Below are 55,209 nucleotides of genomic sequence, written 5' to 3' on the forward strand. Positions count from 1 at the left end.
TGCTCCGGCAGCGCGAACTGCTGGCCGCCGAAAGCGTCAGGATCAGCGCAGGCCCTGGATGAAGTCGGAAACCGCCTTGATCTGGGCATCGTTCATGCCGTTGACCACTTCGGGCATGACCTTGTCGTTGGTGCGGATGCCGTCGCGGAATTCCTTGAGCTGCAGCTCGGTGTAGCCGGCGTGCTGGCCTGCCAGACGCGGATACTTGATCGGCATGCCGGCGCCGTTGGGGCTGTGGCAGGCTGCGCAGGCAGGAACGCCACGGGCGATGATGCCGCCGCGCCAGATCTTCTCGCCCAGGGCGAGCGTATCCTTGTTGGTGGCGGCCTGGGGCTTGGCCTTCTGGCTGTGCACGAAGTAGGCGATGTTGCGCATGTCTTCATCGCTCAGCGGAGCGGCAAAGCCGGCCATGACGGTGCCCTTGCGCTTGTTTTCCTTGAATTCCTGCAGCTGCTTGATGATGTACTCGGGGTGCTGCTGGGCCAGGACCGGGTTGGCGGCAATGGTGGAGTTGCCGTCAGCCGCGTGGCAGGCAGCACACACTGCATTGAACGATGCCTTGCCCTTTTCCAGGTTGGGAGCAGCAGGAGCAGCAGCGGGCGTGGCAGCCACGGCCGAACCGGCAGCAGCCAGCATCGCGGCGGAAATCAGGGAAGCAGCAAAAGAGATAACAGGCTTCATGGTTGCATGGGTCCGTAGTGAACAGAGACCCCGGAAGACCGCTCAATCCGGGTAAACTCTTTCATTCTACAACGCAAGGTAACCAAAAATAACCCTGCCTTCATTTTCTGTTGCCATTCGCGCAGCAATGCTTGCTCCCGGGCAAGACCCTTCACAGCGATTCCGCCATGGCCGCCTCTCCGCGCTCCCCCAAGTCTGCGTCCCGCAGCAAGCCCGCCGCTCCCGCCAAACCGCCCAAGACGCCAACCGCGCTGGGCTGGATGCACACCGCGCGCTTCCTCACCACTGCCGCGCAACTGCACCAGCTGCCCGAGCTGGACGTTCCCGAGATTGCCTTCGTCGGCCGGTCCAACGCCGGCAAGTCCACCTGCATCAACACGCTCACGCAGCAGCGCCAGCTGGCCTACGCCTCCAAGACGCCGGGCCGCACCCAGCACATCAACCTGTTCGCGCTCGGCCGCCAGGGCGAGACCGATGCGGTGCTGGCCGACCTGCCCGGCTACGGCTACGCCTCGGTGCCGCTGGCCGACAAGCAGCGCTGGCAGCGCGTGATGGCCAACTACCTGGTCACGCGCAAGAACCTCAAGGGGGTGGTGCTGATGAGTGATCCGCGTCTGGGCCTGACGGAGCTGGACGAACTGTTGCTCGAGGCCATCCGCCCGCGCGTGGAGGAAGGCCTGAAATTCCTGGTGCTGCTCACCAAGGCCGACAAGCTTACCCGCAGCGAAGCCGCCAAGGTGCTCTCCATCACGCGCCTGCAGGCTGGCGGCGGCGACGTGATGCTGTTCTCGGCCTTGAAGAAGCAGGGCGTGGCCGAAGTGGCGCAACTGCTGTGGGCCTGGACGCACGACAATGGTGACCTGCCCACATCCGAGAGCGGGTTCCCTGATGCAGATGCTCCCGATGAGCCGGAATGTCTTGACGACCCCGACAACATGGGAGACGACGCTAGCCCTGCTCCATAGCAGCGGCATGCACCCGAGGCAGCTGCGCCAACAGCTCGGGCAAAGCCTGCTGCACAGTATCCCAAACAAGCTCCAGATTGATCTCGAAGTAGCCGTGCGCGATGCGATTACGCATCCCCCGCATGCTGCGCCATGGAACTTCTGCACGGCTGGCCGCAAAATCAGGATAGCCATCCATCACCTTGGTGGCCGCTTCGCCAAGAATGATGAGACTCATGATGACTGCTTGCTGCGTGCGCTTGTCCTCAAGAAAATCCGCCTGGACAGCCCCGCTGTAAAGACACAGGCATCCGACGCAGCCTGCTGCATGTGCTCGATATAGTCCGGCAACCGGTTGATGCTCATATGGCCCGCGCCTCCGCCAGAACAGCGGCGCGGAACTTGGCGGGCAAATCGGCCGGCGTCAGCACATCCACGGTGATTCCCAAAGCCTCCTCAAGCTCGTCCTTGAGTCCCCCGAGGTCAAACAAGGTCGTTCCCGGCTTCGCATCCACCAGAAGATCCAGGTCGCTGCCCTCTGTATCAGTGCCCCGCAACACCGAGCCAAACACGCGCGGATTGGACACACCAAAACGCTGCGTTGCTGCAAGCACAGCATATCGTCTGGCGTGGAGGGCTACGGAAGGACGCATGGTCATCAGAAGAATGCGAAAACACAATTGCATCATTCCACATTGATGCCAAAAGTCAAATTCCGCGCTCACCCTCAATACACCGGCGGCATCCCCTCCGGCCGCGTCTTGAAGCGCTTGTGCACCCAGAAATACTCGTGCGGGCGCTTGCGCACCCAGGCCTCGAGGTAAGTATTCATGCGCTGGGTATCGGCCTCGACATCGGCCGTGGGAAAGTCCTTCCACGGCCCTTCCACATGCAGGGTGTAGCCATGCGGATCGAGAAAGGTGACAGTGGTCACCACCTGCGCCCTGCCCAGCCGTGCGAAGCGTGACAGCGAAGGCACGGTGGCCGCGGGCTGGCCGAAGAAGGTCACGAAAATCGACTCCTGCGGGCCGAAGTTCATGTCGGGCAGCAGGTAGAGCATGCCGCCCTGCCGCAGCGCCGCAATGATGGGCTTCACCCCGTCACGCCGCCACACCACGCGCGCATTCTCGAAGCGCGTGCGGCCGCGTCGCAGCCAGCGGTCGGCCCCCGCATTGCGCTGCGGCGTGTAGATGGAGATGAAGTCGCGCTGCGGCAGCTGCCCCGACAAGGCCATGCCGCCGGCATCCAGCCCGACGAAATGCGGCGCAAACAGGATGGTGGGCTCATCGCCCTGCAGGGCCTGCACATCGCCCACCATGCGCAGGCGCTTGCGCAGCAGCTCCGGACTGCCATGCCAGAGCCAGATGCGGTCGAAAAAGGTCTGCACGAACACGATGAAGTGGCGCCGCACCACGCGCTTGCGCTCGGCATCGCTCCACTCCGGAAAACACAGCGCCAGGTTCACCAGCGCCACATGGCGGCGACGCGGAATGGCCCAGTACAACAGGCTTCCCAGCGCAGCCCCCAGGGCGCGCCACACCCACAGCGGCAGATACGCCAGCACGCCCAGCACCGCGTACCAGAGACGCTCCCGGCCGCCGAGCGGGGGCAACTCCTTTTCCTGCGGCTTCAGCGGGCGCTCCGAAGCCTGCGCCGCCCGAGCGGGCGCCCGCGCCTCGCCCACGGGTGTACTTCCCGCAACCGGGGGCGTCATGTCACGCTGCGACGGCTCGCTCATGCCACAGGCTCCTTGCCCGCCTGCTCCACCGCCGGCTGCGGCCGCGGCTGGCGATAGCGCGCATAGCTCCACATGTACTGATTGGGGTCAGCCAGGATCACCTTTTCCATCTCGCGATTGATCTGCGCCACCGCAGGCTCCAGTTCGGCCGGCAGGGGTTCGGACAGCGGGTTGCAATGCAGCAGGAATCCCCGCCCGTGCGGCAGTCGCTCGCCCCAGATCACGATCACCTCGGCGCCGGTCTGCTGCACCAGCTTGGCCGCCAGCGTCATGGTGTAGGCCGGGCGCCCGAAGAATGGCACCCACAGCCCCTGCCCTTCCGGCGGCACATGATCGGGCAGCAGGCCCACGGCCTCGCCCTTGCGCAAGGCCTTGATCATCTGGCGCACGCCGGCCAGCGTGGTCGGCGCCGACTTCAGCCCCGGACGGTGGCGCACATGCTTCATCATCTCGGCCAGCCAGGCCTGGCGCGCCGGGCGGTAGAGCACGGTGAGGTCGCCATACTGCGGACCGAATTTCTCGGCCAGCGCCTGCGCCGTGATTTCGAAACAGCCCATGTGCGGCGTGAGGAACACCACGCCCTTGCCAGCCGCATAGGCGCGCTCCACATGTTCGACACCCTGCCACTGATAGGGCGCGGGCTTGCCGAACCAGATGCGCGGCAACTCGAAAATCATGCGTCCGCCGTGCGCAATGGCGCCACGCACCTGCGCCTTGCTCAGGCCGGCCTGATCGCGGTTCTCGGCCCAGCGCTGGCGGTAGCGCGACGACAGGCCATACACCAGCCACCCCACCACGGCGCCCATGCCGTGCAGCAGCCAGAGAGGGAAACGGGCAAAAAATCGAAACAGTTGATCCATGGCAAGTGTTTGCAGCCAGGGCAGAACCTGCACTTCTGGCCGGGTTTTGACGGATTCATTACAATAGCCCCCATCGCCGAGTTAAACGAGCAACTTGCAGGGCGATCCATCCCTCCGACATTGTCGCACGGGGATGCGGGAAGGCAGCAGGCAAACCCCTGCAGCCCGCCATCCAGGGCCTGCCCACCGGCACAGCGGCCTACTGCTAAAGCGTTCGCCAGGCTCTTGAATGGCAACGCGTCTGTTTCAACCGTGCCAACAAACTGGAGCTTCCCCGCATGGCGAACGACTTTCTCTTCACTTCCGAATCCGTCTCTGAAGGCCACCCCGACAAGGTCGCCGACCAGATCTCCGATGCCATCCTCGACGCCCTGCTCGAGCAGGATCCGCGCGCGCGCGTGGCGGCCGAAACGCTGACCAACACCGGCCTGGTGGTGCTGGCCGGCGAAATCACCGCCAATGCCAACGTGGACTACATCCAGGTGGCGCGCGACACCATCAAGCAGATCGGCTACGACGACACCGCGTACGGCATCGACTACAAGGGCTGCGCCGTGATGGTCTGCTACGACAAGCAGAGCAACGACATCGCCCAGGGCGTGGACCACGCCAGTGACGACCACCTGAACACCGGCGCTGGCGACCAGGGCCTGATGTTCGGCTACGCCTGCGATGAAACGCCCGAGCTGATGCCCGCGCCCATCCACTACGCCCACCGCCTGATGGAACGCCAGGCCGAACTGCGCAAGAACGGCACCCTGCCCTTCCTGCGCCCGGACGCCAAGGCCCAGGTCACCATGCGCTACCTGGACGGCAAGCCGCAGAGCGTGCAGACCGTGGTCATCTCCAGCCAGCACACGCCCGAAATGAGCGTGGGCGACAAGATGAAGCCCGAGTTCATCGAGGCCATCGTCGAGAGCATCATCAAGCCGGTGATTCCGGCCGAGATGCTGGTGGACACCGAATTCCTGATCAACCCCACCGGCCGCTTCGTGGTGGGCGGCCCGCAGGGCGACTGCGGCCTGACCGGCCGCAAGATCATCGTGGACACCTACGGCGGCGCCTGCCCGCACGGCGGTGGCGCCTTCAGCGGCAAGGACCCGACCAAGGTGGACCGCTCTGCCGCCTACGCCGCGCGCTATGTGGCCAAGAACATCGTGGCGGCCGGCCTGGCGCGCCAGTGCCAGATCCAGGTGTCGTACGCCATCGGCGTGGCGCGCCCGATCAACGTGACGGTGTACACCGAAGGCACCGGCGTGATCGAGGACCATGCCATCGAAAAGCTGGTGCAGGACCACTTCGACCTGCGTCCGAAGGGCATCATCGAGATGCTGAACCTGCAGCGCCCGATCTACACCAAGACCGCCGCCTATGGCCACTTTGGCCGCAGCGAGCCGGAATTCAGCTGGGAGCAGACGGACAAGGCGGCGCTGCTGCGGGCGGCAGCCGGGCTATGACACCTGATTGACGACCCTGAATACGAACGAGGCGCGCAAGCGCCTCTTTTTGTTCCAACATACGGGAGTCACTTGAAGTCGCATCAAATATGATGTAATGTGATAACAAATTTGATGCAGGAGCAAGTATGAGAACCACCGTGACGATTGATGATCGGCTGTACAGGCAAGCGCTGGAAGTTGCGGACGCTTCCATGGACAAGGCTGACCTGTTCCGGGAGGCCATCAAGATTTTCATCCAGGTGCAGGCCGGAAAACGGCTGGCCGCACTGGGCGGCACCGCCCCTCAGATGCAGGAGATTCCACGCCGCCGCGAAAGTGGCGAGCAATGAAACAGGTTCTGGTTGACACTTCGATCTGGGTCGAACACTTCAGGCATGGAAACTCCACGCTGGTTGAGTTGCTGAGTCTCAACCGGGTCATGGCTCACCCGCTCGTGATCGGCGAAATAGCCTGCGGCACTCCCCCCCAGCGGGACCAAACCCTGAGCAGCTTGTTGCTCCTTCCGCAGTCCCAGCAAGCAGCCTTGCCGGAAGTCCTCGATTTCATCCAGCGTGAGCACTTGTATGGCCTGGGCTGCGGCCTGGTGGATTTGTTGCTGCTGTCGTCCACCCTGCTCACAGCCGGAGCCCTGCTGTGGACAGCCGACAAACGTCTTGCCAAGCTCGCACAACGATTTTTCGTCGCTTACGAGCCGGCATTGCATTAGGGTGCAGAGCGGATTCGATCTCGCCACGCAATTTTGAACCACCCAAGGTTTCGGGGAGGGTGATTGGTTAAAAAAAGAGCGCCGCACAAGCGACGCTCTTTCCAACTGGGTCAGCGGACCGGGATCAGAAGCGGTAACCCACTTTCACGCCCACGGCCACGGCGTTGTTGTCCTTGAAGTCGGCCTGATACGTGGTGCTACCGACATTGGAGGCGACCTGGGCCTTGGCATCCCCCAGCCAGAAGTACTTGGCGCCGACGCCCACGTAGAAGTTCTTGGTCGGGCTGTACTGCGCGCCGATGCCCAGGTTCCAGTTGCCCTTGGTCGGGCCCAGGGTGGTCACATATTCGCCCGTGCCGCTGTCCCAGCCGAGGGACATATTGCCGGCCCACTGCTCGTTAAACTTGCGGCCCACACCTACGGTGGCGCTGTATTGGTCCTTGCCGTACTCGACCAGGTTGAAGCCGTTGGGCTTGCCAACGTACGGGCCAAGATCCTTCGAAACGGCGCCGAACTGGCCCGGACGGATGCTGAAGCTGGACCAGTCCACCCAGCGCAGGTTGGCAAAGGCCACCGTGTTGGGCGCCACGCCGCTTTGCAGGTCCAGGTTGACGGATTGCGGCGTCTTGATCCGCGTGGTGCCGCTGGTGCCGGCTGCACCGCCCAGCTTCTGGTAGTTGACGAAGTTTTCGGTGGTGTCCACATCATGCTTGATGGCCGAACGGTAAGTCAGCGCAGCGCGGAAGGCGATGTCGGGAATCTGGTAGGCGGCACCCGCCAGGAAGCCCCAGGCACCCGAGTTATGGAAGGTGGCGTCGTAGCCGTTGAAAACGGAGTAAGCCGCACCGCGCAGGCTCAAGTCACCCTTGACGGTCTGGTAGACCGGGCCGCCGTAGAAGTGCCAGTTCTTGTTGGGCTGGAAGCCGGCAATCAGGGAGAAACTCTGTGTGGTAACGCTGACGTTGGTCGCATCGGAACCCGTTGCCAAGGTCGAATACTTCGCTACGGCTTGACGTGCTGCAATTTGTTCGGGGCTAGGCGTGGGCGTGGGCGCGAGCAAACCCTGGACGGCCGCCTTGATCTGGTCTTGGCTCCATGTGGGGTTGGCGGCCGCCAGCTTGGCTGCCAATGGAAGCGTGGCAGCCGCCCCGCGCTCGGCCGGAGTGGTGGTAAAGATATTGGTACCTTCATAGGCAGCATCTGCACCGAACGGATGGTCGTACAGGAAGGAGAACGACCACTGGTCATTCGCCTGGTACTTGATGGCTCCGGACGGGAAGGAGTACTTGTCAGCCATGTTGGGAATTTCGCGCTTCAGGCCGATGCTCTCTTTGCCCTCCACAGTAGGAAAGAGCGAGGTCCAGCCCAGCTCGATGAGGTTGCCCTGCTGGAAAATCGGGGCCACCGGCTGGCCGGAACGATCGAGGCCGGCTGCAAATGCACCCGTGACAGGCAGCATGGCCAGCAGAACGGCGGCGCCAATAGCATTACGTTTCATCTTGTCTCCTAAACTGTGTCCAAACAACGCTTTTCGATACAGCGTATCCCATTGATTCGCTGGATCAAATTGTAAAAAGCACGCGGAAAGTTCGAATAGGGACAATCCCGAACGACCGTGCTAAATCGTTGTGTTTTGGACACTGCCCAGCTTGATGGCAGACGCAAAAAAGCCACCCCGAAGGGTGGCTCTCGCATCAAGCTGATTCAAAGCTGGCTGACGCCAGCCGTGAATTAGAACTTGTGACGCAGGCCGATGGCAGCCTTTTCAGTCTTGGCGCGAGCAGTAATGTCGTCGAAATAGCCGTTCACGCCTTCAACCTTCAGGTCGTTGCTGCGGCCAACGCGAGCGTATACGTCGGTGCGCTTGCTGAAAGCGTAGTTGGCACCGATCATCCAGTCGTTGCCCTTGCCTTTGGCCATTTGCTCACCGCTCACGCCGTCGTAGAACTTCACACGGTTGTGGCCGTATTCAGCAACCAGGGAAGCGGCTCCGAAAGGTACCAGAACGCCAATGTTGGCTTCTTCAGCCTTGGTATTCACGTTTGCATTGAGTGGTGTGGCAGCCAAAGCAGCGTTGGGACGGTTCTTGCTGTACAGGTAGTTAGCGAACAGCTTGGCTGCACCAAAATCGTAGGTACCGCCCACGCCATACTCAGTGATCTTGGACACAGTCGTACCCATCGCCGTATTTTTCACTTGGTGACCAGCAACGCCGACCATGAACGGGCCGTTAGCGTAGCTCACACCCAGGCCGTAACCTTGGCTCTTGGTGTTTGCCAAAACATTGGTTTGCTGGCCGGTCACGGCCAATTCAGTCTTGGAGTTGCTGTATTCGCCAAAAGCCTGCACGCCAACGCCAGAGAAGTTGCCAGCGTAGTGCACACCGTAAGCACGCTCTTTGTAGCCGCCCAGCTTGTACGTCTTAGCAGCAGCGCCGCCCAGGCCGCCCAGGTTCGGGGCGCCAGTCGTCAGTGCGCCTGCATCGAACGAAGACTGACCGTCAGCGGAGGTGGCGGTGATCAGGTTGTACAGGGGGGTGTAGTCCTTACCGAACAGCACGCTGCCGAAACCACCCTGCAAGCCCACCACAGCACGGCGGCTGAAGCCGATGCCGTCTTTGCTGTTGTCGGTGAAGGCGCCATTGATGGCGTCAAAACCCAGCTCGTAGTTGAACACAGCCTTCAGACCGTTGCCCAGGTCCTCAACACCTTTCACGCCCAGACGGCTGCCCTGCAGGCCACCGGACTGGAAGCCGGTCTTGCGGTTGGTCAGCTTACCAGAGCCATTGGGGGTGGTTACGGTAACGGTATCCTTGCTGTAGCCCAGGTTGACGTCAGCCAGACCATACATGGTCACGGAAGACTGAGCGGAAGCGGCGCCCACAGCAGCCAGAGCAGCGATAGCAATCAGAGATTTTTTCATTGCAAGTTTCTCCAAGGTTAAACATAGGGCACCGGTTCGTGGGCTTGCGCTGGCGTTGTGCCTTTTTGCGCAGCCCCCGGTTCCCCGGGCCAACCTCCTTTTCGGAAGTTGTCTCTATTGCACCAGAGCTTCCCCCCTTCAGCAAAGGAAATCACACTTTTATCTGCGCACCGTTGCAGGTCGACAACAGGTTTGTTGCCATCAAGCCACAAAACGCGCGCTTGCTGGACAAGCAGGGCGCCTTTATGCCATTTGAGCGCACGGCACTCTTTTCAGCAACAGCGGCTGTACCGTGCCATTGGGGGCACAAGCTCAGGAATTGCTTTAAGTTGGCCTCTCGGCAGCAGCCCTTGCCGGCAAGCCTCGGGGGCGGACATGCAGCCTCGGCCACACACGGGGCAAGCCGCAGCAGGAGGGCCCGCTCGAGTCCCCTCCGGCATCCAATCTGTGGCACGCCGGCAACGCCCTTCGCCTCTCTCCGTCCGCCGGGCTCCCTACAATCAGCTGTTCCGGCGACGGCCGCGCTGCTGACGGCTTCGCCCCTTCTTGATGATTCTTACGGCTGTCTCCATGCAACAACCCTCTGCCCTGGATTCCTGGCTGCACGCCGCCGATGCCTCGCTGCGCGTGCTGTTCGCGCCCCCTCACGCCAGCGCGCCCTACCCGCCCGAGCGCGAGGGCATGCACAGCCTGGTGCAGGATGCCAAGCTGTCCGATGCCGACAAGCGCCTGGCGGGCGCGCTGATGCGCGTGAACCATGTGGGCGAGATCTGCGCCCAGGCGCTGTACCAGTCGCAGGCACTGGCCACGCGCGATCCCGAATTGCGCGCCCACTTCGAGGAAGCGGCCCGCGAGGAGATGGACCATCTGGCCTGGACCAAACAGCGCCTGGACGAGCTGAACGACCGCCCCTCCCTGCTCAACCCCCTGTGGTATGCCGGCGCCTTTGCGCTGGGCATGGTGATGGGCCGCGTGAGCGACCGCAACAGCCTGGGCTTTGTGGTGGAAACCGAGCGCCAGGTAGAAGCGCACCTGCACAGCCACCTGGAACGCCTGCCTGCCGGCGACGCGGTTTCGCGCGTGATCGTGCAGCAGATGAAGGAAGACGAGCAGCGCCATGCCGATGCCGCCCTCAATGCCGGTGCCGCACCCCTGAGCACGCCAGTGCAGGGCCTGATGCGGCTCGCCGCCAAGGTGATGACGACGGTGGCGCACCGCCTCTGACCGCCGCGGGCCGGCCCCGGCATTTTCCCGTCGAACAGCCCCGCTTCGGCCCGGGCAACCGGCTGGCCCCTACAATCAGCGCTCCGGATCTTTCAGGAGAGGCGCGATGGAATGCAGGGTGAGTTGGACTGGCGGCCTGGCCACACGGTCGGGCATGGGGTTTGTGGCCGAAACCGGCAGCGGCCATACGGTGATGATGGATGGCGCGCCGGATGCCGTGCGTCCGGAAAATGGCGGACAGAATCTGGCGCCGCGCCCGATGGAAATGCTGCTGGCCGCCCTGGGCGGCTGCGCCAGCTATGACGTGGTGCTGATTCTCAAGCGCGGGCGCCATGCCGTGGAGGGTTGCAGCGTGGCGATCGAGGCCGAACGCGCCGAGACCGATCCCAAGGTATTTACCCGCATCCACATGGCTTTCGAGGTGCGTGGCGCGGGCCTGCCGCAAGCCGCCGTGGAGCGCGCCATTGCGATGAGCCACGAAAAATACTGCTCTGCCAGCGCCATGCTCGGCCGCACGGCAGAGATGACGACCAGCCTCACCCTGATCGACAGCAAACAGGCTCAGCCATGACAAATTTGTGAAATTTTTCTGAATTTCTCGGAAAAATGCGGACTTAGCCCCCAAAGTGTTGCCAGGAAAGCACAGACGTTCGCAAAAAAACGAGGTTTTTGGGCAGCGCCGTGCATTTGGTCACGCTGCTTATGTGCACTGCAGCAAAATTTTGGCTAAACTTTGAACCGTTGCATTATTCAGTTTCATGCAATAGTTGTCTCCTCCACCCTCCTATCAGGTGGATTCAGCCCCAAGTCCACAAGACTTGGGGCTTTTTTTTGCTTCGTCGGGGGCAAGGAGACAAGCCCGGAGGGCAGGCGCGGCTGCCTGTGTGCGGCCCTCCTCCGGCGGCTCAGCGCCGGCGCAGATAGTGAACGCCGCGCTGGCCGTCCATCTGCTGGCTGAGCAAGGTGTTGCCAGTCTGCACGGCAAAGGCCTGGAAATCGCGCTCGGCACCCGGGTCGGTCGTGATGACGCGCAGCACCTGGCCGCTTTCCATGGCATTCAGCGCCTTCTTGGCGCGCAGAATGGGCAGCGGGCACTGCAGACCGCTGGTGTCGATTTCGGTGTCGTGGTGCAGGGGGGTTGCGCTTGCATCGGTAGGCATGAAACAGGATCCTCAGGCGGGGAAGACACCGGTAGACAGGTAGCGGTCGCCGCGGTCGCAGACGACGAAGACGATAGTGGCATTTTCGACGGTAGCGGCCAGTTGCTGGGCCACCCAGCAGGCGCCGGCTGCCGAGATGCCGGCAAAGATGCCCTCTTCGCGCGCCAGCTGGCGGCACATGTCCTCGGCGTCAGACTGGGAGACCAGCATCAGCTCGTCGACCAGCTCGGGGGTGTAGATCTTGGGCAGGTATTCCTGCGGCCACTTGCGGATGCCGGGAATGCGCGAGCCATCGGCCGGCTGCGCGCCGATGATGCGGATGGCGGGATTCTGCTCCTTGAGGTAGCGCGCCACGCCGGTGATGGTGCCAGTGGTGCCCATGGCGCTGACGAAATGGGTGATCTGGCCACGGGTGTCCTGCCAGATCTCGGGGCCGGTGGTCTGGTAGTGGATGAGCGGGTTGTCGCTGTTGCCGAACTGGTCGAGCACGCGGCCCTTGCCATCGGCCTGCATCTGCAGGGCCAGGTCGCGCGCGTATTCCATGCCGCCGCTGCGCGGGGTGAGGATGAGTTCGGCGCCGTAGGCACGCATGCACTGGGCGCGCTCGATGCTGAGATCCTCGGGCATGATGAGGATCATGCGGTAGCCGCGGATGGCGGCTACCATGGCCAGCGCGATGCCGGTGTTGCCGCTAGTGGCTTCGATCAGGGCATCGCCGGGGCGGATCTCGCCGCGCGCCTCGGCCTGCAGAATCATGGACAGCGCAGGACGGTCCTTGACCGAACCTGCGGGGTTGTTGCCCTCGAGCTTGCCGAGCACCACGTTGCCGCGTGCCGCGTTGGCCTGGGCGCCGATGCGCTGGAGCCGCACCAGCGGGGTTTTGCCAATGAAATGTTCGATGGTGGGGTAGTGCATGCGCTGCTCGCAGTGGTGTAGAGGCCACGCCGTGGGAACGGCTTTATGTCATAATTATCGGCTTGATTCTACTTCTCCTGCCGGAGTGGCGAAATTGGTAGACGCAGCAGATTCAAAATCTGCCGGGGGCGACCTCGTGCCGGTTCGATTCCGGCCTTCGGCACCAGTTATGGCACTGGACAACAGCCAGCAGACAAGCCCGCATACCCTCATCAGGCATGCGGGTTTTTCTTTTTTCCGGCGCGGACTTGGCGCACAAGGGCCTCTCTGCGACACCGGTGTGAAAGATTCATGACACCCCCTTCTGGCGTATCAGGGTTGCCCCTAAAATCCGGCTAACCCGCCCGTATCGGTCGGACGGTATCTGGATAATGCGGATTGCTCCGGCGAGAATCGGATACCAGAACTCACAGCCTAGGAAATTTCAACATGCGTGCCATCAAAGAAGCGCGGAAGTTCATCGAAAGCAACTCCAGCAGTGCCGACGCCATTACCCTGTCGCGTCTGGTGCTGGCGCTGGAGTCGGAAATCGACTTCCCGATCACCGACATCTATCTGCTGGACTATGACAAGTTCAAGCTGGCCCTGGAAATCCTGCAGGAGTGGCGCCTGGATCGCCACTTTGCCGGCAAGTCCCGCCTGTACGATGCCTCCATGCATCTGGCCGGCATGACGGCGGCGGGCGACGTTCCGGCCGCCCCGAAGGCTGCTGCCAAGCCGGCACCGAAGAAGAAGGCCGCCAGCACCAAGCCGTCCGAAGCGGTGAAAGTCGCAGCCAAGGCTGCCAAGCCTGCTGCCAAGAAGGCAGCGACCCCGAAGAAGGCGGCAGAACCGGCCAAGGCTGAAGCCGTGCCGCCTGCAGCCGAGCCGGCGGCACCGGCTGCCGCCGCCAAGGACAGCAGCAAGTCGTAAGCACGCCGGCCCCGTCAGGGCCATACGTGACAACGCCCCGATGCCGCAAGGCAGACCGGGGCGTTTTTTTTCGTGCGTTGCGCGAGGCAGGCGCTCAGGCAGGCTGCGCGGCCGGCGCGGGGAGCAGCAACTCATGCACGCCATACAGGCGCGCCAGTTCGACGAGGCGCACCGGTGCCGCGTGCAGGTGCAGGCTGGCGCCCCGCTCCATCGCCTGCCGCTGCAGGGCCAGCAAGGTCGCCAGCGCCGAAGAGTCGAAACTCTGCAGCGCACTTGCGTCGACCTGGGCCTGCTGCCCTTGCCCGCCCTCGCGCAGGCGCGCCATCAGGGCCTGCGTGACCGTGCCGGCGTTGGTGGCGTCCAGCCGGACCGGCAGGGCCAGGCTGATGACGGGCGTGCTGCCGGCGGAAGGCTCGCGGGTGGTCATGCTTACTTGCCGGCTGCGTTGGACTTGTTCTTGGCCGCCAGGGTGGCGATCAGGCCGTCGATGCCCTTGGTGTTGACTTCCTGGGCAAACTGCTGCTTGTAGGAGTCGATCATCCAGACGCCGCCGATGTTCAGGTTGTAGGCCTTCCAGCCCAGACCCTTGCCCGGGGTGCGGGTCAGGCGGTAGTCGAGGCTGACAGGGTCGCCGGAGCCGACCAGCTGGCTGCGCACGACCACGTCATTGGCACCAGCGGAGCCAGCACGCATGGGCAGTACCTTGACCTCACGGTTGCCGACGGAGTTGAAAGCGCCGGCATAGGTGCGCACCAGCAGGCGCTTGAATTCCTGCTGCAGCTGGCCTTTCTGGGCCGGGGTGGCGTTGCGCCAGGCCGGGCCGACAGCCGAGGCCGTCATGCGGGCGAAATCGACGTGGGGCATGACCTTGCTGTCGACCAGCGCGATGATCTTGTTGATGTCACCGCCCTGCAGCGCCCTGTCGGCCTTGATGGCAGCCAGGGTTTCGCCGGAAACCTTCAGCACCATGGCATCGGGAGCCAGGTCGGCGGCGAAGGACGGCGTGGCCACTGCAGCGGCCAGGGCGGCGGCACCAGCGATACGGGTCAGGGTACGGCGATTCATCATCATGTTCTTTGCTCCTTGTTGGTTGCGTGCACTGTGCGGTTTGCGCGGACAGGCATTGGATACCTGATCATGGCAAGGGTTTCCGCCAGCGCGGGGCCGAGTTGCAACACGGTGCAACGCCAGCCGTGGCGGCGATGTGCCTTGTTGCTTCCCTTGCCGTCATTGTTACAAATACTGTGGTTCAGCGGCGCCAGAAGTTGGTGCCCCAGTTCGGATCCAGATGCTCCAGCAGCTGCGGCACGGCGGGCACATAGTAGGGAGTCGGGCCTTTTTGCACCGGGGCGCCGCTCTCGGGTTCGAAGCCTTCCGGCGGGGGTTCGTAACCGTCGGCATCCGCGCCGGGGCCGGAGGGAGCTGCCGGGGTGGCTGGCACGGAGGCGGAGGCGGCGCCTGCCGGCGCCTCGCCCTCCATGCCTTCCGGCGGCGGCTCGTAGCCATCGCTGTCGGCGCCATCGGCAGGGGCCGAGGCGCCTGCGGACGCTGCCAGGGCCGCGCTGCGCTTGCCGGCATCGCGCGTGTGGAGGTAGGCATCGCGCAGGACGCTGTAGGGGTCGAGCGCGGCCTGGTTGAGCAGGTCGCTGGCATCGAGCAGCTGGGCACGCTGGTTGATCACGCTGAGGGCGGTGACCTGGTTGCGCGTGGGCACGTGCTCGATGGCACCGATGGGGTTGCCGTTCATGTCGACCGGCAGGGCCACGGTGTCACGCACGGTGGAGGGGCCAAGCAGCGGCAGCATCAGGTACGGACCGGTGCCCACGCCCCAGCGGCCGAGCGTGAGGCCGAAATCCTGCTTGACGCGCGGAATCTGCGCCTCGCTGGCGACGTCGAACACGCCGCCGAGGCCGAAGGTGGTGTTGATGGTGAAGCGCCAGAAGTTGTCCATGGCCTCCTGGCCCTTGAACTGCAGCGCGCTGTTTATCGCCGACCAGGCATCGCTCAGGTTGTTGAAGAAGTTGCGCACGCCGCTTTGCACGAAGTTGGGCGTGACCTTGGTGTAGACGGTGGCGACCGGCTTGAGCACGGCCTGGTCAACGGCGTCGTTGAACTTGTAGACGCCGCGGTTCCAGGGCTCGAGCGGATCGCGCGGGTGGGCGTTGGGGCCGGTGGCGCAACCGGCGAGCGCGGCAGCGCTGCCAAGGCAGAGCACGGCGGTGGTACGGCGCAGGGCTGTACGGCGGATGGCGGTGGACGGATGGTTCATGATGGGGCTCGAAACGCGGTTGTGAGCGGCGGCGCCGGGTTTTTCCAGGATGGCAGTTGCTTAGCGTGCGGCTGCACTTGCCGCAGAGGCAGCGCCTGCAGCGGTGGCCGGATCATCGGCGCTTGCCTGACCGTGCACGGCAGACGCTGCGGGCGCGGCTTCGGCATCCGCCGGTGTTGCGTCTGTGGCCGGCTCGGCACTTTCGCTACCGGCCGGCGGCGTGCCGGCTTCGAGCGCCTTGCTGTTCATGAATTGTCCGATCAGGTTCTCGAGCACGACAGCGGACTGGGTGTTGGTGATTTTGTCTCCGGCTTTCCAGTTGGTGTCGCTGTAGCCGGCCTCGATGCCGATGTACTGGTCGCCCAGCAGGCCGCTGGTCATGATCTTGAGCGAGCTGTCGTTGGGGAAGTGGTAGCGCTCGTTCATGTCGAGCGTGACGGTGGCCTGGTAGGTCTTGTCGTCGAAGTCGATGCTCTTGACGCGGCCGACGACCACGCCGGAGCTCTTGACGGCAGACTTGGGCTTGAGGCCGCCGATGTCCTGGAACTGGGCCTGCACCTGGTAGCCGCCGCCACCACTGAGGCTGAGCAGATTGCCGGCTTGCAGGGCCAGGAACAGCAGTGCGGCTGCACCCAGCAGCACGAACAGGCCGACCCAGATATCGATTTTGGAACGTTGCATGGAAGCTTTCCTTGGAATGCGATCAGATGCTGAACATCATGGCGGTGAGCAGGAAGTCGAGCGCGAGCACGGTGAGCGATGCCACCACCACGGTGCGGGTGGTGGCGCGCGACACGCCTTCGGGCGTGGCCCGGGCGCTGTAGCCTTCGAGCAGGGCAATGAAGGTGACGGCGATGCCGAACACGAAACTCTTGATGACGCCGTTGGCCACGTCCTTCCAGACGTCGACCCCGTTCTGCATCTGGCTCCAGAAGGAGCCGGGATCGAGGCCGATGAGCTGCACGGCGACCAGCCAGGCACCGATGATGCCGACGGCGCTGAAGATGGCGGCCAGGATCGGCATGGCGATGACACCGCCCCAGAAGCGCGGCGCCAGAATGCGCTGCACCGGATCGACCGCCATCATCTGCATGGCGTCGAGTTGCTCGCCGGCCTTCATCAGGCCGATTTCGGCGGTAAGCGAGGTGCCGGCGCGGCCGGCGAACAGCAGGCCGGTAACGACCGGGCCCAGTTCACGCAGCAGGCTGAGCGCCACCAGCAGACCGACCGATTCGGAGGAGCCGAAGCTCTTGAGCGTGTAGTAGCCCTGCAGGCCCAGCACAAAGCCGACGAACAGGCCGGAGATGGCGATGATGGAGAGCGAGTAGTTGCCCAGGAAGTGCACCTGGTCACGGATCAGGCCGAAGCGGCGCCAGGCGCCCAAGGAAGTGATGAGCCGCGCGAACAGGCGCGCGCCGGTACCGAGGCGCACGATCTGCTGGCGGACGGCGTAGCCGATGTCGGCGGGATTGAGCAGGCTCATGGGCGGCCTTTCTGGCGGGCGAGGCCGAAGTCTTCGCCCAGGGTGGGGCCGGGGTAGTGGAAGCGCACCGGGCCTTCGGGCTGGGCGTTGACGAACTGGTGCACCAGCGGATCGCTGCTGTTGCGCACTTCTTCCGGCGTGCCTTGCGCGGCGACGCCGCCATTGGCCAGGATGACGATGTGGTCGGCGATCAGGAAGGTTTCCACCAGGTCGTGCGAGACGATGATGCTGGTGAGGCCCATGGCGTCGTTGAGCTCGCGGATCAGGCGCGCGATGGTGCCGAGCGAGATCGGATCGAGACCGGCGAAGGGTTCGTCGTACATGACCAGTTCGGGATCGAGCGCGATGGCGCGGGCCAGGGCGATGCGGCGGGCCATGCCGCCGGAGACTTCGCTCGGCATCAGGTCGCGCGCGCCGCGCAGGCCGACGGCGTTGAGCTTCATCAGCACGATGTCGCGGATCATGGATTCGGGCAGGCGCGTGTGCTCGCGCAGCGGGAAGGCCACGTTGTCGAACACGTTCATGTCGGTGAACAGCGCGCCGAACTGGAACAGCATGCCCATGCGGCGGCGGGCAGCGTAGAGCTCGGTCTGGCTGAGCTTGCCGATGTCCTGCCCGTCGAACATTACCTGGCCCTGCTGGGCACGTTGCTGGCCACCGATCAGGCGCAGCACGGTGGTCTTGCCGCCGCCGGAGGCGCCCATGATGGCCGTGACCTTGCCGCGCGGCACGTCCAGCGAGAGATCTTCAAGGATCTTGCGCGGGCCGCCGTAGCCGAAATGGACATGCTGCAGCTGTACCAGCGGCACGGACGGCTCGGCCAAGGACTCGGGTGAAACGGATGACATACGCAGCATTCTAATTGGCGGCGGAAATCATCCTTTGGGAGCAGTGTGAATTTGTCGGCGCGCGGCGGTGGCAATACATTCTGTTGCGAACGGATGGACCATGAAAAGACCCCGTCGCCCATTGCATAATTACGGCTTTTTTATTATTTTCCATATTTTATATTCCCTTGACGGAATAGTCATCAGGAGGAATAATGCCCAATAAATGGGAAGTGGAATACACCGATGAACTCGGTGAGTGGTGGGCCGGATTGGACGAGACCGAACAGGAGTCCATTGATGCGTCGGTGCGGCTTCTGGAGGAAAGAGGACCGAACCTGGGCTTTCCGCACACCTCGGGAATCGCGGGGTCAAAGCATTCCCACATGCGTGAACTTCGTATTCAGCATGAAGGTCGGCCGTACCGGATTTTGTATGCGTTTGACCCTCGCCGCTGCGCCATCCGTTGCTGGGCGGGGACAAGACGGGTGACGAACGCTGGTATGCAGTGCATGTGCCGATCGCTGACAGGCTCTACGACACGCACATCCAGACTTTGAAGAAGGAGGGACAGATCAATGGCTAGGAAATTCAGCGAATTGCGTGCCGGGATGTCGCCTGAATCCCAGGCACGCGCAGCAGCCCGCGCCGAGGCAATGCTCGTCGAAATGCAACTGCAGGAGTTGCGCAAGGCGCGGAAAGTGACGCAAGTCCAGCTGGCCAAGGCGATGAGCGTGGAGCAAGCCGCTGTCTCGAAGCTGGAGCGCCGCGATGACATGTACGTCAGCACTTTGCGCGAGTACGTCAGGGCCCTGGGGGGCGAGCTGAAGCTGGTGGCCTCGTTTCCGGATGCAGACATCCTGGTGCATCCGTTCGAGCCGGCGCACTGAACTCCCTTATCTCAACCGCGGTGCAGCGCCTTGGCCGTTATGCGACAACGATTTCGCCACGCAGCGAATGCGGCAGCGCACTGGTGATGCGCACGTCCAGCATCTGCCCGATCAGGCGGTCGCGCTGCGGGCCGGCGGGGAAGTTGACGATGCGGTTGCAGGCGGTGCGGCCCATCAGCTCATTGGGATCCTTGCGCGAGGGGCCTTCGACCAGAATGCGCTGCACGGTGCCGACGCGACTGGCGCTGAGGCGGCGCACGTTTTCTTCGAGTTTGGCCTGCAGTTGCTGTAGGCGCTTGAGCTTGACTTCGTGCGGGGTGTCGTCATGCAGGTTGGCGGCGGGCGTGCCGGGGCGCGGGCTGAAGATGAAGCTGAAGGAGCTGTCGTAGCCGACGTCGTCGATCAGCTGCATCATCTTCTGGAAATCCTCTTCCGTCTCGCCGGGGAAGCCGACGATGAAGTCGCTGCTCATGGACATGTCCGGGCGCACGGCGCGCAGCTTGCGGATGATGCTCTTGTATTCCATCGCGGTGTAGCCGCGCTTCATGGCCATCAGGATGCGGTCACTGCCGTGTTGCACGGGCAGGTGCAGGTGGCTGACGAGTTGCGGCACTTTGGCGTAGACGTCGATCAGGCGCTGGGTGAATTCGTTGGGGTGGCTGGTGGTGTAGCGGATGCGCTCGATGCCGGGGATTTCGGCCACGTACTCGATCAGCATGGCGAAATCGGCGATTTCGTCGCTGTCGCCCATCTTTCCGCGGTAGGCGTTGACGTTCTGGCCCAGCAGCGTGATTTCCTTGACGCCCTGCTCGGCCAGGCCGGCGACTTCGACCAGCACTTCCTCGAACGGGCGGCTGAATTCCTCGCCGCGCGTGTAGGGCACGACGCAGTAGCTGCAATACTTGCTACAGCCTTCCATGATGGAGACGAAGGCGCTGGCGCCCTCCACGCGTGCCGGCGGCAGGTGGTCGAACTTCTCGATTTCGGGGAAGCTGATGTCGACCTGGGCCTTTTGCTGAGCGGTGCTTTCGGTGAGCAGTTCGGGCAGGCGGTGAAGGGTTTGCGGGCCGAACACCACATCGACGAAGGGAGCGCGCTTGATGATTTCCTCGCCTTCCTGGCTGGCCACGCAACCACCGACACCGATCTTGACGCCCTTGGCCTTGAGGTGCTTGACGCGGCCCAGATCGCTGAAGACCTTTTCCTGCGCCTTCTCGCGCACGGAGCAGGTGTTGAACAGGATCAGGTCGGCGTCTTCGGGGTTGTCGGTCTTCTCGTAGCCTTGGGCTGCGCCGAGCACGTCGGCCATCTTGTCCGAGTCGTACTCGTTCATCTGGCAGCCGAAGGTTTTGATGAAGACTTTCTTGGGGGCGGTGGTGGTGTCGGTCATGGCGTCAGCGGTTCGTGGTGTTGATCCAGAGGCTGGAAAGGGGTGCCTGCGCAGGAATGGACCGGCGCTGGGCGGAACCGTGTATTTTATTCCGGACGCGGGATTTGACCAAGAGCGGATCACATGGGCGAGTAAAGGCCGGATGTTATCCCTTGGCGATGGCCTGCAATTGCCGCAGCGGCTCGCCGATGGAGCGAGCCGACTGCTTGTAATCCGCCCAGGGGCCGTTGCCCAGACGCAGGCGGTCTTCCACAGTCGCCACCGTCCAGTGAGCGCCGCCCGTGAGCTTGTCCAGCTCATTCCAGCTGACGGGAACGGAAACGCCCAGCCCCGCCCGGGCGCGGGCCGACCAGGCGCTTACGGTGGTGGCGCCGCGGCCGTTGCGCAGGTAGTCGGGGTAGATCTTGCCGACGCGGTTTTTCGGGCCACTGAGGGCGCTGAAACGATCGGGCATCAGGCGGGCGAGATGTTCGGCGAGCAGCTTGCTGAAACCCTTGACGGTGTCCCAGTCGTGCAGACGCTTGATGGGAGTCACGACGTGCAGGCCCTTGCCGCCACTGGTCTTGAGGAAGGGCTGTAGGCCCAGTTCGGTCAGCAGCGTATGCACGAGCCGGGCCGCTTCCTGCACGCGCTCCCAGGGCACGCCTTCGCCGGGATCGAGGTCGAGCGTGAAACGGTCGGGGCGTTCGATGCGGTCGTGACGGGCGTTCCAGGTGTGCAGTTCGATCACGTTCATCTGCACGGCGCCCATCAAGCCGGCTTCGTTCTCGATTTCGAGCAAGCTGGCATGGCCGGGATCGAGCGCGGGATCCAGCAGGACGACGCCGGGCAAGGTGATGCGTTCGAGATGTTTCTGGAAGAACAGTTCGCCGGCAATGCCGTCAGGCGCGCGCACCAGCGCCACCGGGCGCAGGTCCAGGTGCGGCAGGAGCAAAGGGGCGACGGTCTGGTAGTAGCGGGCGAGATCGATTTTCTGCAGGCCGGTGCTTGCGTCGATGACGCGATCGGGGTGCGTGATGGTGATGCCGGAGAAGCTGGCTGGAGCGGGTTTTGCGCGAGTTGTGCCGGTGGACGCGGTGCGCTGCGCCTTCGATCGTGTGGCTGCCGATGCCTGCGGGTGTTCCGTCTGTCCCGGCTCTTCCTTCGGTGGTGCGATCGCCCGTTCGAAATGCACTTCGGCGGCGGGCTTGTCTTCGCGCAGGCCACGAAAGACGCCGTGGCGCAACTTGCGTTGCGGCGTCCAGCCGGCGTGGGTCACCTGCGCGACGAGTTCCGGACGGACCCAGTGAATCCTGCCTGGCAGGCGCGGGCTGTCGGTCAGGGGGCTTTCCGCGATTTCCAGCGCTTGCAGGCGCTGCTGCAGCATGGCGAGCGTGCGCGTATCGAAACCGCTGCCGACGTTGCCGGCATGCCGCAGGGCCCCCTTGGCATCGTGCGCAGCCAGCACCAGGGCGCCTAAATCGGCGCGTGCGCCCTGCCCTTCCGTGTAGCCGGCAATTACCAGCTCTTCGCCCTGGCCACACTTGAGCTTGATCCAGTCCTGGTTGCGACCGCTGGTGTAGTGCGCTTCGCGACGCTTGCCGATGATGCCCTCCATGCCCATGCGGCAGGCGCTGGCGATCAGGTCGGCAGGAGCGGCTTCGAAGGCCTGTGACAGGCGCAGGCGCTTGTCGTCGGCGTCCAGCAGTATCTGGTCGAGTTGCTCGCGCCGCAGGCGCAGCGCCTGGGTGCGCCAGTCGGTGCCATCCAGATGGAGCAGATCGAACAGGTAATACACCAGCGCCTTGGTGCCTGCCCCGTCAAACGCATTTTGCAGGGCGGCGAAGTCGGGCATGCCCTCGTCATCCACGGCAACCACTTCGCCGTCGAGCCAGGCTTGCCGGACCGGCAAGCGTGCCAGCGCTGCAGCGAGTTCGGGCATGCGGTGCGTCCAGTCCAGCCCGTTGCGCGTGAAGAGCCGTGCCTTGCCCTGGTCGATGCGGGTGAGCAGGCGGTAGCCGTCGAACTTGAGTTCCCAGAGCCAGTCGGCAAGGGCGTCCGGGGGCGCGCTGACCAGGGTGGCCAGCTGCGGCGACAGAGCGTCGGGGAGCGGGTCGGCCGGTGTCCCCTTGCGGCTACTTGTATTACTGCTGGTGCTGCTGCCCCTGTCATCGCTGGAGGAGTCAGCAAGATCGAGTGCGGTCTGCACCACCGAATCAGGCTCCGCATCGACGATGCTGTATTCGGCAGCAGCGCGCGCGTGCTCATCCTTTTCCTTGATCAGCAGCCAGGCCGGCTTGGCGGCATTGGCGTCTTTCTTCATGCGCACCAGGGCCCAGCGCCCGTGCAATTTGGCACCGTGGATGCGAAACTTGAGTTGCCCCTGCCGCAGCATGGCGTGTACGTCACCTTCCGGCTCCCAACTGCCACGGTCCCAGATGATGACGCGGCCCGCCCCATACTGGCCGGGAGGGATTTGTCCTTCGAAGGTGTTGTAGGACATGGGATGGTTCTCGACCTGCATGGCCAGGCGCTTGTCATGCGGATCGAGGCTGGGGCCTTTGGGCACGGCCCAGCTGTGCATGGTGCCGTCGATTTCGAGGCGCAGATCGTAATGCAGATGGCTGGCCCAGTGTTTCTGGATCACATATTGCAGCGTGCCAGCCTTGGTGTCGGCAACGCTGCCGCGGGGCTCTGGCGTGCGCGCAAAATTGCGTTTGGCCTGGTAGCGCGCCAAGGGCGTATCGGGGTCGGCTATTTCCGGCTCCGGTTCCTTCCGGTCGGGAATTTCCGGATCCGGCGCTTCGCGTCGCGGCATCTCCCGCTGGGGACGCTGGCGTCCTGGCGTTTCCGGAGCGGGCTTGCGCCGGCCAGGACTCTGCGGCTTGGCAGGCTTGTCAAAGTCAGGCGCGTTTGCGCGTGCGGCTTGCCGTGTTGTGCGTGGCTGGGGCATCGTCAGCCTCCTTGTTCTTGCTCGTCGCTGTCTTTCGGGGGCTGGCACGTCCGGTGCCGCTGGGCATGCCGGCATCGGCGGCATCCTTGCTCTGGCTCGGTGTTTTTTCCTTGCCGCCGCCCTGCAGGCTGCGCTTGAGCAGTTCGGTCAGATCGATGATTTCGGCTCCGCCGCGCGAAGTAGACGCTGGGTCGGATTCCACCTTGTCCACCTGCTCCAGCTCGCCCGCCTTGGCCTTGGCTTGCACCAGCCGCATGATTTCATCACGGAAGGAATCCCGGAAGGCGTCTGCATCCCAGGGCGCCGTCATGTCGTCGATCAGCTGGCGCGCCATCTTGATTTCCGCATCCTTCAGTCCCGCCGCCTTGGCATCGGCGGGCGGCAGTTTGAGTTCCTCCCAGGAACGGATTTCCCCGCCCCAGCGCAACAGATTCAGGATCAGTGCCCGCCCGGTCGGCATCAGCACCGCCAGATGCTGTTTCGCCGAAATCACCACCCGGGCGACGCCCACGCGGCCGCTCTGCTGCAAGGCTTCGCGCAGCAGCGCATACACCTTCTCCCCCCGATTGATCGGGGCCAGATAGTAGGGACGTTCCAGATAGACCAGCGGGATCTCATCGGCCTTGACAAAGGTCTCGATCTCGATGGTCTGGGTCGATTTTGGGAAAGCCGCCTTGATCTCTTCGGCGCTCAGAACGACGTAGCGGCCATCCTCCACTTCGACTCCCTTGACAATGTCGGACGCAGCGATTTCCTTGCCGGTTTTCTTGTTGATGCGCTTGTAGCCGACCGGCTCCATGGTGCGGCGGTCCAGCCAGTCGAAGTCCACGCCGGAACTGCTGGTGGCTGCGTAGAGCGCTACCGGAATGTGCACCAGGCCGAAACTGATCGCGCCCTTCCACACCACCCGTGGCGGAGGCGGGCTGCTGCCCCGGCCAATATCGGGAGCTTCAGAGTCTGCCATGCGGTTCTCCTTGGCAGAGGCATCGTATCGACACCTCTGCGTTCTTCTGCGCCCCCGCTTATGCCAGGGTGCGCACCTTGGGTTCGCGCTCCCACTGGCGCGTCTTAGCAGCGGCGATGAAGCCCTCCACGTCCTCGATCTCCACCACGCCCGCATCGTCCTCAACGTTGGCCTTGTGCAGAATCACGCGCGTGCCCTTGCAGGCCGCGATCGCCTTGAGGTGGCCGTAGGCGTTGGCGAACCACTCCACGGCCGCGCCATCCTTCGCCAGACGCTCGCCCTCTTCCGGCTTGAGCACGCTGGCCACGGCATCGAACACCATGGACGGCGTACCGGCCAGCTGGCCATCGGCTACCAGCTGGCTGCCATCCTTGAGCTTGACGGAGAGCTTGGGCGCCACGATTTTGACCATCGCGCCTTCCTTTTCGGCGGCGGCACGCACCTTGGCCACCGTCTCCTGGTTGGAGCCATCGCTGACCAGGATGCCGATGGTGCGGCCCTGCAGCGTGTCCTTCGCCTTGCCGATCAGCTGCAGCGGCGGAGACGGCGGCAGATCCTGCGGCGGCACCTTCGCGGGCGGTGCGGCCGGAAGTTCCGTCATGCCAAGTCCGTCGGCCACGCGCTGCGCCAAGCCTTCATCGATGTGCCGCAGATGGCCCACCATGGCCTCGCGCACATGCGCGGTTTCCACCTTGGACAGCTCGAACACCAGCGCCGACGCAATGTGCGCCTGCTCCACCGGCAGCTGGCTGTTCCAGAACTGGCGCGGCTGCGAATAGTGATCGGCAAAGCTCTCGGCGCGCACGCGGCCCTTTACGCCATCGTCCAACTGGGCATAGCTGCGGAAGCCCTGCTGCAGGCTGGCGCGCGGCGCATCGGCCTGCAAACTGCTCGGTTCGTAGGCCACGCGGCCCTTGTGCACCTGCATCTGCAAATGGCCGTCACGCTGGTTGTTGTGAAACGGGCACTTGGGCGCATTGATCGGAATCTGCGCGAAATTGCTGCCTCCCAGGCGCGACAGCTGCGTATCCAGATAGCTGAACAGGCGCCCCTGCAGCAGCGGATCGTTGGAGAAGTCGATGCCCGGCGGCACGTTGGCGGGGCAGAACGCCACCTGCTCGGTTTCGGCAAACAGATTGTCCGGCCAGCGGTCCAGCACCATGCGGCCGACGATGCGCAGCGGCACCAGCTCTTCGGGAATCAGCTTGGTCGGATCCAGGTGATCGAACGGGAAACCAGCCGCATCTTCCTCGGTGAACAGCTGCACGCCAAACTCCCATTCGGGATATTGGCCGGCCTCAATCGCCTCGAACAGGTCACGGCGGTGGAAATCATTGTCGGCGCCCTGCAGTTTGGCGGCTTCGTCCCACACGGTGGATTGCAGGCCCAGCTTGGGGCGCCAGTGGAATTTCACGAAGGTCGATTCGCCCTGCGCGTTGATCAGGCGGAAACTGTGGATGCCGAAGCCCTCCATCATGCGCAGACTGCGCGGAATGGCGCGGTCGCTCATGGCCCAGATCATGGTGTGCATGGTTTCGGGCACCAGCGTCACAAAATCCCAGAAGGTGTCGTGCGCGCTGGCCGCCTGCGGAAAGCCGCGGTCCGGCTCCATCTTCACCGCGTGGATGAAATCGGGAAACTTCATCGCATCCTGAATGAAGAACACCGGGATGTTGTTGCCCACGATGTCCCAGTTGCCCTCGTCGGTGTACAGCTTGACGGCAAAGCCACGCACGTCGCGCGGCGTGTCGACCGAGCCGGCACCGCCCGCCACGGTCGAGAAGCGCGTGAACACCGGCGTACGCTTGCCGGTTTCCGTCAGCACCCTGGCAGTGGTGTACTGCTCCAGCGATTCGGTCAGCTCGAAAAAGCCGTGCGCCGCGCTGCCGCGCGCATGCACGATGCGCTCGGGAATGCGCTCATGGTCGAAATGCGTGATTTTCTCGCGCAGGATGAAGTCTTCCAGCAGCGTCGGGCCCTTGGGCGTGGCACGCAGTGAATTCTGGTTGTCGGGTACCGGAATGCCCTGCTGCGTGCTCAATACCGGGTGCGTGCCACCGGCCTGCTGCTGCAGCTCGTCGCCCTTGCCGCGCACTTCCGGCGGTGCGCCGTTTGCGTTCGGGGCGGGATGGCCGGGGATGCCGTTCTTGCTGGAAGTGCTCATGAAATGACCTCTTTCACTGGTGCCAATGGAGTAACCCGTGTGCCGCAGTTCCTGCCGGGCAACGGGGCGTCAGGGCAGTCTAGGCAGGAGCACGGGGCCATCCTTGTAAGACTGCGCCGGCAAATCGGGCACCGGCAGCAATAGCCGCTTCCGTCCTACATCCTGCCTATTGATGGCCCCAGGCACAGCGGAAAACCCGGCCATGCTCGCAAACGCACTCGGCATTTCAGTGCACACCTTCCCCGCAGAGTCAAGCCAGAACCAAGGGTTTTCCCTTATTTCAACTCCCTTGCCGACTCAGGCAAAAATTTCAACGCCAGGCGCCGTGCCAAAAGTGAACCCCCGGACGTAAAGTTTCCGTAGCTGTATGCAGTAACCGGAGAATATTCATGTGGATGCTGGAACTGGCGGTGGTGCTTGCAGCCATCGTGTTGGGAACGCGACTGGGGGGAGTCGCCATCGGCTATACGGGTGGCCTGGGAGTGCTGGTGCTGACGCTGGGCCTGGGCCTGGCCCCGGGCCACATCCCGATGGACGTAATCCTGATCATCATGGCCGTGATCGCCGCCATTGCCGCCATGCAGATGGCCGGCGGGCTGGACTACATGGTGCATATCGCCGAGCGCATCCTGCGCCGCAATCCGCGGCAGGTGGTGTTGCTGGCCCCGGTGGTGACCTACATCATGACTTTTCTGGCCGGCACCGGCCACACCGCGTTCTCCACCCTGCCGGTGATTGCCGAAGTGGCCAAGGAACAGGGCATCCGCCCCTCGCGGCCGCTGAGCATTGCGGTGGTGGCCTCGCAGATCGCCATCACCGCCTCGCCCATTTCGGCCGCCGTGGTGTTCATGAGCGGCGCGCTGGAGCCGCTGGGCGTCGGCTATCTCACGCTGCTGGCCATCTGCATTCCGTCCACCTTCGTGGCCTGCATGCTCACCGCCCTGCTCACCAATTACCTCGGCGCCGAGCTGGCCGATGACCCCATCTACCAGGAGCGCCTGGCCAAGGGCCAGGTCACCGTGCGTGGCGCCACGCAGCTGCAAATCCTGCCCGGCGCCAAGAAGTCGGTGCTGATCTTCCTGAGCGCGATCGTCGCCGTGGTGCTGTATGCCACGCTGATCAGCGACAAGGTCGGCCTGATTGCCAAGCCGGTGCTGCCGCGCAACGAGGCCATCATGGTGTTCATGCTCTCGGCGGCCACCTTCATCTGTCTGCTATGCCGCATCGACACCAGCCGCATCACCTCCACCGCCACCTTCAAGTCCGGCATGAGCGCTTGCATCTGCATCCTGGGCGTGGCCTGGCTGGGCGACACCTTCATCAGCGCGCATATCGAGGACATCAAGGCCGTTTCCGGCGACATCCTGAAGCAGTCGCCCTGGCTGCTGGCAGTCGTGTTCTTCTTTGCCAGCATGCTGCTGTACTCGCAGGCCGCCACGGCCAAGGCGCTGGTGCCGTCGGCGCTGCTCCTGGGCGTCTCGCCGCTCACGGCCATCGCCTCCTTCGCCGCCGTCAGCGCCCTGTTCGTGCTGCCCACCTACCCCACGCTGCTGGCCGCCGTCGAAATGGACGACACCGGCTCCACCCGCATCGGGCGCTGGGTGTTCAACCACCCGTTCATGATTCCCGGCGTGGTCGCAATCTCGCTGAGCGTGGGACTGGGATTCCTGATTGGATCGTGGGTGCTGTAAAGCCCAGGATGCAGCGCGACTGGTGCCTGCAGTACGGACCCTCAAGGCCAGCCTGATTGCTGTACGCACCCTGTAGGGACGCTGGCCGCGCCCCACCCGCTCGCCCGACCTCAGCGCAGGAATGGCAGCTGCGTGAACACCTGCAGGATGGCAGCGTTCACCAGATCTACGAAGAAGGCCCCGACCATCGGCACGATCAGGAAGGCCTTGTACGACACCCCGTAGCGGTCGGTAATGGCCTGCATGTTCGCAATGGCGGTGGGCGTGGCCCCCATGCCGAAGCCGCAATGGCCCGCCGCCAGCACGGCGGCATCGTAGTCGCGCCCCATCACCCGGAAGGTGACGAAGCTGGCATAGAGCATCATCACCAGCGTTTGCACCACCAGGATCACCATCACCGGCAGCGCCAGCCCGGTCAGCTCCCACAGGCGCAGCGACAGCAACGCCATGGCCAGGAACAACGACAGCGATGCGTTGCCGAACACGTCGATGGCGCGGTCGAACATGTCGAACTTGAAGAAGTTGGTCAGCACGTTGCGGATGATCACGCCACCGCCCAGCGCCCAGACGAAGGTCGGCAGTTCGAACGCCGTGCCCTTGGCCACCGTGGTCATGACACCGGCAAACGCCATGCAGCCGGCAAACAGGGCCAGCGTCTCGATGGTGGACGAGGCCGTGATCAGGCGGATTTCGTCGGGCTTGTCGAACATGGCCTCATCGGGCTGGTCGCCCCCTTCGGTGTGGCGGGTGCTGTAGAGCGACTGCGACGCTGCCACGGCTTCCACGGCGGTCTGCTGTTCGGGCTTGGGCAGCTTCTGGTGGCCGATCTTGCGGATCAGGTAGCGCGCCACCGGTCCGCCGATCAGGCCGCCGGCCACCAGCCCGAAGGTCGCCGTTGCGATGCCCAGCGTGGTGGCTCCGGAGATGCCGTAGCGGCTTTCCAGCACCGGCCCCCAGGCACCGGCCGTGCCATGGCCGCCCGTCAGCGTGATGGAGCCGGTCACCAGGCCGATCAGCGGCTCCAGCCCCAGCGCAGCCGCCATGCTGACGCCCACCACGTTCTGCAACAGGATGAACGCCGCCACCACCATCAGGAAAACGGCCAGCGGCTTGCCACCCGCCCTGAGCCGGCTGAAATCCGCACTCAGGCCGATCGACGAGAAGAACATCAGCATGAAGGCGGTCTGCAGCTGCGTCTCGAACTTGAAGGTCAGGCCGAAAGCCGCGTTGAGCAGCACCACGATCAGCCCCGCCACCAGGCCGCCCGCCACCGGCTCGGGAATGTTGAAGTCCGACAGGAATTTGATCTTGACGATCAGGAAGCGGCCAAGCAGCAGAACCAGCGTGGCCAGGATCATGGTGTAGTAGCCGTTGAGTGCGATTTCCATGGGTGGGGAGTCCTCTCATCAATGGTGGCGAGCTTGTGGCTCACCTGTACTGATATGCAATTTCGGCCGATTTTGGCATGGGTTGTGCCCGGCACCGCATGCGGCAAACGACAACATGGCCGAGATCAAGAAATTACAGGCCTGACTCTGCGCGCAAAAGAAAAAGCACCCAGCCGATTTCTCGTCTGGGTGCTTGTATCTGGTGGCGCTTCACGGACTCGAACCGCGGACCTGTGGATTATGATTCCATCGCTCTAACCGACTGAGCTAAAGCGCCGAAGAACGCCATTGTAGCAGCGTTTTTTCATGCCTGCGTCATGTTTGCATGCTGTGTTGCAAAATTTTCGCAGGCAATCACCGCCAATCAGCTGTTGGTGAAGTTGGCCGGGCGCTTCTCGACGAAGGCGGCCATGCCTTCCTTCTGGTCGTTGGTGGCGAACAGGCTGTGGAACAGGCGACGCTCGAACCACACGCCATCGTTCAGCGAGCCTTCGAAGGCGCGGTTCACGGATTCCTTGCAGGCGATGGCCGTCAGGCGCGGCATGCTGGCGATGGTGATGGCGGCAGCCAGGGTCTCTTCCATCAGCTTGTCCAGCGGCACCACGCGGCTCACCAGGCTGGCGCGCTCGGCTTCCTCGGCGTTCATCATGCGGGCGGTCAGGCACATGTCCATGGCCTTGCTCTTGCCCACGGCGCGCGGCAGGCGCTGCGTGCCGCCGGCACCGGGAATCACGCCCAGCTTGATTTCGGGCTGGCCGAACTTGGCGTTGTCGGCAGCGATGATGAAGTCGCACATCATGGCCAGCTCGCAGCCGCCACCCAGGGCAAAGCCGCTCACGGCAGCGATCACCGGCTTGCGGATGGTGCGGATGGTTTCCCAGTTGCGGGTGATGAAGTCACCGCCGTAGGCATCGGCAAAGCCGTACTTGGCCATCAGCGTGATGTCGGCGCCGGCGGCAAAGGCCTTCTCGCTGCCGGTGATGACCATGCAGCCGATGGCGTCGTCCGCATCGAAGGCCTGCAGGGCCTGGCCCAGCTCGTTCATCAGCGTGTCGTTCAGGGCGTTGAGTGCCTTGGGACGGTTCAGCGTGATAACGCCAACCTTCTCGGCTTCGACGCGCGTGGTAATGCATTCATAGGTCATGGTCAGGCTCCTCGCAGGATTCTTGTGAGTGGAAAAATGTACCCCGTCACTATACCCTGTTGCGCCGCCGCTCCGATGCCTGCACCCGACGTGCAACAGTCACCCGCGCACAAAAGGGAACTGGGATAATGCAGCCCCATGTCTGCTGTTCTCGACCGGCCGCCGCTGTGGCGGTCCGCATTAGCGCTGTTCCGGGGTTTCGATCCCCTGCTGACCCTGGCCATCCTGCTACTGATGGGCATCGGCCTGACGGCCATGTATTCATCCGGCTTCGACCATGGCACGCGCTTTGTCGACCATGGCCGCAACATGCTGCTGGCTTTGGGCATCATCTTCGTCGTGGCACAGATTCCGCTGCAGCGCCTAGCACAGCTGGCGGTGCCGCTCTATACGCTGGGCGTGATCATGCTGGTGGCCGTGCTGCTGTTCGGCATCACCAAGAAGGGCGCCACGCGCTGGATCAACGTGGGCGTGGTGATCCAGCCGAGCGAACTGCTCAAGATCGCCATGCCGCTGATGCTGGCCTGGTGGTTCCAGCGGCGCGAAGGCTCGCTCTACGCCATCGACTTCATCATCGCCGGCCTGCTGCTGATGCTGCCCGTAGGCCTGATCATGAAGCAGCCCGACCTCGGCACCTCGCTGCTGGTGCTTCTTGCCGGCGGCGCCGTCATCTTCTTTGCCGGCCTGAGCTGGAAGCTGGTATTGCCGCCAGTGCTGCTGGGCGCCATCGGCATCGGCCTGCTGATCGCCTTCGAGCCCAGCCTGTGCAAGCCCGGCGTGGACTGGCATGTGCTGCATGAATACCAGCGCCAGCGCGTCTGCACCCTGCTCGATCCCACGCGCGATCCGCTCGGCAAGGGCTTCCACATCCTGCAGGGCATGATTGCCATCGGCTCCGGCGGCGTGTGGGGCAAGGGCTTCATGCAGGGGACGCAGACCCACCTCGAGTTCATTCCCGAGCGCACCACCGATTTCATCTTCGCTGCCTATTCGGAAGAATTCGGCATGGTGGGCAACCTGGCGCTGCTGGCTGCCTATCTGTTCCTGATCTTTCGCATCTTCCATATTGCCGCCAGGGCGCCTACCCAGTTCGGGCGTCTGCTGGCTGGCGCCATCGGCGTCATCTTCTTCTCCTACGCCTTTGTGAATATGGGCATGGTGAGCGGCATTCTGCCGGTGGTGGGCGTACCGCTTCCCTTCATCAGCTACGGCGGCACCGCCATGATCACGCTGGGGCTGGCGCTGGGCATGCTGTTTGCCATTGCGCGCGACAAGCGCAGCTTTCATACCTGAGCGCAGGCACCCAGCGCGGGAAGCGATGCGTGACATATGCCGCGAAATACGGGAGAACCATCATTCCAGCGCTTCTTCCGGGCGCTCCCTACACGCTACCATGGGCGCTGGCAGTCTCCCGCCGGGCCTTCCTCGGCCCGACCTTCCCTACCCGCACGCAAGGAGTCCCTCCATGGCCGCCCAGTTCGACCTGAAAAAATCCAGCAACGGCAAGTTCTTCTTCTCGCTCAAGGCCGGCAATGGCCAGGTGATCCTGAGCAGCGAGATGTACGAAGCCAAGGCCAGTGCCAGCAACGGCATCGAATCCGTCAAGAAGAACGCTCCGGAAGACGCGCGCTATGACCGCCTGACCGCCAAGGACGGCTCGCCCTACTTCACCCTCAAGGCCACCAACGGCCAGGTGATCGGCCAGAGCCAGATGTACGCCAGCGAAGCCACGCGCGATGCCGGCGTCGAGTCGGTCAAGACCAACGCGCCCGGCGCGACGGTGAACGACCTGACCAGCGCCTGATTCCCGCGCTGATCCCGCCGGCAGCCATTGCCCCGCAACGCACGCGGGCAATGGCTGTTTTGCTTCCTGCCCCTACAATCCGTGCATGAACATGAGTGCCCCTTTTGCCGCTCCTGCAGTGGCCTCTCCCTCGGTCAAAGGCACGCGCGAGCGCCTGGCCATTGCCGAATCGCTGCTGCTCGAACCCTTCGGCCTGACGCGCCACCATCTGCACAAGGCGCTGGCCGCCATGCACACGCGCAAGGTCGATGACGCCGACCTGTATTTCCAGACCACCTGCAGCGAAGGCTGGAGCCTGGAGGAAGGCATCGTCAAGACCGGCAGCTTCAGCATCGACCAGGGCGTGGGCGTGCGCGCCGTTTCGGGCGAGAAAACCGCGTTTGCCTACTCGGACGACATCTCGTTCGCCTCGCTGATGGACGCCGTGCGTACCGTGCGCGCCATCGGCGCCACCGGCAAGCAGGGCCGCGTCAAGACCAGCGTCAAGGCCAAGGCTGAAAAAGTGGCGCGCAGCCGCCAGCTGTATGCGGCCTTCAACCCCATTTCCACGCTGGACAGCACCGCCAAGGTGGCCCTGCTCGAGCGCATCGAGAAAATGGCCCGCGCCAGGGATCCGCGCATCAAGCAGGTGATGGCGGGGCTGGCTGCCGAGCACGACGTGGTGCTGGTGGCCCGCGCCGACGGCACGCTGGCGGCCGACGTGCGTCCCTTGGTGCGCATGAGTCTGACGGTGATCGCCGAACAGCAGCAGGACGGACAGACGCGCCGCGAGGTCGGCTCGGCCGGCGGCGGTGGCCGCCTGGGCCTGGACTATTTCGACGATGCCCTGCTCGCCCAGTATGTGGACGAAGCCGTCAGCGCCGCCCTGACCAACCTGGAGGCCCGCCCCGCCCCCGCCGGCGAGATGGACGTGGTGCTGGGCGCCGGCTGGCCCGGCGTGCTGCTGCACGAGGCCATCGGCCACGGCCTGGAAGGCGACTTCAACCGCAAGGGCAGCAGCGCCTTCACCGACCGCATCGGCCAGCGCGTGGCCGCCAAGGGCGTGACCGTGCTCGACGACGGCACCCTGCCCGACCGCCGCGGCAGCCTGAACGTGGACGACGAAGGCAATCCGACGCAGCGCACCGCGCTGATCGAGGACGGCATCCTCACCGGCTACCTGCAGGACCGCATGAACGCGCGCCTGATGCGCGGCAAGACCACCGGCAACGGCCGCCGCGAAAGCTATGCCCACACCCCCATGCCGCGCATGACCAATACCTACATGCTGGGTGGCAGCGAGGATCCGCAGGCCATTATCGGCAGCCTGAAGAAAGGCTTGTACGCCAGCAACTTCGGCGGCGGCCAGGTCGACATCACCAGTGGCAAGTTCGTGTTCTCGGCCAGCCAGGCCTGGTGGGTGGAAGACGGCAAGCTGCAATACCCCGTCAAGGGCGCCACGCTGATCGGCAACGGCCCCGATGCCCTCACCCGCGTGGCCATGATCGGCAATGACATGCGGCTGGACAGCGGCGTCGGCACCTGCGGCAAGGAAGGCCAGAGCGTGCCGGTGGGCGTGGGCCAGCCGACCATGCGCATCAACGGCCTGACGGTGGGTGGAACGGCCTGATTTGTAAAAGTGTAAAAATTCGCTACGGCAGTTTGACAAAAGCGTCAGGCTTCGTGGTATATTAGGTTCCATGCAAGTTTCACGCGCTTTCTATTTTGGCTTTTGGTTCTCAGTCTTTGGCGGACGAGAGGCTTAAGCACAGCTGTTAAGCGCAACCCTCATGAACCGCCTGGGCTCCCCCTGGCGGTTTTTTTTCGCCCGAGTTTCAGCAACGTTTTCCTCGATCAATTTCCTCCAAAGGAGTTTTGCAGATGTCTCCCAAGTCCCAAGACAATGCCTTGTATGCGCAGCCGGCCGACAAGACCAGCCAGACCGACAACGCCCGCATCAAGAATCTCACCATGCTGCCTCCCCCGGAACACCTGATCCGCTTCTTCCCGATCAAGGGATCGCCGGTCGAATCCCTGATCAGTCGTACGCGCAAGACCATCCACGACATCATCCGCGGCAAGGATGACCGCCTGCTGGTCGTGATCGGCCCCTGCTCCATCCACGACCCGGCCGCCGCCATCGACTACGCCAAGCGCCTGGTCAAGCTGCGCGATACCTACAAGGACACGCTGGAAATCGTGATGCGCGTTTACTTCGAGAAGCCGCGCACCACCGTGGGCTGGAAAGGCCTGATCAACGACCCCTACCTGGACGAGAGCTGCCGCATCGACGAAGGCCTGCGCATCGCGCGCCAGCTGCTGATCGACATCAACCGCCTGGGCCTGCCCGCCGGCAGCGAGTTCCTGGACGTGATCTCTCCGCAGTACATCGGTGACCTGATCAGCTGGGGCGCCATCGGTGCGCGCACCACCGAAAGCCAGGTACACCGCGAGCTGGCCAGCGGCCTGTCGGCCCCGATCGGCTTCAAGAACGGCACCGACGGCAACATCAAGATCGCCACCGACGCCATCCAGGCTGCCTCGCGCGGCCACCACTTCCTGTCGGTACACAAGAGCGGCCATGTGGCCATCGTGCAGACCGATGGCAACCCGGACTGCCACGTGATCCTGCGCGGCGGTAGCAAGAACACCAACTACGACACCGACAGCGTCAAGCACGCCTGCAACGAGCTGGAAGGCGCCAAGCTGCACGGCAGCGTGATGGTGGACTGCAGCCATGCCAACAGCAGCAAGAAGCACGAGCGCCAGGTGGAAGTGGCGCGCGATATCGCCGGCCAGATCGCCGGCGGCTCGAAGAAGGTGTTCGGCGTGATGATCGAGAGCCACATCCACGGCGGCGCGCAGAAGTTCACGCCCGGCAAGGACCAGGTGAAGGATCTGGAATACGGCAAGAGCATCACCGATGCCTGCCTGGGCTGGGACGATTCCATCCAGGCGCTGCAGCTGCTGTCCGACGGCGTGCTGGCCCGCCGCAAGCACAAGTAAGCCCAAAGACCGCAAAGCGCCAGCCAATTGTCGGGCTGGCGCTTTTTTTCGTCTGCAAAAGCGCTACTTTCAGGGTTTGTCCTATCCTGCAAACCCCCTGCCGACGCTGTGCGAATTGTCGTCAGATGGTATGCTCTTTTACATTGCCGGCCTTCCGGCCATATGGCGCATTACCATTCCAACAATTTCCGGAGACAACCATGCAAAGCGAACTCAAGGTCAAATTCAATGCGCGCGACGAATTCGTGCTGCCGCTGGAACACGTGCCGCAGATGGATTCCCACGCCGCACGCCAGTGGCTGGACGGCGAGTTCACGCGCATGGAGTGCGAACCGATTCGCGGCTCCGGCAAGGTCCTGAACGCCGACAAGGTGGTGCGCGTGGCCCAGGCTGCCGGTGTCAGCGGTTTCGCCAACGCCGAATGGGCCCAGGCCTTCGCCAGCGCCGCGCGTGCCGCCCTGGCCAAGGATGTGATCGTGATCGATACGGAAAACACCGCAATCTCCTTCTGAGACCGCACGCACGCCGGGCTTGAGGAAGCACAAGCGCCGGCTTTTTTCGTCGGTAATTTCCCTGAAACGTGTCGATGCGGCGGACATCCGCCGCTATGCTGGATCCTGACCCTGCACGGGCGTTCTGTTCGCGCAGGGCTTCCTTTCCGCTTCAGACAGGAGACCAGCCATGATCTATCCCGCCCCCGGCCAGGCCGGCGCCCCGGTGCAATTCAAGGCCCGCTACGAGAACTTCATCAACGGGCAGTGGACGCCCCCGGTGAAGGGCAAGTATGCGGACAACGTCACCCCGATTACCGGCAAGCCCTACTGCCAGGTGCCGGACGGCACGGCAGAGGATATCGAGCTGGCGCTGGACGCAGCCCATGCCGCCAAGGACAAGTGGGGCCAGACCTCCACCACCGAGCGCAGCAACATCCTGATCAAAATCGCCGAACGCATCGAGGCCAACCTGGAAAAGCTGGCCTATGCCGAAACCGTGGACAACGGCAAGCCGATCCGCGAGACCATGGCGGCCGACATCCCGCTGTCTGCCGACCATTTCCGCTATTTCGCCGGCTGCATCCGCGCGCAGGAAGGCGGCATCTCCGAGATCGACGCCACCACCATTGCCTACCATTTCCATGAACCGCTCGGCGTGGTCGGCCAGATCATTCCCTGGAACTTCCCGATCCTGATGGCCGCGTGGAAGCTGGCGCCCGCGCTGGCAGCCGGCAACTGCATCGTGCTCAAGCCCGCTTCGGCCACGCCCACCAGCATTCTGGTGCTGATGGAGCTGATCGCCGACCTGCTGCCGCCCGGCGTGCTCAACATCGTCAACGGCTCCGGCCGCGCCGCCGGCATGACGCTGGCCTCCAGCCCGCGCATCGCCAAGATCGCCTTCACCGGCTCCACCTCCACCGGCCGCGTCATCGCCCAGGCCGCCGCCAACAGCCTGATTCCGGCCACGCTGGAGCTGGGCGGCAAGTCGCCCAACATCTTCTTCGAGGATGTGATGGACAAGGATGATGCCTATCTGGACAAGGCGGTGGAAGGCCTGGTGCTGTTTGCCTTCAACAAGGGCGAAGTCTGCACCTGCCCGTCGCGCGCGCTGATCCAGGAATCGATCTACGAGCGCTTCATGGAGCGCTGCCTCAAGCGCATCGCCGCCATCAAGCACGGCAACCCGCTGGATACCGAAACCATGCTGGGCGCACAGGCCTCCGAAGAGCAGGTGACCAAGATCGGCTCCTACCTGGAACTGGGCAAGCAGGAAGGTGCCGAGGTGCTGTGCGGCGGCGAGCGCGCGCAGATGCCGGGCGATCTGGCCGGTGGCTACTACATCCAGCCGACGCTGTTCAAGGGCCACAACAAGATGCGCGTATTCCAGGAGGAGATCTTCGGCCCGGTGCTGGCCGTGACCACCTTCAAGGACGAGGCCGAAGCGCTGGCGATTGCCAACGACACCATCTACGGCCTGGGTGCCGGCGTGTGGAGCCGCAATGGCAACATCGCCTACCGCATGGGCCGCGGCATCAAGGCCGGCCGCGTCTGGACCAACTGCTACCACCACTATCCGGCGCATGCCGCCTTCGGTGGCTACAAGGAATCCGGCATCGGCCGCGAGAACCACAAGATGATGCTGGCGCACTACCAGCAGACCAAGAACCTGCTGGTGAGCTACAGCGAGAACAAGCTGGGCTTTTTCTGAGCAGCCCTGACATAGGCCGGCATGCCTGCATCGTACCCGGCGATGCAGGCTGCCTATTTCTTCAGGAGACAGACATGGTTGATCGTGTCGTGGCCACTCCGGAGGCCTTGGAACTGATCCGGCAACTGCAGCAGGAACACGGCGAGCTGATGTTCCACCAGTCCGGCGGCTGCTGCGACAACAGCGCGGCCAACTGCTACCTGCCCACCGACCTGACCATCGGCATCCGCGATCTGAAGCTGGGTGAAGTGGGCGGCGTGCCGTTCTACATCAGCAAGACCCAGTTCGAAACCTGGAAGCACACCCAGCTGATCCTGGACGTGATCGACGGCCGCGGCGGCACGTTTTCGCTGGAGGAGCCGACCGGCAAGGCCTTCCATACCCGCTCGCGCGTGTTCACGCCCGAGGAGCAGGCCTGGCTGGAACAGCACCCCCCGCAGGACATGGCGCCGGACCTGTCCTGAGGCGTTCGGGCAGGGCTGGCTGGGCCTACAATGCCAGCCATGCATATCCACATTCTCGGCATTTGCGGCACCTTCATGGGTGGTGTCGCGGCGCTGGCCCGCGAGGCGGGCCACAAGGTCACCGGCTGCGACGCCGGCGTCTATCCCCCCATGAGCGACCAGTTGCGCGCGCTCGGCATCGACCTGATCGAGGGCTTTGGCGCGGAGCAGACGGCGCTGCAGCCGGACATGTACGTGATCGGCAACGTGGTGAGCCGGGCGCGGCTCGATGACGGCACGCCGAAGTTTCCGCTGATGGAAGCCATTCTGGACCAGGGCCTGCCCTATACCAGCGGGCCACAGTGGCTGTCCGAGCATGTGCTGCAGGGCCGCCATGTGCTGGCCGTGGCGGGCACGCACGGCAAGACCACCACCAGCGCCATGCTGGCCTGGATTCTGGAAGCCGCCGGCCTGCAGCCGGGCTTTCTGGTGGGGGGCGTGCCGCTCAACTTCGGCGTCTCGGCCCGCCTGGGCGAAGTGGCGCCCGGCCATGCGCGCAACTATTTCGTGATCGAGGCCGACGAGTACGACACCGCCTTCTTCGACAAGCGCAGCAAGTTCGTGCACTATCGTCCGCGCACGGCGATCCTGAACAACCTCGAATTCGACCACGCCGACATCTTCGACAATCTCGCGGCCATCGAGCGCCAGTTCCACCATCTGGTGCGGACCGTGCCGTCCACCGGCTGCGTGGTGGCCAACGGGCTGGAAGAATCGCTGACGCGCGTGTTGCACCAGGGTTGCTGGAGCCCCGTGCGCACCTTCGGCAGCACCGTGAGCGACTACAGCGCCGAGGGCGAGCCGCATGACTTTGCCGTGCTGTACCAGGGCCGCACGGTGGGCCGCGTGCAGTGGGCCTGGAGCGGCGTGCACAACCAGCTCAACGCGCTGGCAGCGATCGCCGCCGCCGCGCACGTGGGCGTGGACCCGGCCGTGGCGGCCGAGGCACTGGGACGCTTTGCCAATGCGCGCCGCCGCATGGAGGTGCGTGGCACGGTCGAGCGTGAGGGCGGCGTCGTTACCGTGTATGACGATTTTGCGCACCACCCCACGGCGATCCGCACCACGGTGGACGGACTGCGCCGCAAGCTCAATGCCGAGGGCCGCAGCAACGACCGCATTCTGGCCGTGTTCGAGCCGCGCAGCAACACCATGAAGCTGGGCACGATGAAGTCGCAGCTGCCCTGGAGCCTGGAGCAGGCCAATCTCGCAATCTGCCACAGCGGCGGGCTGGACTGGGATGCCGCCGAAGCGCTGGAAGAAATGGGCGCGCGCGCCCAGGTGGCCGCCGATGTACCGTCCGCCATCGCCCAGGTGCTGGCGGCCGTGCAGCCCGGCGATCATGTACTGTGCATGAGCAATGGCGGGTTTGGCGGCATCCACGGCAAGCTGCTGGAGCAACTGGCCGCAAAGGGCTGAGCCATGAACGGCCTGCATGAGACGGAACTGCTGCAGACGGCGGCCCGTCTGGTGGTGGAGGAAGGCATGGACTACGGGCCGGCCAAGCAGCGCGCCGTGAAGCAGCTCAAGCTGCCGGCACGCACCGCCCTGCCCGACAACGAGGCGCTGGAGGCGGCCGTGCGCGAGTACATCGCGCTGTTCTGTGCCGACACCCAGCCCGGCGAACTGGCTGCGCTGCGCGAACTGGCGCTGCTGTGGATGGAGCGTCTGGCGGAATTCCAGCCCCTGATCGGCGGCGCCATCTGGCATGGCACGGCCACGCGCCTGAGCGATATCTACCTGCAGCTGTTCAGCGATGACCCAAAAGCCGTAGAAATCGTATTACTTAATCAAGGTGTAGACTATGAGGCAACCCGTGTAGGCGGGCTGCAAGGTGCGGTGGATGCGCTCAGCATCCACGCCTGGTGCGAAGGGCTGGAGGAGGATGTTGGCGTTCACCTGCTGGTGAACGACACCCTGGCCCAACGCGGTGCCCTGCAACCCGACGGCCAGGGCCGGCGCCCTCGTGGCACCGCTGCCCAGTTGCGGCAGCGCATGCAGCAGGAGCCTGCCGCCTGACCCCTGTTGACCTCCCATCTCCCTGATCTGCCATGACATCACCCAGGAAAAACCCCGCAGCCGCCCCGACCCGTCGTGGCTGGCTGGGATGGGCCGCCGCTGCCGCCGGACTGGGCGCCGCCGGCCTGGCCGCCTGGCGTTTCGGCGCCGGCCCTTCCGTACCGCAACCACCGGCCGACTGGTGGAGCCAGCGCCTGGCGCCGCCGCAGGGCGATGGCACGGTGGCGCTTTCCACCTTCCGCGGCAAGCCGCTGGTACTGAATTTCTGGGCCACCTGGTGCCCGCCCTGCATCCGCGAACTGCCTTTGCTGGACGCCTTCTACCAGCAACATCGCCAGAACGGCCTGCAAATGCTGGGAATTGCCGTGGATCAGCCGGAAGCCGTGATGCGCTTCCTGCGCCAGCGGCCGCTGGATTTTCCGGTGCTGCTGGCCGGCGACGCCGGCATGGGCCTGGCCCTGCCGCTGGGCAACAATCGCAATGCCCTACCCTTCAGCGTGCTGTTCAATGCCGATGGCGAAGCGCTGGAACACCGGCTGGGTGAGATCGACCAGAACACCCTGGCGCGCTGGGCCGGCATGGTTCAACTCGCAAAATCATGATTACGGAAGCCATCTGCGGGTAAAATAAGTCCCAACCCGGCATGGAACATGCATTGCTCCAGCCCACCCGAATTTTTCTGCTGCGATGGCATCAGGCACAAGCTGATGCAGGATTGACGAAAAATCACCGAAGATGTGCGGTTTTACGCTACATTTCGACGATATCGCAGCCCAACGTCTGAAAGACCCACATGGACCTACGCAAACTCAAGACCCTGATCGATCTGGTGTCTGAATCGAACGTTTCCGAACTCGAAATCACCGAAGCCGAGGGCAAGGTTCGCATCGTCAAGGGCGGCGGCGCCATGGTGCAGGGCTACGCGCCCATGATGCCCATGCAGCAGGCCATGCCGATGGCCGCTGCTCCGGCACCGGCTGCCGCCCCGGCTGCAGCAGCCGAGCCCGCAGCGGCGGCAGTGCCGGCCGGCCACAGCGTCAAATCGCCCATGGTGGGCACCTTCTACCGTGCCAGCAGCCCCGGCGCCACCCCGTTCGTCGAGGTTGGCAGCACGGTCAAGGAAGGCGACACGCTGTGCATCGTCGAAGCCATGAAGATCCTGAACGAGATCGAGGCCGACAAGGCCGGCACCGTCAAGCAGATCCTGTGCGAAAACGGCGATGCCGTCGAATTCGGCCAGCCGCTGTTCATCATCGAGTAAGTCTTTCCGCTGCCGGCCCCCTCGGGCCCGGCCGGCGGCACTTCCTGCCCTGGATGCGCACGCGGCCCGCCTGAGAGCCCGGCGCTTTGCCGCAGAGACCCCTGAAACTGGCCGGGCAGGCCATCCCCGCGCCGCAGACGCAGCGCCAGGAGGTCGGGAGCGGCAGGAGAAAACACATGTTCAAGAAAATTCTGATCGCCAACCGTGGAGAGATCGCCCTGCGCATCCAGCGCGCCTGCAAGGAAATGGGCATCAAGGCGGTCATGGTGTATTCCGAGGCCGACCGCGAAGCCAAGTACGTGAAGCTGGCCGACGAGGCCATCTGCATCGGTCCGGCGCCCTCCGCGCAGAGCTATCTGCACATGCCGGCCATCATTTCGGCGGCCGAAGTGACCGATGCCGAGGCCATTCACCCCGGCTACGGATTTCTGAGCGAGAACGCTGACTTTGCCGAGCGCGTGGAGAAAAGCGGCTTTGCCTTCATCGGCCCTACCGCCGAGTCGATCCGCATCATGGGTGACAAGGTGTCGGCCAAGCATGCCATGATCAAGGCGGGTGTGCCCTGCGTGCCCGGCTCCGATGGCGAACTGCCGGATGATCCGGCCGAGATCAAGCGCATTGCCAAGCAGATCGGCTATCCGGTGATCATCAAGGCCGCCGGCGGCGGCGGTGGCCGCGGCATGCGCGTGGTACATACCGAGGCCGCGCTGATCAACGCCGTGGCCATGACCAAGGCCGAAGCCGGCACTGCCTTCGGCAACCCCGCGGTCTACATGGAAAAATTCCTGCAGAACCCGCGTCATATCGAGATTCAGGTGCTGGCCGACACGCACCGCAATGCGGTCTATCTGGGCGAGCGCGACTGTTCCATGCAGCGCCGCCACCAGAAGGTGATCGAGGAAGCCCCTGCCCCCGGCATCAACCGCCGCGCGCTGGAGCGCATCGGCGACCGCTGTGCCGCTGCCTGCCGCAAGATCGGCTACCGTGGCGCCGGCACCTTCGAGTTCCTGTACGAGAACGGCGAGTTCTACTTCATCGAGATGAACACACGCGTGCAGGTGGAGCATCCGGTGACCGAGATGGTGACGGGTATTGACATCGTGCGCGCGCAGATCCAGATCGCTGCCGGCGAGAAGCTGCCGTTCACGCAGCGCCAGATCCTGACGCAGTCGCGCGGCCATGCGATCGAGTGCCGCATCAACGCGGAAGACGCCTACAAGTTCATTCCGTCGCCCGGCCGCATCACCGCCTGGCATCCGCCCGGCGGCCCCGGCGTGCGCGTGGACAGCCATGTCTACACCAACTACTTCGTGCCGCCAACCTATGACTCCATGATCGGCAAGCTGATCGTGCATGGCGACACGCGCGAGCAGGCCATGGCGCGCATGCGCACCGCCCTGGGCGAGATCGTGGTGGAAGGCATCAACACCAACATCCCGCTGCACCGCGAGCTGATGGTGGATGCCCGCTTCATCGAAGGCGGCACCAACATCCACTACCTGGAAGAGTGGCTGCACCAGCGCGAGCGCTGATTTTCGGCCCCTTCGACGACCCGCCCCGTGCGGGTCTTTTTCCTGATTGATTGTCCGAGGTTGTCATGTACGAACTGCGCCTGCTCTGTCCCGAAGCCGATGTCGACGTGATCTGCGAAGCGCTGGATGCGCTCGATGCGCTGAGCGTGTCGGTGGAGGACGCCGACGCCCATACCGAAGCCGAGCAGCCGCTGTTCGGCGAGCCGGGCATGCCGGCGCCGCGCGAGGGCTGGCAGCGTTCACTGCTGGTGGCCCTGTTTGCGCAGGAGGAGCCGGCGCGCGAAGCGGCCCGCCTGGTGCAGCTGCAGGATTTCTTTGCCGGCTCCAGCGTCGTGGGCGTGCAGAACGTGCCCGAGCAGGACTGGGTGCGGCTGACGCAGTCGCAGTTTGCGCCGGTGGACATTACGCCTTCTTTCTGGATCGTGCCGAGCTGGCACGAGCCGCCCGCCGAGGCGCAGCAGGTGATCCGGCTCGATCCGGGTCTGGCGTTCGGCACCGGCACGCATCCGACCACGCGCATGTGCCTGCGCTGGATTGCGCGCCACGGCCAGCCGGGTGATGCCGGCAAGCTGGGTACGGTGCTGGACTATGGCTGTGGCTCCGGCATTCTGGCGATCGGCGCTGCCAAATTCGGCGCCACGCAGATCGATGCGGTGGATATCGACCCGGCTGCGGTCGAGTCCACGCGCATCAATGCCGACAGCAACCACGTGACGCTGAACGCCGGCCTGCCGGATCTGGTGGACCCGGCCGAAGGCCGTTACCAGACCGTGCTGGCGAACATCCTGGCCACGCCGCTGAAGGTGCTGGCGCCGCTGCTGGTGGCGCATGTGGCAGCTGGCGGCCATCTGGTGCTGGCCGGCATTCTGGAGCGGCAGGCCGATGAGCTGAAGGAAGCTTACGCACCTTACATCGCGCTGGAAGTCTCCGACAGCGAGGATGGCTGGATCCTGATGACCGGGCGCAAGCCGGCCTGAATCTCAATTTGGCGGCGGAGGCTGGCGGCGCGCCGAACCTGGCCCACTATGCGGGCGTCCTGATGGTTCCTGTTGCAGGCCCCGCCAGATGGGTGTCGCTCGCCTCCCTTGCTCACCCTCGCTTCCTGTTCCTTGTATGACCCGGCACCGTCCGGCTTTTTCCGTTCTGACCCATGTCCATCCTGATTTCCGGTTCCGTCGCCTTTGACCACATCCTCGAGTTCGGCGGCCATTTTGCCGAGCACATCCTGCCCGGCCAGCTCGACAAGCTGAGCGTTTCCTTCCTGACGCCGCAGATGCGCAGCGACTACGGCGGCTGCGCCGGCAATATCGCCTATGCCGTGCGCCAGCTGGGCGGCACCGCGCTGCCGCTGGCCACCGTGGGGCAGGACGGCGGGCACTATCTGGAGCGCCTGCGCCAGCTGGGCATTTCGACCGAGCATATCGCGGTGGCGAATGACTGCTACACGGCCCAGTGCACCATCGTGACGGACAACCGGCAGAACCAGATCACCGCCTTCCACCCGGGCGCCATGGCGCAGGCGCACCTCAATCCGGTGCCGCAGGACAAGCCGATCGGCGTCGCCATCGTCTCGCCCAACGGCAAGGAGGCCATGCAGCAGCATGCCGAGCAGCTGCATGCGGCGGGCATTCCCTTCGTGTTCGATCCGGGTCAGGGCATGCCGATGTTCAATGCCGAGGAACTGCAGCGCCTGATCGATCTGGCGACCTGGACCACGCTGAACGAATATGAAGCCCTGCTGCTGTGCGAGAAGCTGGGCTATGACCGCGCGGCGCTGTCGCGCCAGTTGCGTGGCCTGGTGGTGACGCTAGCCGAATCCGGCTGCGAGGTCTGGCGCGAGGGCAGCTGCGAACTGGTGCCGGCAGTGGCGCCGGCCGCCGTGGTCGATCCCACCGGCTGTGGCGATGCCTGGCGCGGCGCGCTGCTGCACGGGCTGGAGCAGGGCTGGGATCTGGCGCGCTGCGCACGCCTGGGCAACTACATGGGCGCGCTCAAGGTAGCCCATCGCGGACCGCAGAACTACCAGGTGGATCCGGCGGTGGTGGCCGGCTACTGAGCGTCGCGCGTAAGCACGGGCACGGGCACGGGCACGGGCACGGGCACGGGCACGGAGCCATTGTGGCCCTGCCATGAAGAGCACATTCGCCTGACCTAGCTTCGGGCGCAACAAGGCCGCCCTCCTCCTCGCGGAAGAAGGCGGCAAAGCCGGACGCCGCGCTTGCCTGCGGAGCCCGGATCCTTCAGTTCGTCAGGACCCTGAAGCGCGTGCGCTCAGGGCTTGCGGCCAGACGGGAAAGGCCAGGCGGCTTGCGGATTCAGCTGGGTCTTGGCAGCAGGCGCTGCCTTCACCGGGCTTGCCTTGGCGGCAGCCGTTTTGCGGGGTGCGCTCACCTTGGTGGCGGTCGTGATGGCTGCGGCCTTGGGTGCTGTGGCCTTGGGTGCCGCTGCCTTGGGTGCCGCTGCCTTGGTGGCCGCCTTGGGTGCTGCGGCTTTGGGTGCAGCCGCCCTGGACGCCACGGCCTTGGCAGCAGGCTTGGCGGCCGTGCTCGCGGACTTGGCAGCAGCTGTTTTCTTCGTTACCGGGGCCGCGGCGGTGGCTGCCGCCGCGTCGGCGGACTTGGTGCTGGTGCCTGTCTTGCTGGTGGCAGACTTCGCCGCAGCTGCCTTGGGCTCAGCCGGTTTTGCCGCGGCTGCAGGGGATGCCTTCTTCACGGTGGCTGCCTTGGCAGCAGTCGTCGTGGCCGTTGCGGGCTTGGCGGCGGCCTCAGCGACTGCGGGTTTGCTGGCGGCCGACTTGGCTGCTGCGGCAGGTTTGGCAGCGGTCGTCTTGCTTGCGGCGGGCTTGGCTGCGGCCGGTTTGGTCGCTGCCTTGACAGGGGCAGCCGCCTTGGTTGCAACCGCCTCAGCCGCAGCCACCTTGGTCGCACTCGCAGCGGGCTTCGCCGCAGCCGCCTTGGCTGTCGTTGCAGGCTTGGCGGCAGCCGCCGTCTTCGCAGTAGTCGCCTTCACCGCAGTCGCTGCCGCCTTGGCCGGAGCCTTGCGTGCAGCGGGTTTGGCGGCGGTGGTGGTCGGGGTGGCAGCCTCGTCCGCCTTGCTGGCGGTGCTCTTGGGGGTAGCCGGTTTCTTGGCAGTGGCCATCAGGGTCTCCTTGTGATCTCAAGCGTGCGGCAAGCAGCGCTTCCGGCGGCACGGAACACCGGAAACGACCCAGGGCGCCCACCCCCGACGGGGATGCGCGCCTTGAATTCAAACGGACTGCCTGCCTCTGCGCGGCCCTGGGGCCCACGCGCTGGTCAGGAAGACCTCATATTGTGACCGACATCATTCCCATGAGAGCGCCCCGCCGGTCTGGTACTCGATCACGCGGGTTTCGAAGAAGTTGCGCTCCTTCTTCAGGTCGATCATCTCGCTCATCCACGGGAATGGATTGGTTTCGTTCGGGAACAGTTCTTCCAGGCCGATCTGCGTCGCGCGGCGGTTGGCGATGTAGCGCAGGTAGCCCTTGAACATCGAAGCATTCATGCCGAGCACGCCACGCGGCATGGTGTCTTCGGCGTACTGGTACTCGAGCTCGACGGCCTCGCGGAACAGCGCGCGGATCTCGTCCTTGAAGGCAGGCGTCCACAAGTGCGGGTTCTCGAGCTTGATGGTGTTGATCAGGTCGATGCCGAAGTTGCAGTGCATGGATTCGTCGCGCAGGATGTACTGGTACTGCTCGGCGGCGCCGGTCATCTTGTTCTGGCGGCCCAGTGCCAGGATCTGCGTGAAGCCGACGTAGAAGAACAGGCCTTCCATCAGGCAGGCGAACACGATCAGCGACTTGAGCAGCAGCTGGTCGGCCTCGGGCGTGCCGGTGCTGAAGTCAGGGTCGGTCAGCGCGTTGATGAAGGGGATCAGGAACTGGTCCTTGTTGCGGATGGAGGCGATCTCGTTGTAGGCGTTGAAGATTTCGCCCTCGTCCAGCCCCAGCGATTCGACGATGTACTGGTAGGCATGGGTGTGGATCGCTTCCTCGAAGGCCTGGCGCAGCAGGAACTGGCGGCACTCGGGCGCCGTGATGTGGCGGTAGGTGCCGAGCACGATGTTGTTGGCGGCGAGCGAGTCGGCCGTGACGAAAAAGCCCAGGTTGCGCTTGACGATGCGGCGCTCGTCTTCGGTCAGGCCGTTGGGATCCTTCCAGAGCGCAATGTCGCGCGTCATGTTCACTTCCTGCGGCATCCAGTGGTTGGCGCAGGTGGCGAGGTATTTGTCCCAGGCCCATTTGTACTTGAAGGGCACCAGCTGGTTGACGTCGGTGTGGCCGTTGATGATGCGCTTGTCGGCGGCGTTGACGCGCTGGGCCAGCGCGTGCGCCTCCCGTTGCGGAGAGGACAGTGCCGCAGCCGCAGCCGCAGACCGGGGTTGCGCGGCAGCAGGAGAAATGGCAGGTGAGGCGTCTGCGAGGGCAGTATCGTCGTCCCAGGTGAGCATGGTAAATGTCCTGTTTTCTGATTATGAAAGTAAGTGCGCTTTACGGCAAAGCCAAGTTGGCGTCCCTACAGGGAAAATCCGCATGTGTTGCGTGCTGGCGTCGGAGTGGCGGCTGGCAGCAGCGTCAGTTCCAGGCATGCGGGCCAATGGACAGCAGCTGGTCGAGCGGTTCCCCTTGCACGCCGCCCTGAGGTGAATAGCGGTACACCGCCTGCGAGGCAGGCTCGATGGCGATGTAGTCGCCGCCTTCCTGCGCCAGCGGCCAGTTGCCGGACAGCAGGCGGTAGACGGCAAGTTCCGGGCTGCTGGCGGCCGCCGACCATTCGACGGCTGCAAACTGGCTCGGGAAACGCGCGGTTTCGATGAAGGCAATGCTCATGGCTGACTCCCTGGAAAAGGCCGCACCCGCCGGTGCGGCAACGCGAAAACTCACTGGCAGGCTTCGCAGCCCGGATCGTCGATGGCGCAGAAGCGCACGTCTGTGGCGGCTGGCGGCAGTTCCGCCTGGTTGTCCGCACTGGCAGACCCCGGTGCCTGCGGCTGGAGCTGCCGTGCGCCCGTCTGCATGGCGCCGCTCATCGCGATGCCATTACTGCCCACATCGGAGGACACCGCGTTCAGCTTGCCGGCCTTGATGGTCGACTTTTCGGCATGGGTGGCGGCCATGGTGCGCAGGTAGTAGGTGGTCTTGAGGCCGCGCAGCCAGGCCAGGGTGTAGGTGTCGTGCAGCTTCTTGCCGCTGGCGCCGGCGATGTAGATGTTCAGGCTTTGTGCCTGGTCGATCCACTTCTGGCGGCGCGAGGCGGCTTCGACCAGCCATTGCGGCTCCACCTCGAACGCGGTGGCGTACAGGGCCTTGAGGTCTTCCGGCACGCGGTCGATCTGGCGCAGCGAGCCGTCGAAGTGTTTCAGGTCCATCACCATCACTTCGTCCCACAGGCCCAGGCGCTTGAGGTCGCGCACCAGCGCGGCATTGATGATGGTGAACTCGCCGCTCAGGTTGCTCTTGACCGACAGGTTGCCGAAGCAGGGCTCGATCGAGGCATCGACGCCGATGATGTTGCTGATGGTGGCCGTGGGCGCAATCGCCACGCAGTTGGAGTTGCGCATGCCGTGCTGGCGGATGCGCTCGCGCAGGGCCTCCCAGTCCAGCGTGCTGCTGCGGTCCACTTCGACGTAGCCGCCGCGGGCCTGCTCCAGCAGGGTCAGGCTGTCCAGCGGCAGGATGCCCTGGTCCCAGAGCGAGCCGCGGTAGCTGCTGTAGCGGCCACGCTCCTCGGCCAGCGCGCTGGAAGCCTCGTAGGCGTAGTAGCAGATGGCTTCCATGGACTGGTCGGCAAATTGCACCGCTGCATCGCTGGCGTAGGGCACGCGCAGCGCGTACAGCGCATCCTGGAAGCCCATCAGGCCCAGACCGACCGGGCGGTGGCGCAGGTTGGAATCGCGCGCCTTCTTCACGGCGTAGTAGTTGATGTCGATCACGTTGTCGAGCATGCGCATCGCAGTGGCGATGGTCTTGCGCAGCTTGGCGTGGTCTAGTTCCTTGCCCTTGGCGCCGTCCGCGAGGTGCTGCAGCAGGTTGACCGAGCCCAGGTTGCAGACGGCGATCTCGTTGTCGTTGGTGTTGAGCGTGATCTCGGTGCACAGGTTGCTGGAGTGCACCACGCCCACGTGCTGCTGCGGGCTGCGCACGTTGCAGGCATCCTTGAAGGTGATCCAGGGATGGCCGGTTTCGAACAGCATGGACAGCATCTTGCGCCACAGGTCCACCGCGGGCAGGGTCTTGCTCGGGCTGATTTCGCCGCGTGCCGCTTTCTCTTCGTAGGCGACGTAGGCCTGTTCAAAGTCGGCGCCGAACTTGTCGTGCAGGTCGGGCACGCTGGAAGGCGAGAATAGCGTCCATTGGCCTTTTTCCATCACGCGGCGCATGAACAGGTCGGGAATCCAGTTGGCGGTGTTCATGTCATGCGTGCGGCGGCGGTCGTCGCCGGTGTTCTTGCGCAGCTCCAGAAACTCCTCGATGTCCAGATGCCAGCTTTCCAGGTAGGTGCAGACTGCGCCCTTGCGCTTGCCGCCCTGGTTGACGGCCACGGCCGTGTCGTTTACCACCTTGAGGAAAGGCACCACGCCCTGCGATTCGCCGTTGGTGCCCTTGATGTGGCTGCCGAGGGCGCGCACACGCGTCCAGTCGTTGCCCAGGCCGCCGGCGAACTTGGAGAGCAGCGCGTTTTCCTTGATGGCTTCGTAGATGCCGTCCAGGTCGTCCGGCACCGTCGTGAGGTAACAGCTCGAAAGCTGCGAGCGGCGCGTGCCGCTGTTGAACAGCGTGGGCGTGCTGCTCATGAAGTCGAACGAGGACAGCACCTCGTAGAACTCGATGGCGCGTGCCTCGCGCTCGATTTCGTTCAGCGCCAGGCCCATGGCCACGCGCATGAAGAAGGCCTGCGGCAGTTCGATACGGCGCTTTTTCACGTGCAGGAAGTAGCGGTCGTACAGGGTCTGCAGGCCGAGGTAGTCGAACTGGTCGTCGCGCTCGGGCTTGAGGGCGGCGCCGAGCTGCTTCAGGTCGAACTGCAGCATCTTTTCGTCGAGCAGTTCGGCCTCTACGCCCTCTTTGATGAATTGCGGGAAGTAGTCCGCATAACGCATGGCCAGCTGCTCGCGCGTAACTTCCTCGCCCAGCACTTCGCGTGCCATGGTATGCAGCAACAGGCGGGCGGTGACGTAGGTGTAGTCGGGGTCGAGCTCGATCCTGGTGCGTGCGGCCAGGATGGCGGCCTTGTGCACTTCGGCCAGCGGCACACCATCGTAGAGGTTGCGCACGGTTTCGCTGATGATGACGTCGGGCTGCACGTCGGCGCCGAGGCCGGTGCAGGCGGTGCTGATCAGGGTGCGCAGCGCGGCTTCGTCCAGCGGGGTGCGGATGCCGTTGTCCAGCACGTGCAGCACGGGCGCAGGGGCCACGGCCTGTTGTTGCGCCTGCTGCTGGGCGCGCTCCTGCGCACGCTTTTCGCGGTACAGCACATAGGCGCGGGCCACCTCGTGGTAGTCGCTGCGCATCAGCTGCAGCTCTACCTGGTCCTGCACGTCCTCGATGTGGAAGGTGCCGCCGTTGGGGCGCGAGCGCAGCAGCGCCTTGACCACGCCCTGCGTGAGCTGCTCGACCACCTCGCGCACAGTGCTGGAGGCAGCGCCCTGCGAACCATGCACGGCCAGGAAGGCCTTGGTCATGGCAACGGCGATCTTCTGCGGCTCGAACGGCACCACGGCGCCGTTGCGGCGAATGATCTGGTAGTGGGCGTAAGGGGAGTCGCTGCTGGCTTTGGGGGCGCCATGCACCGGCTGGAACGGCGTGGCTGCGGCGAACGTGCTGGGAGCGAGGGTGGCGGACATCGGGACTTCCTGCTGGGAGCGGCCGGCGCAACGGCTGCGGAGAATGGGGGCTGCTTGCCCTACCGGGACGGCACCCGGATTGCACTGCGCTGCAAGGGTGCCGCGCCCTGCCCTCGCCGCCTGTCGCCCTGTCTGGCGGAGGTGCGCGGCTGGTTGAGTGGAAAGCGCGTGAGGGGAATCATAACCACATATCTAGTGTCGATCATAGATAGAAACGCTATTGGTGGTGTTTTTGACTGTTTTTTGGACAAAACAGGGCCGCCCTCTCTCCCACGTGGAAAGCGCTTGCCTCAAAATAGGGGGAGGCGCTGAAACAGGCTGTGTACAAGGGGGCGCACAGGCGTCAGCAGGCCCGTGCAGTGCGGCTTTTTCTGCGCAGATCAGGGCTTGATTACTCTGAAATTTCAGGGTGCAACTTGCTCAGGAAACCATTCCCGCGGCCAGTGCGTGAGCTGCTGCAGCCGCGGCCAGTCGAAGCCGGGACCGGGGTCCTGCTTGCGGCCGGGTGCGATGTGTTCGTGGCCGGCCACATGGGCCAGCGGGTACTGCAGGCGGATGGCTTCGCCAAGTTCGGCCAGCGCCTGGTACTGGGCCGGCTCGAAGGTATCGCCTTCCAGACCTTCCAGCTCCACGCCGATGGAATCGTCATTGCAGTTGCTGCGTTCGCGCCAGCAGGAGGGACCTGCGTGCCAGGCGCGGTCATCGCAGCTGACGAACTGCCACAGGCTGCCGTCGCGCCGGATCAGGAAATGGCTGGACACTTCCAGCCCGCGGATCTGCTGGAAGTAGGGATGGGCGTCCCAGTCGAGCGTGTTGGCGAACAGCTGCAGCACTTCGGGGCCACCGTACTGCCCCGGTGGCAGGCTGATGGAATGCACGACCAGCAGGTCGATGCACGCGCCTTGCGGGCGCGGGCCGAAGTTGGGCGAGGGCTGATGGGCGGCGTGGCGATACCAGCCGCGGTTCCACAGAGGCTGTCTCATGCGGCCGCCTTGGGGATGCCTGCTGCCGGAGTCAGGCGCTCCGCAGGGGTCTGGGGAGCTGCCAGTGTATGCCGAGCCGATGGAGCCCGACGAGCAGCCGCGCTCCCTGGCGGCCTCTTCATGACGATACCCCGTTGTGTTCCGCCGGGCTGCGTGCGCCGAGGCGCGCATGCTCCTTGCTGCAGAACCATTGGCCGTCATGCTGCACCCCGTCCTGCCGCACCACGTGCACACCGCAGTGGGCACAGCGCACCGTGGCCTGCGGCACGCGCGGCGCCTGCGCGGCACGGCGCTCGCGCAAGGCATCCTTGCGGTTGCTGTTCCAGATCCAGAAGGCGATCGCGACGACCGCCAGCACCACCAGGTATTTCATCGCTGTGTTCGGGTTGGCTGCTGACTGCGTGCGGCAATGCACGGGCTCACAGCGGGGTAAGGGAATGACGGTGCAATGCCGCGCACACCCGCTACGGGAAATGGTGCGTCGGCAGGCAGGACTTGGCGCCAGTGCGGCGCATGCGACAGATGATCAGCCACGGTGCAGCACCACCTCCAGCATGAAGTGGTAGCCTACATAGCTCAGCAGCAACAGGCCGGCACCGGCATACACCATGCGCACCGCACGCTGACCGCGCCAGCCCAGGCTGTGGCGGCCCCAGAGCAGGGCCGCGAACACCACCCAGGACAGCAGGGAGAAAATGGTCTTGTGGCTCCAGCGCCAGTGGCTGCTGGTGACTGCGCCATACAGGTGCTCGCTGTAGAACCAGCCCTGCAGGATAGTGATGGTAAGCAGCACGAAGCCCAGCGTGACGAAGCGGAAGGTGAGCCGTTCGAGCGTGAGCAGGGGCAGCATCTTCGGCCCCTCGTCAGCGCTTTCGTCTCGCAGCAGGGCCGGGCCTTCGCGCATGCGGGCTTCGGCGCGCGTCATCAGCCAGGCGTGCCAGACCGCGACGGCAAACAGGCCGTAGGAAGCCAGCCCCAGCGCGAGGTGCAGCGGCAGCAATTCGGAAGTGGCGGACTTGAGCGGCGATCCGGGAAACAGCCAGGCCAGCAGCACGGTAACCGCGCCGGTGACGGCCAGTCGCCAGCGCAACTGCATCAGCGGGTAGTTGATGCTTTCGACCGCATAGGCCAGCAAGGCCAGCCAGGCCGTCATCGACAGGGCCGGGCCGAAACCGAAGCGCGGCGGACTGGTCAGCCCGAGGCCGATCACTACGGCATGCAGCAGGGCCGCCACGCCGAGCAGGACGGCGCCGGTGCGGCTCAGCTTCGCCCGCCCATGACACACACCCGCTGCAGCCAGATAGGCGGCCGCGCTGGCAAAGGTCAATATGGGGACGTAAGACTGGGCACTGGCTACAATCATGGACTACAGTTTATCTTCTCCGGCCATGGCTTGTAGCGGATGGGTTTGCTCCGTGTCAAATCCCCGCCGACTGCCCGCCGCCTCGCCTGGCCGTACACCCCCTTCCGAAAGCGCCCTGCCCCATGGCTTCCGCACTCACCGACAAACTCTCGCGCCTCGTCAAGAACCTGAGCGGCCAGGCGCGCATCACCGAAAGCAACGTGCAGGACATGCTGCGCGAGGTGCGCATGGCCCTGCTCGAGGCCGACGTGGCGCTGCCGGTGGTGAAGGACTTCATTGCCCGCGTCAAGGACAAGGCCATGGGCCAGGAGGTGCTGGGCTCGCTCAAGCCGGGCCAGGCGCTGGTCGGCATCGTCAACCGCGAGCTGGCCGCCACCATGGGCGAGGGCATCAGCGACCTGAACCTGTCGGTGCAGCCGCCGGCGGTGATCCTGATGGCGGGTCTGCAGGGTGCCGGTAAAACCACGACGACCGGCAAGCTGGCCAAATACCTGATCGAGAAGCGCAAGAAGAAGGTGCTGACGGTGTCCGGCGACGTGTACCGCCCGGCCGCCATCGAGCAGCTCAAGACCGTGACGCAACAGGTGGGGGCCGAGTGGTTCCCCAGCTCGCCCGACCAGAAACCGGTGGACATTGCCCGCGCGGCGCTGGACTATGCGAAGAAGCATTACATCGACGTGCTGCTGGTGGATACGGCCGGTCGTCTGGCCATCGACGAAGCGCTGATGGCCGAGATCAAGGCGCTGCACGGCGCCGTCCATCCAGTGGAAACGCTGCTGGTGGTGGATGCCATGCAGGGCCAGGATGCGGCCAATACCGCCAAGGCCTTCAAGGAAGCGCTGCCGCTCACCGGCGTGGTGCTGACCAAGCTGGATGGTGACTCGCGCGGTGGTGCAGCGCTGTCGGTGCGCAAGATTGCCGATGCGCCGATCAAGTTCGCCGGTATCAGCGAGAAGATGGACGGTCTGGAGCAGTTCGACGCCGAACGCCATGCCGGCCGCATCCTGGGCATGGGCGATATCGTGGCGCTGGTGGAACAGGTCACTTCCGGCGTGGATATGGAGGCTGCTCAGAAGCTGGCGGCCAAGGTCAAAAAGGGCGACGGCTTCGACCTGAACGACTTCCTCGGCCAGCTGCAGCAGATGAAGCAGATGGGCGGCCTGTCCAGCCTGATGGACAAGCTGCCCACGCAGATCACCGCCAATGCCAAGCCCGGCGATCTGGACCGTGCCGAGAAGGACATCAAGCGCAAGGAAGGCATCATCTGCAGCATGACGCCTCAGGAGCGCAAGAAGCCCGAGCTGATCAAGGCCACGCGCAAGCGCCGCATTGCGGCCGGCGCCGGTGTGCAGGTGCAGGAAGTGAACCGGCTGCTCAAGGAATTCGAGCAGATGCAGGAGATGATGAAAAAGATGAAAGGCGGCGGGCTGATGAAGATGATGCGCCGCATGGGGGGCATGAAGGGGCTGGGTGGGCTTGGAGGCCTGGGAGGCGGTGGCTTTCCTGGGGGCGGCTTCCCTCCTGGAGGAGGCTTGCCTCGCTGAAGCCTCTTGGTACGTTAGAGGCGGAATAGAAAATGCCGGCAAGTAGCCGGCATTTGTTTTTCTGCATGCTGGCGCGGCAAGAACCACGCCATCAGTCAAGCTGCCTTAATTCGGCGGATCGCGGTGGCGCGTGTTGGACACCGCCGTCAGGATGCCGATGCCCAGCAGGACCACGGCGCCGATGATGATGTAGAGCTGCGGTACGCCAGCCACCGTTGCGCCCCAGGCGAGGCCGCCGATGACAATCAGGAAGCCGATCATGTAGAGCAGGAAGGACATGTTGTTTCTCCTTGAAGTGCTTGCATGTCCTGCATTGTGATCAGCCCTGCCAGGGTGCCCTATCGGCCGGTTACTGCATCGCGCGTCAGTGCGGTCCGACACGGTCGCCTTTCAGCGACCGTGCTGTTGAAGACCCTTCCCAAGCCCGCTCAAGGCTTCGCAAAGGCGGAATATGGGCGCTTCTGGCTGACCGGGGCAAAGTCCAGC

General features: G+C 64.3%; 54 protein-coding genes, 2 tRNA genes and 1 pseudogene (1 of these 57 cut by a window edge). 26 read left to right on the forward strand and 31 right to left on the reverse strand.

Features of this window, described 5'->3' with window-relative positions:
* Positions 1–42: 42 nt before the first annotated feature.
* Entirely contained in the window at positions 43–681 is a 639-nt protein-coding gene (locus KKQ75_RS08730) for a c-type cytochrome (protein ID WP_091813059.1), read from the reverse strand.
* 167 nt (positions 682–848) lie between these two features.
* Between KKQ75_RS08730 and yihA the strand changes: the two genes are divergently transcribed.
* Positions 849–1,646, forward strand: coding sequence for a ribosome biogenesis GTP-binding protein YihA/YsxC (gene yihA, locus KKQ75_RS08735; protein ID WP_213361596.1), 798 nt, complete (start codon positions 849–851; stop codon positions 1,644–1,646).
* On the opposite strand, the gene KKQ75_RS13185 is transcribed toward yihA, so the two are convergent.
* The 4 genes from KKQ75_RS13185 to KKQ75_RS08755 all read right to left on the reverse strand — a co-directional run bounded on the left by KKQ75_RS13185 (position 1,630) and on the right by KKQ75_RS08755 (position 4,223).
* Positions 1,630–1,863 carry a HepT-like ribonuclease domain-containing protein gene (locus KKQ75_RS13185; RefSeq protein WP_434087724.1) on the reverse strand — a complete coding sequence of 78 codons (234 nt, stop codon included), beginning with the start codon at positions 1,861–1,863 and terminating at the stop codon, positions 1,630–1,632. The genes yihA and KKQ75_RS13185 overlap by 17 nt on opposite strands.
* Before the next feature lie 124 nt (positions 1,864–1,987).
* Positions 1,988–2,278, reverse strand: coding sequence for a nucleotidyltransferase family protein (locus KKQ75_RS08745; protein ID WP_091815332.1), 291 nt, complete (start codon positions 2,276–2,278; stop codon positions 1,988–1,990).
* A 74-nt stretch (positions 2,279–2,352) separates the two neighbouring features.
* Complete coding sequence (locus tag KKQ75_RS08750; RefSeq protein ID WP_250131046.1) at positions 2,353–3,363, reverse strand: lysophospholipid acyltransferase family protein; 1,011 nt, start codon at positions 3,361–3,363, stop codon at positions 2,353–2,355.
* The gene (locus KKQ75_RS08755; RefSeq protein ID WP_091815327.1) at positions 3,360–4,223 is read right to left on the reverse strand and encodes a lysophospholipid acyltransferase family protein; all 864 of its coding nucleotides are present in this window, start codon (positions 4,221–4,223) and stop codon (positions 3,360–3,362) included. Before KKQ75_RS08755 ends, KKQ75_RS08750 begins: the two co-directional genes overlap by 4 nt.
* A 278-nt stretch (positions 4,224–4,501) precedes the next feature.
* Here KKQ75_RS08755 and metK point away from each other — a divergent pair, with 278 nt between their 5' ends.
* The 3 genes from metK to KKQ75_RS08770 all read left to right on the forward strand — a co-directional run bounded on the left by metK (position 4,502) and on the right by KKQ75_RS08770 (position 6,389).
* The gene (gene metK / locus KKQ75_RS08760) at positions 4,502–5,680 is read left to right on the forward strand and encodes a methionine adenosyltransferase (RefSeq protein WP_091815324.1); all 1,179 of its coding nucleotides are present in this window, start codon (positions 4,502–4,504) and stop codon (positions 5,678–5,680) included.
* Between the two features lie 128 nt (positions 5,681–5,808).
* On the forward strand, positions 5,809–6,012 hold the full coding sequence (locus tag KKQ75_RS08765) for a DUF2191 domain-containing protein (protein WP_091813055.1): 204 nt from the start codon (positions 5,809–5,811) through the stop codon (positions 6,010–6,012).
* Positions 6,009–6,389 (forward strand): PIN domain-containing protein, encoded by a 381-nt coding sequence (locus KKQ75_RS08770; protein ID WP_213361599.1) that lies wholly within the window; start codon positions 6,009–6,011, stop codon positions 6,387–6,389. The genes KKQ75_RS08765 and KKQ75_RS08770 overlap by 4 nt, the downstream gene beginning before the upstream one ends.
* A gap of 124 nt (positions 6,390–6,513) precedes the next feature.
* On the opposite strand, the gene KKQ75_RS08775 is transcribed toward KKQ75_RS08770, so the two are convergent.
* Entirely contained in the window at positions 6,514–7,887 is a 1,374-nt protein-coding gene (locus tag KKQ75_RS08775; protein ID WP_213361601.1) for an OmpP1/FadL family transporter, read from the reverse strand.
* A 233-nt stretch (positions 7,888–8,120) separates the two neighbouring features.
* Positions 8,121–9,311, reverse strand: a complete 1,191-nt coding sequence (locus tag KKQ75_RS08780) for a porin (protein WP_213361603.1) — start codon at positions 9,309–9,311, stop codon at positions 8,121–8,123.
* Between the two features lie 570 nt (positions 9,312–9,881).
* Here KKQ75_RS08780 and coq7 point away from each other — a divergent pair.
* Positions 9,882–10,535 (forward strand): 2-polyprenyl-3-methyl-6-methoxy-1,4-benzoquinone monooxygenase, encoded by a 654-nt coding sequence (gene coq7 / locus KKQ75_RS08785; protein WP_213361605.1) that lies wholly within the window; start codon positions 9,882–9,884, stop codon positions 10,533–10,535.
* A gap of 106 nt (positions 10,536–10,641) precedes the next feature.
* Complete coding sequence (locus KKQ75_RS08790; protein WP_213361606.1) at positions 10,642–11,106, forward strand: OsmC family protein; 465 nt, start codon at positions 10,642–10,644, stop codon at positions 11,104–11,106.
* Positions 11,107–11,440: 334 nt separating this feature from the next.
* Here KKQ75_RS08790 and KKQ75_RS08795 read toward each other — a convergent pair whose 3' ends face one another.
* A complete protein-coding gene (locus KKQ75_RS08795; RefSeq protein ID WP_091813042.1) occupies positions 11,441–11,695 on the reverse strand; it encodes a sulfurtransferase TusA family protein in 255 nt (84 codons plus the stop codon).
* A gap of 12 nt (positions 11,696–11,707) precedes the next feature.
* The gene (gene cysM, locus KKQ75_RS08800; protein ID WP_213361607.1) at positions 11,708–12,610 is read right to left on the reverse strand and encodes a cysteine synthase CysM; all 903 of its coding nucleotides are present in this window, start codon (positions 12,608–12,610) and stop codon (positions 11,708–11,710) included.
* A gap of 79 nt (positions 12,611–12,689) precedes the next feature.
* On the opposite strand from cysM, the gene KKQ75_RS08805 reads away from it, so the two are divergent.
* Both KKQ75_RS08805 and KKQ75_RS08810 read left to right on the forward strand, forming a co-directional pair.
* Positions 12,690–12,776, forward strand: a tRNA-Leu gene (locus KKQ75_RS08805).
* A 263-nt stretch (positions 12,777–13,039) separates the two neighbouring features.
* A complete protein-coding gene (locus tag KKQ75_RS08810) occupies positions 13,040–13,522 on the forward strand; it encodes a hypothetical protein (RefSeq protein WP_213361608.1) in 483 nt (160 codons plus the stop codon).
* 94 nt (positions 13,523–13,616) lie between these two features.
* On the opposite strand, the gene KKQ75_RS08815 is transcribed toward KKQ75_RS08810, so the two are convergent.
* The 6 genes from KKQ75_RS08815 to KKQ75_RS08840 form a co-directional block, all read right to left on the reverse strand.
* Positions 13,617–13,949: an STAS domain-containing protein gene (locus KKQ75_RS08815; RefSeq protein ID WP_213361609.1), complete on the reverse strand. Its 333-nt coding sequence runs from the start codon at positions 13,947–13,949 to the stop codon at positions 13,617–13,619.
* A gap of 2 nt (positions 13,950–13,951) precedes the next feature.
* Complete coding sequence (locus KKQ75_RS08820) at positions 13,952–14,593, reverse strand: MlaC/ttg2D family ABC transporter substrate-binding protein (RefSeq protein WP_213361610.1); 642 nt, start codon at positions 14,591–14,593, stop codon at positions 13,952–13,954.
* 178 nt (positions 14,594–14,771) lie between these two features.
* Positions 14,772–15,791 (reverse strand): MlaA family lipoprotein, encoded by a 1,020-nt coding sequence (locus KKQ75_RS08825; RefSeq protein ID WP_213361613.1) that lies wholly within the window; start codon positions 15,789–15,791, stop codon positions 14,772–14,774.
* Positions 15,792–15,851: 60 nt separating this feature from the next.
* On the reverse strand, positions 15,852–16,472 hold the full coding sequence (mlaD, locus tag KKQ75_RS08830) for an outer membrane lipid asymmetry maintenance protein MlaD (RefSeq protein WP_213361615.1): 621 nt from the start codon (positions 16,470–16,472) through the stop codon (positions 15,852–15,854).
* A gap of 22 nt (positions 16,473–16,494) precedes the next feature.
* Entirely contained in the window at positions 16,495–17,274 is a 780-nt protein-coding gene (gene mlaE, locus KKQ75_RS08835) for a lipid asymmetry maintenance ABC transporter permease subunit MlaE (protein ID WP_213361617.1), read from the reverse strand.
* Positions 17,271–18,122, reverse strand: a complete 852-nt coding sequence (locus tag KKQ75_RS08840; RefSeq protein ID WP_213361619.1) for an ABC transporter ATP-binding protein — start codon at positions 18,120–18,122, stop codon at positions 17,271–17,273. Before KKQ75_RS08840 ends, mlaE begins: the two co-directional genes overlap by 4 nt.
* A 194-nt stretch (positions 18,123–18,316) precedes the next feature.
* Here KKQ75_RS08840 and KKQ75_RS08845 point away from each other — a divergent pair.
* A pseudogene (locus KKQ75_RS08845) lies at positions 18,317–18,687 on the forward strand (type II toxin-antitoxin system RelE/ParE family toxin).
* On the forward strand, positions 18,680–18,991 hold the full coding sequence (locus KKQ75_RS08850; RefSeq protein ID WP_213361621.1) for a helix-turn-helix domain-containing protein: 312 nt from the start codon (positions 18,680–18,682) through the stop codon (positions 18,989–18,991). The pseudogene KKQ75_RS08845 and the gene KKQ75_RS08850 overlap by 8 nt, the downstream one beginning before the upstream one ends.
* A gap of 37 nt (positions 18,992–19,028) precedes the next feature.
* On the opposite strand, the gene miaB is transcribed toward KKQ75_RS08850, so the two are convergent.
* From miaB to KKQ75_RS08870, 4 genes are all read right to left on the reverse strand, one after another.
* A complete protein-coding gene (miaB, locus tag KKQ75_RS08855; RefSeq protein WP_213361623.1) occupies positions 19,029–20,381 on the reverse strand; it encodes a tRNA (N6-isopentenyl adenosine(37)-C2)-methylthiotransferase MiaB in 1,353 nt (450 codons plus the stop codon).
* Between the two features lie 145 nt (positions 20,382–20,526).
* Positions 20,527–23,313, reverse strand: a complete 2,787-nt coding sequence (ligD, locus tag KKQ75_RS08860) for a DNA ligase D (protein ID WP_250131047.1) — start codon at positions 23,311–23,313, stop codon at positions 20,527–20,529.
* Positions 23,264–24,277 carry a Ku protein gene (locus KKQ75_RS08865; RefSeq protein ID WP_213361625.1) on the reverse strand — a complete coding sequence of 338 codons (1,014 nt, stop codon included), beginning with the start codon at positions 24,275–24,277 and terminating at the stop codon, positions 23,264–23,266. Before KKQ75_RS08865 ends, ligD begins: the two co-directional genes overlap by 50 nt.
* A gap of 58 nt (positions 24,278–24,335) precedes the next feature.
* Positions 24,336–26,441 carry a catalase gene (locus tag KKQ75_RS08870; RefSeq protein WP_213361626.1) on the reverse strand — a complete coding sequence of 702 codons (2,106 nt, stop codon included), beginning with the start codon at positions 26,439–26,441 and terminating at the stop codon, positions 24,336–24,338.
* A gap of 389 nt (positions 26,442–26,830) precedes the next feature.
* On the opposite strand from KKQ75_RS08870, the gene KKQ75_RS08875 reads away from it, so the two are divergent.
* Positions 26,831–28,132, forward strand: coding sequence for an anaerobic C4-dicarboxylate transporter (locus KKQ75_RS08875; protein WP_213361629.1), 1,302 nt, complete (start codon positions 26,831–26,833; stop codon positions 28,130–28,132).
* A gap of 110 nt (positions 28,133–28,242) precedes the next feature.
* Here KKQ75_RS08875 and gltS read toward each other — a convergent pair whose 3' ends face one another.
* From gltS to KKQ75_RS08890, 3 genes are all read right to left on the reverse strand, one after another.
* A complete protein-coding gene (gene gltS / locus KKQ75_RS08880; protein ID WP_213361630.1) occupies positions 28,243–29,520 on the reverse strand; it encodes a sodium/glutamate symporter in 1,278 nt (425 codons plus the stop codon).
* A gap of 200 nt (positions 29,521–29,720) precedes the next feature.
* Positions 29,721–29,797 (reverse strand) — tRNA-Met (locus KKQ75_RS08885).
* Positions 29,798–29,884: 87 nt separating this feature from the next.
* The gene (locus tag KKQ75_RS08890; RefSeq protein WP_213361632.1) at positions 29,885–30,664 is read right to left on the reverse strand and encodes an enoyl-CoA hydratase; all 780 of its coding nucleotides are present in this window, start codon (positions 30,662–30,664) and stop codon (positions 29,885–29,887) included.
* A gap of 138 nt (positions 30,665–30,802) precedes the next feature.
* Here KKQ75_RS08890 and rodA point away from each other — a divergent pair, with 138 nt between their 5' ends.
* The 14 genes from rodA to KKQ75_RS08960 all read left to right on the forward strand — a co-directional run bounded on the left by rodA (position 30,803) and on the right by KKQ75_RS08960 (position 45,026).
* A complete protein-coding gene (rodA, locus tag KKQ75_RS08895; protein ID WP_213361634.1) occupies positions 30,803–31,957 on the forward strand; it encodes a rod shape-determining protein RodA in 1,155 nt (384 codons plus the stop codon).
* A 172-nt stretch (positions 31,958–32,129) separates the two neighbouring features.
* Positions 32,130–32,468, forward strand: coding sequence for a YegP family protein (locus tag KKQ75_RS08900; RefSeq protein WP_213361636.1), 339 nt, complete (start codon positions 32,130–32,132; stop codon positions 32,466–32,468).
* Between the two features lie 91 nt (positions 32,469–32,559).
* On the forward strand, positions 32,560–34,077 hold the full coding sequence (tldD, locus tag KKQ75_RS08905; RefSeq protein ID WP_434087725.1) for a metalloprotease TldD: 1,518 nt from the start codon (positions 32,560–32,562) through the stop codon (positions 34,075–34,077).
* Positions 34,078–34,328: 251 nt separating this feature from the next.
* Complete coding sequence (locus tag KKQ75_RS08910) at positions 34,329–35,453, forward strand: 3-deoxy-7-phosphoheptulonate synthase (RefSeq protein WP_213361640.1); 1,125 nt, start codon at positions 34,329–34,331, stop codon at positions 35,451–35,453.
* A 200-nt stretch (positions 35,454–35,653) separates the two neighbouring features.
* Positions 35,654–35,965: a hypothetical protein gene (locus tag KKQ75_RS08915; protein ID WP_213361641.1), complete on the forward strand. Its 312-nt coding sequence runs from the start codon at positions 35,654–35,656 to the stop codon at positions 35,963–35,965.
* A 169-nt stretch (positions 35,966–36,134) separates the two neighbouring features.
* Positions 36,135–37,655, forward strand: a complete 1,521-nt coding sequence (gene exaC, locus KKQ75_RS08920) for an acetaldehyde dehydrogenase ExaC (RefSeq protein ID WP_213361642.1) — start codon at positions 36,135–36,137, stop codon at positions 37,653–37,655.
* A gap of 74 nt (positions 37,656–37,729) precedes the next feature.
* Positions 37,730–38,119, forward strand: coding sequence for a DUF779 domain-containing protein (locus tag KKQ75_RS08925; protein WP_213361643.1), 390 nt, complete (start codon positions 37,730–37,732; stop codon positions 38,117–38,119).
* Positions 38,120–38,158: 39 nt separating this feature from the next.
* The gene (mpl, locus tag KKQ75_RS08930; protein ID WP_213361645.1) at positions 38,159–39,577 is read left to right on the forward strand and encodes a UDP-N-acetylmuramate:L-alanyl-gamma-D-glutamyl-meso-diaminopimelate ligase; all 1,419 of its coding nucleotides are present in this window, start codon (positions 38,159–38,161) and stop codon (positions 39,575–39,577) included.
* Positions 39,578–39,580: 3 nt separating this feature from the next.
* The gene (locus KKQ75_RS08935; protein ID WP_213361647.1) at positions 39,581–40,177 is read left to right on the forward strand and encodes a hypothetical protein; all 597 of its coding nucleotides are present in this window, start codon (positions 39,581–39,583) and stop codon (positions 40,175–40,177) included.
* Between the two features lie 32 nt (positions 40,178–40,209).
* Positions 40,210–40,779, forward strand: coding sequence for a TlpA disulfide reductase family protein (locus KKQ75_RS08940; RefSeq protein WP_250131048.1), 570 nt, complete (start codon positions 40,210–40,212; stop codon positions 40,777–40,779).
* Between the two features lie 191 nt (positions 40,780–40,970).
* Positions 40,971–41,438 (forward strand): acetyl-CoA carboxylase biotin carboxyl carrier protein, encoded by a 468-nt coding sequence (accB, locus tag KKQ75_RS08945; RefSeq protein ID WP_213361648.1) that lies wholly within the window; start codon positions 40,971–40,973, stop codon positions 41,436–41,438.
* Positions 41,439–41,614: 176 nt separating this feature from the next.
* Complete coding sequence (accC, locus tag KKQ75_RS08950; RefSeq protein ID WP_213361649.1) at positions 41,615–42,970, forward strand: acetyl-CoA carboxylase biotin carboxylase subunit; 1,356 nt, start codon at positions 41,615–41,617, stop codon at positions 42,968–42,970.
* 65 nt (positions 42,971–43,035) lie between these two features.
* Positions 43,036–43,947: a 50S ribosomal protein L11 methyltransferase gene (gene prmA / locus KKQ75_RS08955; protein WP_213361651.1), complete on the forward strand. Its 912-nt coding sequence runs from the start codon at positions 43,036–43,038 to the stop codon at positions 43,945–43,947.
* A 173-nt stretch (positions 43,948–44,120) separates the two neighbouring features.
* Complete coding sequence (locus KKQ75_RS08960; RefSeq protein ID WP_213361653.1) at positions 44,121–45,026, forward strand: carbohydrate kinase family protein; 906 nt, start codon at positions 44,121–44,123, stop codon at positions 45,024–45,026.
* A 215-nt stretch (positions 45,027–45,241) separates the two neighbouring features.
* Here the strand turns inward: KKQ75_RS08960 and KKQ75_RS08965 are convergent, their stop codons facing one another.
* From KKQ75_RS08965 to KKQ75_RS08995, 7 genes are all read right to left on the reverse strand, one after another.
* Positions 45,242–46,108, reverse strand: coding sequence for a histone (locus KKQ75_RS08965; protein WP_250131049.1), 867 nt, complete (start codon positions 46,106–46,108; stop codon positions 45,242–45,244).
* A gap of 183 nt (positions 46,109–46,291) precedes the next feature.
* Positions 46,292–47,440, reverse strand: coding sequence for a ribonucleotide-diphosphate reductase subunit beta (locus tag KKQ75_RS08970; protein ID WP_213361654.1), 1,149 nt, complete (start codon positions 47,438–47,440; stop codon positions 46,292–46,294).
* 124 nt (positions 47,441–47,564) lie between these two features.
* Positions 47,565–47,819, reverse strand: coding sequence for a hypothetical protein (locus tag KKQ75_RS08975; protein WP_213361656.1), 255 nt, complete (start codon positions 47,817–47,819; stop codon positions 47,565–47,567).
* Positions 47,820–47,869: 50 nt separating this feature from the next.
* The gene (locus KKQ75_RS08980) at positions 47,870–50,833 is read right to left on the reverse strand and encodes a ribonucleoside-diphosphate reductase subunit alpha (protein ID WP_213361660.1); all 2,964 of its coding nucleotides are present in this window, start codon (positions 50,831–50,833) and stop codon (positions 47,870–47,872) included.
* A 404-nt stretch (positions 50,834–51,237) separates the two neighbouring features.
* Positions 51,238–51,816, reverse strand: a complete 579-nt coding sequence (gene ampD, locus KKQ75_RS08985; RefSeq protein ID WP_213361662.1) for a 1,6-anhydro-N-acetylmuramyl-L-alanine amidase AmpD — start codon at positions 51,814–51,816, stop codon at positions 51,238–51,240.
* Between the two features lie 118 nt (positions 51,817–51,934).
* Positions 51,935–52,189, reverse strand: a complete 255-nt coding sequence (locus tag KKQ75_RS08990; RefSeq protein ID WP_213361664.1) for a PP0621 family protein — start codon at positions 52,187–52,189, stop codon at positions 51,935–51,937.
* A gap of 153 nt (positions 52,190–52,342) precedes the next feature.
* Positions 52,343–53,179 (reverse strand): cytochrome C assembly family protein, encoded by an 837-nt coding sequence (locus tag KKQ75_RS08995; RefSeq protein ID WP_213361666.1) that lies wholly within the window; start codon positions 53,177–53,179, stop codon positions 52,343–52,345.
* 122 nt (positions 53,180–53,301) lie between these two features.
* Between KKQ75_RS08995 and ffh the strand changes: the two genes are divergently transcribed.
* Positions 53,302–54,723 (forward strand): signal recognition particle protein, encoded by a 1,422-nt coding sequence (gene ffh / locus KKQ75_RS09000; protein ID WP_213361667.1) that lies wholly within the window; start codon positions 53,302–53,304, stop codon positions 54,721–54,723.
* Between the two features lie 105 nt (positions 54,724–54,828).
* Here ffh and KKQ75_RS09005 read toward each other — a convergent pair whose 3' ends face one another.
* The gene (locus tag KKQ75_RS09005; protein WP_143280527.1) at positions 54,829–55,002 is read right to left on the reverse strand and encodes a SoxR reducing system RseC family protein; all 174 of its coding nucleotides are present in this window, start codon (positions 55,000–55,002) and stop codon (positions 54,829–54,831) included.
* Between the two features lie 149 nt (positions 55,003–55,151).
* Positions 55,152–55,209 carry the final stretch of a hypothetical protein gene (locus KKQ75_RS09010; RefSeq protein ID WP_213361669.1) on the reverse strand. It continues 488 nt past the right edge of the window, so only the last 58 of its 546 coding nucleotides appear in the window; its start codon lies beyond the right edge, outside the window; the stop codon is at positions 55,152–55,154.

Source organism: Brachymonas denitrificans (genome assembly GCF_907163135.1).
Lineage (GTDB): Bacteria > Pseudomonadota > Gammaproteobacteria > Burkholderiales > Burkholderiaceae_C > Brachymonas > Brachymonas denitrificans_A.

Coding starts and splice junctions, on each gene's coding strand:
- KKQ75_RS08730 (WP_091813059.1), bottom strand. CDS start 681: ATGAAGCCTGTTATCTCTTTTGCTGCTTCCCTGATTTCCGCCGCGATG.
- yihA (WP_213361596.1), top strand. CDS start 849: ATGGCCGCCTCTCCGCGCTCCCCCAAGTCTGCGTCCCGCAGCAAGCCC.
- KKQ75_RS13185 (WP_434087724.1), bottom strand. CDS start 1,863: ATGAGTCTCATCATTCTTGGCGAAGCGGCCACCAAGGTGATGGATGGC.
- KKQ75_RS08745 (WP_091815332.1), bottom strand. CDS start 2,278: ATGCGTCCTTCCGTAGCCCTCCACGCCAGACGATATGCTGTGCTTGCA.
- KKQ75_RS08750 (WP_250131046.1), bottom strand. CDS start 3,363: ATGAGCGAGCCGTCGCAGCGTGACATGACGCCCCCGGTTGCGGGAAGT.
- KKQ75_RS08755 (WP_091815327.1), bottom strand. CDS start 4,223: ATGGATCAACTGTTTCGATTTTTTGCCCGTTTCCCTCTCTGGCTGCTG.
- metK (WP_091815324.1), top strand. CDS start 4,502: ATGGCGAACGACTTTCTCTTCACTTCCGAATCCGTCTCTGAAGGCCAC.
- KKQ75_RS08765 (WP_091813055.1), top strand. CDS start 5,809: ATGAGAACCACCGTGACGATTGATGATCGGCTGTACAGGCAAGCGCTG.
- KKQ75_RS08770 (WP_213361599.1), top strand. CDS start 6,009: ATGAAACAGGTTCTGGTTGACACTTCGATCTGGGTCGAACACTTCAGG.
- KKQ75_RS08775 (WP_213361601.1), bottom strand. CDS start 7,887: ATGAAACGTAATGCTATTGGCGCCGCCGTTCTGCTGGCCATGCTGCCT.
- KKQ75_RS08780 (WP_213361603.1), bottom strand. CDS start 9,311: ATGAAAAAATCTCTGATTGCTATCGCTGCTCTGGCTGCTGTGGGCGCC.
- coq7 (WP_213361605.1), top strand. CDS start 9,882: ATGCAACAACCCTCTGCCCTGGATTCCTGGCTGCACGCCGCCGATGCC.
- KKQ75_RS08790 (WP_213361606.1), top strand. CDS start 10,642: ATGGAATGCAGGGTGAGTTGGACTGGCGGCCTGGCCACACGGTCGGGC.
- KKQ75_RS08795 (WP_091813042.1), bottom strand. CDS start 11,695: ATGCCTACCGATGCAAGCGCAACCCCCCTGCACCACGACACCGAAATC.
- cysM (WP_213361607.1), bottom strand. CDS start 12,610: ATGCACTACCCCACCATCGAACATTTCATTGGCAAAACCCCGCTGGTG.
- KKQ75_RS08810 (WP_213361608.1), top strand. CDS start 13,040: ATGCGTGCCATCAAAGAAGCGCGGAAGTTCATCGAAAGCAACTCCAGC.
- KKQ75_RS08815 (WP_213361609.1), bottom strand. CDS start 13,949: ATGACCACCCGCGAGCCTTCCGCCGGCAGCACGCCCGTCATCAGCCTG.
- KKQ75_RS08820 (WP_213361610.1), bottom strand. CDS start 14,593: ATGATGATGAATCGCCGTACCCTGACCCGTATCGCTGGTGCCGCCGCC.
- KKQ75_RS08825 (WP_213361613.1), bottom strand. CDS start 15,791: ATGAACCATCCGTCCACCGCCATCCGCCGTACAGCCCTGCGCCGTACC.
- mlaD (WP_213361615.1), bottom strand. CDS start 16,472: ATGCAACGTTCCAAAATCGATATCTGGGTCGGCCTGTTCGTGCTGCTG.
- mlaE (WP_213361617.1), bottom strand. CDS start 17,274: ATGAGCCTGCTCAATCCCGCCGACATCGGCTACGCCGTCCGCCAGCAG.
- KKQ75_RS08840 (WP_213361619.1), bottom strand. CDS start 18,122: ATGTCATCCGTTTCACCCGAGTCCTTGGCCGAGCCGTCCGTGCCGCTG.
- KKQ75_RS08850 (WP_213361621.1), top strand. CDS start 18,680: ATGGCTAGGAAATTCAGCGAATTGCGTGCCGGGATGTCGCCTGAATCC.
- miaB (WP_213361623.1), bottom strand. CDS start 20,381: ATGACCGACACCACCACCGCCCCCAAGAAAGTCTTCATCAAAACCTTC.
- ligD (WP_250131047.1), bottom strand. CDS start 23,313: ATGCCCCAGCCACGCACAACACGGCAAGCCGCACGCGCAAACGCGCCT.
- KKQ75_RS08865 (WP_213361625.1), bottom strand. CDS start 24,277: ATGGCAGACTCTGAAGCTCCCGATATTGGCCGGGGCAGCAGCCCGCCT.
- KKQ75_RS08870 (WP_213361626.1), bottom strand. CDS start 26,441: ATGAGCACTTCCAGCAAGAACGGCATCCCCGGCCATCCCGCCCCGAAC.
- KKQ75_RS08875 (WP_213361629.1), top strand. CDS start 26,831: ATGTGGATGCTGGAACTGGCGGTGGTGCTTGCAGCCATCGTGTTGGGA.
- gltS (WP_213361630.1), bottom strand. CDS start 29,520: ATGGAAATCGCACTCAACGGCTACTACACCATGATCCTGGCCACGCTG.
- KKQ75_RS08890 (WP_213361632.1), bottom strand. CDS start 30,664: ATGACCTATGAATGCATTACCACGCGCGTCGAAGCCGAGAAGGTTGGC.
- rodA (WP_213361634.1), top strand. CDS start 30,803: ATGTCTGCTGTTCTCGACCGGCCGCCGCTGTGGCGGTCCGCATTAGCG.
- KKQ75_RS08900 (WP_213361636.1), top strand. CDS start 32,130: ATGGCCGCCCAGTTCGACCTGAAAAAATCCAGCAACGGCAAGTTCTTC.
- tldD (WP_434087725.1), top strand. CDS start 32,560: ATGAGTGCCCCTTTTGCCGCTCCTGCAGTGGCCTCTCCCTCGGTCAAA.
- KKQ75_RS08910 (WP_213361640.1), top strand. CDS start 34,329: ATGTCTCCCAAGTCCCAAGACAATGCCTTGTATGCGCAGCCGGCCGAC.
- KKQ75_RS08915 (WP_213361641.1), top strand. CDS start 35,654: ATGCAAAGCGAACTCAAGGTCAAATTCAATGCGCGCGACGAATTCGTG.
- exaC (WP_213361642.1), top strand. CDS start 36,135: ATGATCTATCCCGCCCCCGGCCAGGCCGGCGCCCCGGTGCAATTCAAG.
- KKQ75_RS08925 (WP_213361643.1), top strand. CDS start 37,730: ATGGTTGATCGTGTCGTGGCCACTCCGGAGGCCTTGGAACTGATCCGG.
- mpl (WP_213361645.1), top strand. CDS start 38,159: ATGCATATCCACATTCTCGGCATTTGCGGCACCTTCATGGGTGGTGTC.
- KKQ75_RS08935 (WP_213361647.1), top strand. CDS start 39,581: ATGAACGGCCTGCATGAGACGGAACTGCTGCAGACGGCGGCCCGTCTG.
- KKQ75_RS08940 (WP_250131048.1), top strand. CDS start 40,210: ATGACATCACCCAGGAAAAACCCCGCAGCCGCCCCGACCCGTCGTGGC.
- accB (WP_213361648.1), top strand. CDS start 40,971: ATGGACCTACGCAAACTCAAGACCCTGATCGATCTGGTGTCTGAATCG.
- accC (WP_213361649.1), top strand. CDS start 41,615: ATGTTCAAGAAAATTCTGATCGCCAACCGTGGAGAGATCGCCCTGCGC.
- prmA (WP_213361651.1), top strand. CDS start 43,036: ATGTACGAACTGCGCCTGCTCTGTCCCGAAGCCGATGTCGACGTGATC.
- KKQ75_RS08960 (WP_213361653.1), top strand. CDS start 44,121: ATGTCCATCCTGATTTCCGGTTCCGTCGCCTTTGACCACATCCTCGAG.
- KKQ75_RS08965 (WP_250131049.1), bottom strand. CDS start 46,108: ATGGCCACTGCCAAGAAACCGGCTACCCCCAAGAGCACCGCCAGCAAG.
- KKQ75_RS08970 (WP_213361654.1), bottom strand. CDS start 47,440: ATGCTCACCTGGGACGACGATACTGCCCTCGCAGACGCCTCACCTGCC.
- KKQ75_RS08975 (WP_213361656.1), bottom strand. CDS start 47,819: ATGAGCATTGCCTTCATCGAAACCGCGCGTTTCCCGAGCCAGTTTGCA.
- KKQ75_RS08980 (WP_213361660.1), bottom strand. CDS start 50,833: ATGTCCGCCACCCTCGCTCCCAGCACGTTCGCCGCAGCCACGCCGTTC.
- ampD (WP_213361662.1), bottom strand. CDS start 51,816: ATGAGACAGCCTCTGTGGAACCGCGGCTGGTATCGCCACGCCGCCCAT.
- KKQ75_RS08990 (WP_213361664.1), bottom strand. CDS start 52,189: ATGAAATACCTGGTGGTGCTGGCGGTCGTCGCGATCGCCTTCTGGATC.
- KKQ75_RS08995 (WP_213361666.1), bottom strand. CDS start 53,179: ATGATTGTAGCCAGTGCCCAGTCTTACGTCCCCATATTGACCTTTGCC.
- ffh (WP_213361667.1), top strand. CDS start 53,302: ATGGCTTCCGCACTCACCGACAAACTCTCGCGCCTCGTCAAGAACCTG.
- KKQ75_RS09005 (WP_143280527.1), bottom strand. CDS start 55,002: ATGTCCTTCCTGCTCTACATGATCGGCTTCCTGATTGTCATCGGCGGC.